This window comes from Pseudomonas sp. ANT_H12B, from assembly GCF_008369325.1.
GTDB lineage: Bacteria > Pseudomonadota > Gammaproteobacteria > Pseudomonadales > Pseudomonadaceae > Aquipseudomonas.
In genome coordinates, this window is the sequence record NZ_VOBI01000005.1 from 1 (window position 1) to 57,671 (window position 57,671).

At 58.8% G+C, this 57,671-nt stretch carries 38 protein-coding genes and 1 pseudogene (1 of these 39 running past the window's edge); 19 read left to right on the forward strand and 20 right to left on the reverse strand.

Going from position 1 to position 57,671, the window contains the following annotated elements; genetic code table 11:
• Positions 1-76: IS3 family transposase (locus FQ185_RS31020; protein ID WP_346243103.1), on the forward strand; the 76-nt coding region annotated here is incomplete at its 5' end.
• Positions 77-124: 48 nt separating this feature from the next.
• Here the strand turns inward: FQ185_RS31020 and FQ185_RS09595 are convergent.
• The 5 genes from FQ185_RS09595 to FQ185_RS09615 all read right to left on the reverse strand — a co-directional run bounded on the left by FQ185_RS09595 (position 125) and on the right by FQ185_RS09615 (position 12,341).
• Positions 125-1,456, reverse strand: a complete 1,332-nt coding sequence (locus FQ185_RS09595; protein WP_149417227.1) for a sigma-54 dependent transcriptional regulator — start codon at positions 1,454-1,456, stop codon at positions 125-127.
• Positions 1,450-3,216, reverse strand: coding sequence for an ATP-binding protein (locus tag FQ185_RS09600; protein ID WP_149417228.1), 1,767 nt, complete (start codon positions 3,214-3,216; stop codon positions 1,450-1,452). Before FQ185_RS09600 ends, FQ185_RS09595 begins: the two co-directional genes overlap by 7 nt.
• 109 nt (positions 3,217-3,325) lie before the next feature.
• Entirely contained in the window at positions 3,326-5,950 is a 2,625-nt protein-coding gene (locus FQ185_RS09605) for an RHS repeat domain-containing protein (protein ID WP_256730397.1), read from the reverse strand.
• A gap of 101 nt (positions 5,951-6,051) precedes the next feature.
• Positions 6,052-10,578, reverse strand: a complete 4,527-nt coding sequence (locus tag FQ185_RS09610) for a SpvB/TcaC N-terminal domain-containing protein (RefSeq protein WP_149417230.1) — start codon at positions 10,576-10,578, stop codon at positions 6,052-6,054.
• Between the two features lie 239 nt (positions 10,579-10,817).
• The gene (locus tag FQ185_RS09615; RefSeq protein WP_003214142.1) at positions 10,818-12,341 is read right to left on the reverse strand and encodes a fumarate hydratase; all 1,524 of its coding nucleotides are present in this window, start codon (positions 12,339-12,341) and stop codon (positions 10,818-10,820) included.
• A gap of 358 nt (positions 12,342-12,699) precedes the next feature.
• Here FQ185_RS09615 and FQ185_RS09620 point away from each other — a divergent pair, with 358 nt between their 5' ends.
• The 3 genes from FQ185_RS09620 to FQ185_RS09630 are packed head-to-tail and all read left to right on the forward strand — an operon-like array spanning position 12,700 to position 15,513.
• Complete coding sequence (locus tag FQ185_RS09620; protein WP_149417231.1) at positions 12,700-13,806, forward strand: GGDEF domain-containing protein; 1,107 nt, start codon at positions 12,700-12,702, stop codon at positions 13,804-13,806.
• Complete coding sequence (locus FQ185_RS09625; RefSeq protein WP_149417232.1) at positions 13,799-14,734, forward strand: iron-sulfur-binding ferredoxin reductase; 936 nt, start codon at positions 13,799-13,801, stop codon at positions 14,732-14,734. Before FQ185_RS09620 ends, FQ185_RS09625 begins: the two co-directional genes overlap by 8 nt.
• A 29-nt stretch (positions 14,735-14,763) precedes the next feature.
• Positions 14,764-15,513, forward strand: coding sequence for an enoyl-CoA hydratase-related protein (locus FQ185_RS09630; RefSeq protein WP_149417233.1), 750 nt, complete (start codon positions 14,764-14,766; stop codon positions 15,511-15,513).
• Between the two features lie 192 nt (positions 15,514-15,705).
• Here FQ185_RS09630 and pyk read toward each other — a convergent pair whose 3' ends face one another.
• A complete protein-coding gene (pyk, locus tag FQ185_RS09635; protein WP_149417234.1) occupies positions 15,706-17,157 on the reverse strand; it encodes a pyruvate kinase in 1,452 nt (483 codons plus the stop codon).
• Between the two features lie 172 nt (positions 17,158-17,329).
• On the opposite strand from pyk, the gene FQ185_RS09640 reads away from it, so the two are divergent.
• Positions 17,330-17,704 (forward strand): tol-pal system YbgF family protein, encoded by a 375-nt coding sequence (locus tag FQ185_RS09640; RefSeq protein WP_149417235.1) that lies wholly within the window; start codon positions 17,330-17,332, stop codon positions 17,702-17,704.
• Positions 17,705-17,932: 228 nt separating this feature from the next.
• A complete protein-coding gene (locus FQ185_RS09645; RefSeq protein ID WP_149417236.1) occupies positions 17,933-18,292 on the forward strand; it encodes a PilZ domain-containing protein in 360 nt (119 codons plus the stop codon).
• Positions 18,293-18,448: 156 nt separating this feature from the next.
• Here FQ185_RS09645 and FQ185_RS09650 read toward each other — a convergent pair whose 3' ends face one another.
• Complete coding sequence (locus FQ185_RS09650; RefSeq protein ID WP_149417237.1) at positions 18,449-18,823, reverse strand: DUF6124 family protein; 375 nt, start codon at positions 18,821-18,823, stop codon at positions 18,449-18,451.
• A 475-nt stretch (positions 18,824-19,298) separates the two neighbouring features.
• Between FQ185_RS09650 and FQ185_RS09655 the strand changes: the two genes are divergently transcribed.
• The 5 genes from FQ185_RS09655 (at position 19,299) to FQ185_RS09675 (ending at position 34,941) form a co-directional block, all read left to right on the forward strand.
• The gene (locus tag FQ185_RS09655; protein ID WP_149417238.1) at positions 19,299-21,170 is read left to right on the forward strand and encodes an Ig-like domain repeat protein; all 1,872 of its coding nucleotides are present in this window, start codon (positions 19,299-19,301) and stop codon (positions 21,168-21,170) included.
• A gap of 13 nt (positions 21,171-21,183) precedes the next feature.
• Positions 21,184-22,335, forward strand: coding sequence for a hypothetical protein (locus tag FQ185_RS09660; protein ID WP_149417239.1), 1,152 nt, complete (start codon positions 21,184-21,186; stop codon positions 22,333-22,335).
• Between the two features lie 167 nt (positions 22,336-22,502).
• The gene (locus tag FQ185_RS09665; protein ID WP_149417240.1) at positions 22,503-27,104 is read left to right on the forward strand and encodes an Ig-like domain-containing protein; all 4,602 of its coding nucleotides are present in this window, start codon (positions 22,503-22,505) and stop codon (positions 27,102-27,104) included.
• An 89-nt stretch (positions 27,105-27,193) separates the two neighbouring features.
• Positions 27,194-31,642 (forward strand): neuraminidase-like domain-containing protein, encoded by a 4,449-nt coding sequence (locus FQ185_RS09670; protein ID WP_149417241.1) that lies wholly within the window; start codon positions 27,194-27,196, stop codon positions 31,640-31,642.
• 98 nt (positions 31,643-31,740) lie between these two features.
• On the forward strand, positions 31,741-34,941 hold the full coding sequence (locus FQ185_RS09675) for a hypothetical protein (protein WP_149417242.1): 3,201 nt from the start codon (positions 31,741-31,743) through the stop codon (positions 34,939-34,941).
• A 67-nt stretch (positions 34,942-35,008) separates the two neighbouring features.
• On the opposite strand, the gene FQ185_RS09680 is transcribed toward FQ185_RS09675, so the two are convergent.
• The 6 genes from FQ185_RS09680 to FQ185_RS09705 are packed head-to-tail and all read right to left on the reverse strand — an operon-like array spanning position 35,009 to position 41,725.
• Entirely contained in the window at positions 35,009-36,340 is a 1,332-nt protein-coding gene (locus FQ185_RS09680; RefSeq protein ID WP_149417243.1) for a DUF58 domain-containing protein, read from the reverse strand.
• The gene (locus FQ185_RS09685) at positions 36,337-37,338 is read right to left on the reverse strand and encodes a MoxR family ATPase (RefSeq protein WP_149417244.1); all 1,002 of its coding nucleotides are present in this window, start codon (positions 37,336-37,338) and stop codon (positions 36,337-36,339) included. The genes FQ185_RS09680 and FQ185_RS09685 overlap by 4 nt, the downstream gene beginning before the upstream one ends.
• Positions 37,335-38,498 carry a DUF4350 domain-containing protein gene (locus FQ185_RS09690; RefSeq protein ID WP_149417245.1) on the reverse strand — a complete coding sequence of 388 codons (1,164 nt, stop codon included), beginning with the start codon at positions 38,496-38,498 and terminating at the stop codon, positions 37,335-37,337. Before FQ185_RS09690 ends, FQ185_RS09685 begins: the two co-directional genes overlap by 4 nt.
• On the reverse strand, positions 38,495-40,039 hold the full coding sequence (locus FQ185_RS09695; protein ID WP_149417246.1) for a DUF4129 domain-containing protein: 1,545 nt from the start codon (positions 40,037-40,039) through the stop codon (positions 38,495-38,497). Before FQ185_RS09695 ends, FQ185_RS09690 begins: the two co-directional genes overlap by 4 nt.
• Positions 40,026-41,003, reverse strand: coding sequence for a stage II sporulation protein M (locus FQ185_RS09700; RefSeq protein ID WP_149417247.1), 978 nt, complete (start codon positions 41,001-41,003; stop codon positions 40,026-40,028). The genes FQ185_RS09695 and FQ185_RS09700 overlap by 14 nt, the downstream gene beginning before the upstream one ends.
• A complete protein-coding gene (locus FQ185_RS09705) occupies positions 41,000-41,725 on the reverse strand; it encodes an RDD family protein (RefSeq protein ID WP_149417248.1) in 726 nt (241 codons plus the stop codon). Before FQ185_RS09705 ends, FQ185_RS09700 begins: the two co-directional genes overlap by 4 nt.
• A 185-nt stretch (positions 41,726-41,910) precedes the next feature.
• Here FQ185_RS09705 and sbcB point away from each other — a divergent pair, with 185 nt between their 5' ends.
• A complete protein-coding gene (sbcB, locus tag FQ185_RS09710; protein WP_149417249.1) occupies positions 41,911-43,341 on the forward strand; it encodes an exodeoxyribonuclease I in 1,431 nt (476 codons plus the stop codon).
• 100 nt (positions 43,342-43,441) lie between these two features.
• Here sbcB and mvaT read toward each other — a convergent pair whose 3' ends face one another.
• Positions 43,442-43,819 (reverse strand): histone-like nucleoid-structuring protein MvaT, encoded by a 378-nt coding sequence (gene mvaT / locus FQ185_RS09715; RefSeq protein ID WP_007933316.1) that lies wholly within the window; start codon positions 43,817-43,819, stop codon positions 43,442-43,444.
• Positions 43,820-44,157: 338 nt separating this feature from the next.
• Between mvaT and purU the strand changes: the two genes are divergently transcribed.
• Positions 44,158-45,006, forward strand: coding sequence for a formyltetrahydrofolate deformylase (gene purU, locus FQ185_RS09725; protein ID WP_149417251.1), 849 nt, complete (start codon positions 44,158-44,160; stop codon positions 45,004-45,006).
• Positions 45,007-45,085: 79 nt separating this feature from the next.
• Positions 45,086-45,268 (forward strand): hypothetical protein, encoded by a 183-nt coding sequence (locus tag FQ185_RS09730; protein WP_149417252.1) that lies wholly within the window; start codon positions 45,086-45,088, stop codon positions 45,266-45,268.
• Here the strand turns inward: FQ185_RS09730 and FQ185_RS09735 are convergent.
• The 5 genes and pseudogenes from FQ185_RS09735 to FQ185_RS31030 form a co-directional block, all read right to left on the reverse strand.
• Positions 45,255-46,250: a lysylphosphatidylglycerol synthase transmembrane domain-containing protein gene (locus FQ185_RS09735; protein WP_149417253.1), complete on the reverse strand. Its 996-nt coding sequence runs from the start codon at positions 46,248-46,250 to the stop codon at positions 45,255-45,257. The two genes, FQ185_RS09730 and FQ185_RS09735, sit on opposite strands and share 14 nt — an antisense overlap.
• The gene (locus tag FQ185_RS09740) at positions 46,247-47,023 is read right to left on the reverse strand and encodes a DUF2334 domain-containing protein (protein WP_149417254.1); all 777 of its coding nucleotides are present in this window, start codon (positions 47,021-47,023) and stop codon (positions 46,247-46,249) included. Before FQ185_RS09740 ends, FQ185_RS09735 begins: the two co-directional genes overlap by 4 nt.
• Complete coding sequence (locus FQ185_RS09745) at positions 47,016-48,137, reverse strand: glycosyltransferase family 1 protein (RefSeq protein WP_149417255.1); 1,122 nt, start codon at positions 48,135-48,137, stop codon at positions 47,016-47,018. The genes FQ185_RS09740 and FQ185_RS09745 overlap by 8 nt, the downstream gene beginning before the upstream one ends.
• Positions 48,138-48,284: 147 nt before the next feature.
• Positions 48,285-49,049 carry a methyl-accepting chemotaxis protein gene (locus tag FQ185_RS31025; protein WP_371926607.1) on the reverse strand — a complete coding sequence of 255 codons (765 nt, stop codon included), beginning with the start codon at positions 49,047-49,049 and terminating at the stop codon, positions 48,285-48,287.
• Positions 49,050-49,142: 93 nt separating this feature from the next.
• Positions 49,143-50,174, reverse strand: a pseudogene (locus tag FQ185_RS31030) (cache domain-containing protein); the annotation flags it as partial.
• A gap of 185 nt (positions 50,175-50,359) precedes the next feature.
• Between FQ185_RS31030 and FQ185_RS09755 the strand changes: the two are divergent.
• A complete protein-coding gene (locus FQ185_RS09755) occupies positions 50,360-51,847 on the forward strand; it encodes a helicase HerA-like domain-containing protein (RefSeq protein ID WP_149417257.1) in 1,488 nt (495 codons plus the stop codon).
• A gap of 50 nt (positions 51,848-51,897) precedes the next feature.
• Here FQ185_RS09755 and FQ185_RS09760 read toward each other — a convergent pair whose 3' ends face one another.
• The gene (locus tag FQ185_RS09760; RefSeq protein ID WP_149417258.1) at positions 51,898-52,353 is read right to left on the reverse strand and encodes a DUF721 domain-containing protein; all 456 of its coding nucleotides are present in this window, start codon (positions 52,351-52,353) and stop codon (positions 51,898-51,900) included.
• 307 nt (positions 52,354-52,660) lie between these two features.
• Between FQ185_RS09760 and secA the strand changes: the two genes are divergently transcribed.
• From secA to FQ185_RS09780, 4 genes are all read left to right on the forward strand, one after another.
• A complete protein-coding gene (gene secA, locus FQ185_RS09765; RefSeq protein ID WP_149417259.1) occupies positions 52,661-55,396 on the forward strand; it encodes a preprotein translocase subunit SecA in 2,736 nt (911 codons plus the stop codon).
• Between the two features lie 136 nt (positions 55,397-55,532).
• Complete coding sequence (gene argJ / locus FQ185_RS09770; RefSeq protein WP_149417260.1) at positions 55,533-56,750, forward strand: bifunctional glutamate N-acetyltransferase/amino-acid acetyltransferase ArgJ; 1,218 nt, start codon at positions 55,533-55,535, stop codon at positions 56,748-56,750.
• A gap of 176 nt (positions 56,751-56,926) precedes the next feature.
• The gene (locus tag FQ185_RS09775) at positions 56,927-57,559 is read left to right on the forward strand and encodes a glutathione S-transferase family protein (protein WP_149417261.1); all 633 of its coding nucleotides are present in this window, start codon (positions 56,927-56,929) and stop codon (positions 57,557-57,559) included.
• A protein-coding gene (locus FQ185_RS09780; protein ID WP_149417262.1) for a Nudix family hydrolase crosses the window boundary here: on the forward strand, positions 57,556-57,671 show its beginning. It continues 829 nt past the right edge of the window; the window shows 116 of its 945 coding nt (coding positions 1-116); the start codon lies at positions 57,556-57,558; the stop codon falls past the right edge of the window. The genes FQ185_RS09775 and FQ185_RS09780 overlap by 4 nt, the downstream gene beginning before the upstream one ends.

The following is a 57,671-nucleotide window of genomic DNA, read 5'->3' on the forward strand; positions in this document are numbered from 1 at the left end:
CAATCACTCGCGTATCAGACTGAAGCTAAACGGCCTGAGTCCTGTTGAATACAGAACTCAGGCCGCTCAGGCATAGATGGGTAAACGTCCAACTTTGTGGGGTCAGTTCAGAGCGTGGGAACGATCATTCGCCGACGAACCTCTCGCGGGTCAGACCATGCCGCTGCATCTTTTCATTGAATGTACGGCGCGGCAGTTGCAACTCTTCAAGCACCGCTTTCACATCGCCTTTATGCCGGGTCAACGCCGCGCGCAAGCAGTGCGCTTCAAATGCTTCCTGCTGCGCCGCCAGCGATTGCCCAGGGTCAATTCCCACCGGTTCCGGCTCGCCCAGCCCCAATACTTGCCGCTCAGCAACGTTCGCCAGTTCACGCACATTGCCTGGCCAGTCATGGCTCAGCAGATGGCTCAACTGCGGGCCGCTCAGCGGTGGAAACGTGCGCCCCAAACGCTCGGCGGCATTGTGCGCGAACGACTCGAACAACAACGGAATGTCTTCACGCCGCTCGCGCAACGGTGGCAGCCGCAGCTCGGCCACATTCAACCGATAGGCCAGGTCTTCACGAAAGCGTCCGGCCCGTGCTTCGTCCAGCAGGTCGGGTTTGGTCGCGGCGATGATCCGCAAGTCCACGCGGATGCTCTGGTTGGAGCCCAATCGTTCAAGCTTTTGCTCCTGCAACACTCGCAACAATTTCACCTGCTGGGCCAGCGGCATGCTTTCGATTTCATCGAGAAACAGTGTGCCGCCATCGGCGTATTCGAGCTTGCCGATGCGCTTGCCCGACGCGCCGGTAAACGCACCGCTCTCATGACCGAACAGTTCGGCCTCGAACAATTGCTCGGGGATCGCCGCGCAGTTGAGCGCCACAAACGGCTTGTCCGCGCGCGGACCAAAGTCATGCAGGCAACGGGCAACCAGCTCCTTGCCGCTGCCGGTTTCGCCACGGATCAACACATTGACCGGCAGCGCCGCCAGGTCCAGCACTTGCCGACGCAACGTCTGCAAGCCACGGGACACACCCAGCAGCGTCGCATCGAGTTTGCTGCGGTTGTCTGCCTGTTCGTGCAAGGCGCGGTTTTCCAGCACCAGCTGCCGCTTTTCCAGCGCGCGACGCAAACTGCCAAGCAGGGTTTCGGGGCTGAAAGGTTTTTCGAGGAAGTCGTAGGCGCCATCGCGCATCGCGTCGACAGCCATCGGCACATCGCCATGGCCAGTAAGCAGGATCACCGGCAGGTCGGCATCGCGGCGTTGAACTTCGGCCAGTAATTCCAGACCGGTCATTCCGGGCATGCGCACGTCGCTGAGGATCACCCCGGGAAAATGTTTCGGCAGTTGCGCCAGACATTCATCGGCGCGGCTGAACAGCTGCACCTCGAAACCCGACAGGCTCAGCCACTGTTCGACGGCGCTGCGGATGCTGCTTTCGTCGTCGACCACTATCACTGAATTCAGCATGGGCTATGAGCCTCCAGGTCGATCGGCAGGGTGAGGGTGAATGCCGCGCCGTTGCCCTGATTTTCCACACTCAGGCGTCCGCCCGATTCGTGGACGATGGCGAACGACACCGCCAGCCCGATGCCCAGCCCGTCGCCCACCGGTTTGGTGGTGAAGAACGGATCGAACACTTTCGTCAGATTTTCTTCAGCGATGCCGCCACCGTTGTCGGCGACGGTCAGGCGCCAGAGTTGTTCGTCGGCTTCGAGGCGAATCTCCAGACGCTTGCAGGGTTTGTCGTGCATCGCATCCAGGGCATTGCGCAGCAAATTGATCAGCACTTGTTCCAGGCGAATCGCATCGCCACGCACCCAGGCCGGTCGCGTCAGGTGCAGTACGGTGCTGACCTGTTCATCACGCAGACGCGTGTCGAGCAGCAGCAATGATTGATCCACCACCGCCGCCAGGTCCAGGCGTTCGCGCAAACCGCTGGGGCTTTTGCGGGCGAAGGTTTTCAGGTGGCCGGTGAGGGCGGCCATGCGCGTCAGCATGTCATCCACCGGTTTGAGCGCTTTGTAGGCGTCGTCGACCCGGCCGTGATCGAGCAGCAGCCTCAGAGTCGCAAGCTGCATGCGCTGGGCGGTCAGCGGCTGGTTGATTTCATGGGCCAGCGCGGCGGACATCTGGCCGAGCGCGGCGAGTTTGGCCGATTGCACCAGACCGTCCTGAGCGGTGCGCAAATCGCGGGTGCGTTCTTCCACCAATTGTTCGAGCTCTTCGCGACTGCGCTGACGCATTTTCGCCAGGCGCCAGCGCTGGTTGAGAAACAGCAGCAGAAATACCAGCGTCAGCCACAGCCCGGCGGCGGCGAGCGCGGCGTTGCGGCTGTCTTCGAACGCGACTTGCGGGCGGCGCAGCAGGTGCAGCGTCCAGCCTTCGGCGGCCAGTGGCAGGGATTCCCACAGGTAATCGGCCTTGCCGTCAGGGCCTTCGACCTGCGTCAAGTGACTGTTGTCATCGAAGCGTTGCAGCGATTGATATTCAAGCTGCGTCAGGGGCTGCTTGTCGTATTGGCGGGTGGCCTTGAGTTCGGCGCGATCGCTGTCGTTCAGCGGTTTCAACAGGCGATAGCGCCAGCCGGGCTGGTTGGCGATGAAGATAACTCCGCGTGCGTCGCTGACCAGCAGCGTGTCGCTGCCCTGACGCCATTCACGCTCCAGTTCCGGAAATTCGAGTTTCACCACCATCGCGCCGAGGAACTGACCGTTGTCGTCGGTGACTGCACTGGAGAGGAAATAACCCGGAATTCCGCTGGTCACCCCCACCGCATAAAAGCGCCCGGTGCCTTGGGTGCGGGTCTGGCTGAAGTAGGGGCGAAAGCCGTAGTTGTGGCCGACGTAGCTGCTGGGCAAACGCCAGTTGCTCGCCGCCACGGCAAGGCCGGTTCGGTCGAGCAGTTCCAGGGTCGATGACTGAGCCGCGCCGTTTATCTTTTCCAGCTTGAGGTTCAGTGCGGCCTGCTGCTCAGGGCTCACCGGCCCGTTGAGCGCCGAGCGCAACTGCGGGTCCAGCGCCAGCACGGCGGGCAGGGCGCGGTAGCGTTCGATCAGGGTGTGCAGGGACGTCGCGTAGAGCGCCAATTGTTGATTGGCGCGGGCAGCGTCTTCCACCAGAGCTTGGCGTTCGGCGTGGCGGATGGCCAAACCGGCGGCGAGGGCTGCGCCGGCGAGGATCAGCAGGGTATACAACGATAAACGCACGGTACGAGCAGTTGGAATCATGCTGTCGAAGACACTGGGAGTATGGGCGCGAACGATAACATGCCATCCAGGCTTGTTGCCGTTGCGCAATCAACCCCACTTGGCCAATCAATCGTCGAAGTGTGCGCTGTTATTTTTTGAGTCTTCGTTGCCGCTCCGTAAATTGATTGTCCGTGGTACGGGATATTTTGTAGGCATGCATACGGTATTGAGTGTGATCGATGATGGCCAGAGTCAGTTTGGTTTGCTTCTCCAAACGGACGCGATGAATGGGGGCCAGCACATTTTTAGGGGTCATGTTATTCACATTTGGCAGTACGTCAGCGGGATAGATGACATCGGCTCCCAACTTGCTGAAGCTGGCTTCAGCTACCGCCCAGCGTTGTTGGGTGGCGGTTTTCCAGTCACTGAGCATGGTCTCGATTTTATCGATTTTCACTGGGGTGAGGCCGTTCTTGATGTCCTCCGCTTCCTGCGCCCGAGTACCCAGCGAGACCAGAGCGCTGACGCCCGGGACCACCGCTCCAACGAATCTGCCAAGGAACATAAGCATCCCCTGTTCGAGGACGTCACCAGAGTCACTGCTGATATCGAGCCCCGCCTTTCGATCAATCTCGTTAACGGACATTGTTGATGTTTGCGGTATGAGTGGACGTACCAGCTTGAACGGCTTACGAATCTTCATCTCTGGTTCCGCGGCCAAATCGCTACCGACGTTTCCTCCGATAAAACCGTCGGCAAAGGAATCAATATTTATGTCTACTTTCAGCAGTATTTCTTCGAATGCCTTGCCACCGTAGAGGCCACCAAAGAAAGCGGCTGTAGCGCCCATGCTCTCGCCAATCGTGTTTTTCAGCATGTTCTTCGCAATGTTGCTTCCACCCACGACGTTCTCGATTTGCTCTAGGGTTGGAGCGGCAACTGTAGCGAGGGTTGAAATGAAAAGCGCGTAATTGTAGATGTCTTGCTTTTCTCTTTGTCCGCCATTTCCATCTACATAGTTCAGCGGATTATTCCCCACAAACGCATATAAATTCAGCCCATCCACATCCCCCGCCGGATCGGCACTCACCCAGCGTTGCAACCACGGCGCGTAATAACGCAGCCCATAGTAATAGAGCCCGCTGACATCCATTTCCTTGCCCGAATAACGAACGGTCTTGTAGCTGACCTCCACTGCCGAATCCGCCGTCAGCCAGGCCGTGCCACCAAACGGGTAATAGCCTTCGTGGCTGATCAGTCGGGCCTGTTGGTCGAGTTCGATCACGCTGGAGCCCAAATGGTCATCAAGGCTGTAACGCAGCTGATCGGCCTCGATCTCGCCGGGTCGGCCACTGACCCAATGCAGGCAGCGCCCGCTGCTACGCCCGCCCGGCACAGTGATGACGTGCAACTCTTCGCCGTTGTCGCGGGTGCGAATCTCCAGCCCCGGCAGGTAAATCACTTCGTGGAAATGGCTGGTCGATGTTGCATGGGTGTCGTGGCGTTTGTAGACCCGCGCGCCATGGCTGTAGCGATAGGTTTCTTCATCGTTGGCGGCATCGTCGCGTTCGACCAGCGTCACCGATGCCAATTGGTCACGGTTGTTCCAGCGCAAGTCCTGTCCCGGGTGCAAGGCCTGGAGATTGCCATGCCGGTCAAACAATGCGGAAAAATCGGGGGCAGGGTCTCCCTCTTTCCAGCGCACGCCGCGGTTGCTCTCCGGGTCGATGAACAGCTGCCGGGTGTAGCCGCCCACCGCACGGCCATGGATCAACTTGATCAGATTGCCACCGGTGTCGTACTCGTACCGCTGTGTGTAGTTGAGGTGATTGCGGGGGTCGCTCGGCAACGGCCGGCCGGGCAGATCCGACGGCGGGGTGGCGTCATGACCGGTGGCGCTGATCACCCGGTAGAGCGAGTCGTGGGTGAACTCGCGGTGGCCATCGATGCGCTGGTTGGCGAAGAACACCGGTTGGAACGTGTGATCGTCGATGCGCTGCACGTTACCGACCCGATCATAGACATACCCGAGGTGCTGCCGCGGGGCCTGGCCGGGCACTCCAGTCTTCAAGCTCTGCAGCCGACCGTCCGCCGGGTCGTAGGTCCAGGTGCTGAGCACGTCGTTGCCCGCGAGTTGTTCGACGAGCTGGCCGTCGGCGTTGTACTGAGCGTCTTTGAGGATGTCCAGGACCGTATCGTCGGCCTTGATTTGCAGCGTCACGTGCTTGAGCTGCCCGGTAATGTCGTAGCGAGAACGCTGCTGATGACCGCTCGCGTCGGTCTGGCTGACAGGCTGGCCGCTTGCAATGTAGGACCATGCCGTGGTGTAAACCTTGCCCTCCGGGAACGTGCGGGTTTCTTCAAACGGCATGCTCTGCAGGCTGAAGCGGCTAAATTCAATCGAGCCCGCCGGATCGACCTTCTTGCGCAACTGACCGCGCAAGTTGTACCCCGGGTCTGCATCGCCCCGCGCATAGGTAAAGACCTCGACCTGCTGGGTATTTTCATCGACCGTCAGCGCGCGCAATAGATCATCGTAAGTGGTTTGCCACCGATTACCGCGTTCATCCCAGCGCTGAAGGATTTCACCACCCAAGCCGGCCAGGCTCAGACGCCAACCGCTATCGACGCTGTCGACCTTGACGGGGTGGCCGGACAGCCCATGAACAGTCGCCAGATTGGGCTTTGGGGCATGCTCGAACAGACGTGGATCCCATTGCTCTATCAGCCTGCCCGCGACGTCATAAAATTGTCGGGTGATGAGCGTTTCCACCGGGCCACCAGCGACCTTGCGCAGATACTCAACCTGGCGAATCGGCAGGCCTCGACTGTCAATGACGCTGATAGAAGGCGTGCGGCAGTGAATCGAGCCTGTCACGGCTCAAGCTCTGGCGGAGTTGGGCAATAGGTGTCGTTGTAGTCATGACTGGTGTGATACCAGGGGTGAATGGTTGTACGAGAAACATACCCTTTGGCATTGATGACTTTGACCGGACGTCCCAGCACGTCATAGAACTGTTGGTCGTGATGGCCAAACGCTCGAAACGAGCGGTCATTGATGTAGCCGTGCCCGTTGGCGAAATAGGGGCGAAACACTCGCACGGGCAGTCCCTTGTTGTTGTATTCGACTCTTTCGCTGACACGCCAGCGCGGATTGGCATGTGCAGTCTTTGGCTCGCCGTTTTCGACGACCAATTCACCGTTTTCCACGACATAGGCCAGGCCGGGTTCGACCAATTGTTTGGTTTGCAGGGGGCGACCGAAACCATCCACAAAGGTTTTGATGATCTGGATTTGCTGCAGCGGGTCATCATGGTAACGGTCGGCAGTCAGCACGACGCTGTGCACCGGGTCGCGTGGCGTCGTGCGGATCAACTCCAGAAGTGCCTGTTCGGCCATCGTCAGGCTGTTGAGCCCTAACAGGCGAGTGCGGGCGCTGGCGCAAATATGCAGGCTCGGCAACACGTAGCCTTGCGTTATCCAGTCGGCCAGCCAGTCCGGGGTTTGCCTGACCGAGTCGGGCAGTACGCCCATCCAGCTGAACAGATCCTTGCGCAGTACGCTGGCCGCTTCTTGCAGGGCGGCTTGCGGGTTTTCGATGGCGGGATCAGGTCGCGGGTCTACCGGGCGTTCATGTTCGCTGAGTGGGCTGAAGCCAACCTCTATACCGTCTTCGGTCCCGTAAAAACTGATGGCGAGCGGTTGGCCCGAGGGTTCGTACAGGACTTCCTCAACATTTTCATTGGCGTCGATGATGCGAGTCGGCAGCAGCGCATGGTAGTCGTACGCAGCTTGGGTGGTGCAACCGTCAGGAAGTTCGACGCCAATGATCGCCAAACGATAGGGGTCATGTCGGGCCTTGATAGCGCCGTGGCACGGGGTTTCGTGATACTTCAGCACCTTGTAAAAATCGTCGAGGTCGCCGTATGTGGCAAAGCCGTAATGCGAGGACCAGAGATTTCTCTCATCGTCTTCAATGGAGTTCTCTTCAAGAAACAGCGGCATGGGCGAATAACCGATGTTTTGCAGTTCTACCCGGATATCGAATGGTGGAGGCAACGTGTTGTAGGCATCCAGAGCCGTCTTGTTCAGCTGTGCGATTTCCAGCGTGCTGCGCAAGGCTTCAAAGTCGGCCTGGCCATCCGGCAGCAGCGTGCGATCCTCGGTCTTGAGGTAACGTTGCACCGACTGCTGGGTCAACGCCCGTTTCTCGTTCCACTGCGGTGAAGCGTGATGGAGGGTCAGCGTTTCATAGCTTATTTGCTTCGGATCGAGACCCGTCGGCAACGACCCTGCGGGCAGTACCAGCGCATTCCCGCGTTGCCGGTAGGGAAGGCCCAATCGCCAACCCTGCGGGTCGTCCTTCAGATGGATGAATTCGGCGCGGCTTTCTTTCAGGTAGAAAAAATCCTGCTGCGGATCATGGGCGTCCAGCCACCATTGTTGTTCGTCCGGGTCATCGAAGGGAGGCGTGTCGATCTTGCGCCGTGCGTAGCTGATCTCAAGCACATGGACGGTTTGACCGAAGGCATCCTGGGCCAAGGTAATCTGGTGTTGGCACAAGGGGTCGTTTATGAAGCCTTCGTACTGATAACTGATCGTCTCCAGCGTTGAAGGCATTAAGGTCCCGTATGGGTCGTATTTGCCTTTTTTTCTCAGCTCACGGACTTTGTATCGATGCTCCTGCACTGAAAAGGGCCGCGCCTGCGCCGAGTCGTCGGCGGCATAGACTTCAACTCGCAACACTGACCCGGCGAGGGTTCGGGCGATTTCGTCGGCCGTGGCCGCATCGGGCGGTGTGATGGGCTCATCGAACGCGTCATTTTCGTGGTACTGACAGAACAATGTGGGGCACAACGGGTGCGCCTCGGGATCACCGTTGAAATAGCCGTCACGGGGCATGTCCATCAACCGGCCGGTATGGAACCAGGTGCAGATGCGTGATGGTGCCGTGAAGCTGTGGTCGTCCTCATCCGGGTTGGCTTCGCTGTCGATCTGGTGCAGCAGGCCGAAGCCGCGAAATTCACGGTCTTGACCATCGTAATAGCCTTGGAAATACCGGTAAGACTGGCTCAGACAGTTGCCGGTGATTTCGTCGAGTTGTGTTTGTCTGCTGACCACTGGCACCGCAAACGGTAGATAGCACACCGAGTCGGTTTCGGGTTTTTCGTCCAGCCATTCCTGCGCGGAACTGCGATACCCCACTTGCGTGCTGCAACCCATGTTGTTGTTGCTGCCGATCAGCATGTACGGCTTGGCGCTGACAAAGTCATAGCGCCAGTGCCGGGGCTTCATGTGTGGCACCGTCAGTATCAACGTTGCGCAGCCCAGGCCTTGCAGGTCGGCAAAAGTCACCTGGCTCAGGTTGTCGTAGCGCACTCCTTCGGGCCACGGGACCTCGATCGGTGTTTGCTCAAGACCGTTGCCGCCGTGGTTGAGGTAAATCTGGAAGCCATCGGATTTCAAGTAAATCAGCGCCGGCGCGCCGGAACCGTTCAGGTCGGCAATGCGCACGCGGGCGGCATCGAATTCGCCGTAGTCGAAGGTCGGGGCGCTCAGGACAAACCCTTTGCCAAACCGCCCGTGACCCAGGTTCGGCCAGCATTTTATTTCATTGTGCCGAATCCGGCACAGCTCGGTCATGTCGCTGCCGAGCATGTTGCCCAGAAAAACCAGTTCGCTGCGGTGATTGCTGAACAGCGGCAGGCTATCGTCATCGGGGTCATGGGGGATGTCTTCGCCCGCGGCAAAACCTTTTTCGCGGCGGTTGGCGTACAGCCGTACGCTCTTGGGCCCGATCAGCGCACAAGAGCTGAGCCCGTCGCCGATGAAGTCGCCCATTTGTGCCAGGAGGTGAAAAAACTCTACGGGGAATGACCCGAACTCGCTGAACAGAGACCAGCTGCGGTCCGGGTTCAGTGTCTGAAACCCGCTGACACCGGGTTGCGCGCGGATCCAGTCCAGCCTTCCGTCACCGGTCAGATCCATGAGTGCCTGATACACCGGTTTTTGGCTATCAGCGACCGGGATGTGCTCAAGCGCCGTCCAGGGGCCGTAGCAGATGTCGTCGCCCCCGGAGCTGGCGCGCAGCGGCTCGCGGTAATACCAGCACTGATCGTAACGACACAGGAAGCCTGGCAAGCCTTCACCAAAAAGGTCGACGCATTGATAACGCTGACCGTCTTCAATGCCGGGCATGTGCTCGAACGGAAAGAAAGGCGCCGGCTGAGTGTTGAGTTCAAAACCCGAATAGTCGAACTCTACGGGCGGCATGTGCTCCACGCTGCCGCTGGCGTCATAGGCTTGATAATGGGCTGCCTGCAGTTGGTTGTGAGACAGCGAAGTGAGCTGATATTGCAGCAGCAAACGCCGAACCAGCACGGGGTTGGCGCCCAGCTCAATGGGGAAGTGGTGAAACATCAAGACCTGATGACACAGACGCCGGGTCCCCAGCTCGAACCCGTAGGTGTAGCTGTGGAAGGGGTCGCTGCGAATCAGCCATGGGTCGAGTGATTCCCCGGACGCAAGAAAAGGAGGGCCGTAGATCGGTTTTTCATCCCGCTCACGGGTGCGCTCGCCGTAATCGAACAGCAGGTGGAAATGCCAGTCCAGGTCCGTCGGGTTTTCTGTGGTCCAGGCATACAAGTGTTCACTGGCTGTGAAGTTGCCGTAACACACACGATGCAGGTATCGCTGGGCGCGGTAGTCGTGCGGGGCATCCGGGGAGTGTTGTTCATCCTCGAGCCGGTAATCGAAGCACAAGTGTTCGCCATGGGCATTTATGCTTTCGAGCAGCAGCCAGACACCCACCTGCGGAGGGGCAACAGGTTTGTCCGGACAGTCCGGATCCTTCGGCTCGACCGGTGCGGCTCGGCGTGATGCATCGGTTTTGCCATACACGCTCAAGGTGCCATCGGCGCCATGTACGAGCCAGAAGGGCGGCTCATCTGCTGGCTGCCAAAGTTCGACCAGGTTGAAGCTGCCTTCTACCCTTGGCTCGTAACGCACCACGGTGTGCTCGCCGATTTGCTGTCCCTTGTAAGTACTCTCGATTCTGGATTTGATCTTCCCCTCGGCATCGAGCTCCGGCGCCCACTCTTCACCGGCGGGCCCGATTATCACGTCGTCAGCGAGATAGCGTGGTACCCCCCGGCTGGTCCGGCGAGTGATGGCATTGACGGTCATGCTCCAGCCTATGCCGAACGGTCCGTTGCCGATCTGACTGCTGTAGCTCAGGGCCAGGCTGGGGTCGAAACCGCGGCCACCGGACATGGGCAACGGTAGCTCGAACGAAGCACTGCCGGTGATGCCGACCGAGCCCCAGCTTTTGCCGATTGTGGCGATCGAGGCGCTAGTGGCAATGGACGGCTCGGTGATGCTCAGGGACGTTTGATCTTGCATGAGACTGATCCTGTTTCGGCTACGCGCTCGCGAGTGGCGGCAGCATCGCGTGATGGATCAACGCTAGCAGGACGAGGGCAGGGCGTAACCTGTCAGATTTGACAGTTGTTGACAGGTTTTTTAGATCGAATGGTCTACATAGGGGAGCGCTATATAGCGAACGCTTAAATCGTTGCCAAAAAAAACGGCCGGGTCGTCTTCAGGGACAACCCGGCCGTTTTTCAGGAGGCTTAAAGCGCTTACTGCACTTCTACCGCCAGGCTTTCACTGATCTTTTTCTGCCAGATGGCAGGACCGGTGATGTGTACCGACTCACCCTTGCTGTCGACTGCAACAGTCACTGGCATGTCTTTGACGTCGAACTCGTAGATCGCTTCCATGCCCAGTTCGGCGAAAGCCACCACGCGGGATTTCTTGATGGCTTGCGCCACCAGGTAGGCCGCGCCGCCGACTGCCATCAGGTAAACGGCTTTGTGGTCCTTGATCGCTTCGATAGCGGTCGGGCCGCGCTCGGATTTGCCGATCATGCCCAGCAGGCCTGTTTGCTCGAGGATCTGACGGGTGAACTTGTCCATCCGCGTCGCGGTGGTCGGGCCAGCCGGGCCGACCACTTCTTCGCGCACCGGATCAACCGGGCCGACGTAGTAGATGAAGCGACCTTTGAGGTCCACCGGCAGGGTTTCACCCTTGTTCAGCATCTCGACCATGCGCTTGTGCGCGGCGTCGCGACCGGTGAGCATCTTGCCGTTGAGCAGGACGGTTTCGCCCGGCTTCCAGCTCTGCACGTCTTCTGGCGTCAGGGTGTCGAGGTTGACGCGACGGGCCGACGGACCGGCTTCCCAGACGATTTCCGGGTAGGCGTCCAGCGGTGGCGCTTCCAGCGAGGCCGGGCCGGAGCCGTCGAGCACGAAGTGCGCGTGACGGGTGGCGGCGCAGTTCGGGATCATGCACACCGGCAACGAAGCGGCGTGGGTCGGGTAGTCCATGATCTTCACGTCGAGCACGGTGGTCAGGCCACCCAGGCCCTGGGCGCCAATGCCCAGTTGATTGACCTTCTCGAACAGCTCCAGGCGCATCTCTTCGATACGGTTGGACGGGCCGCGCTTTTTCAGCTCGTGAATGTCGATGGATTCCATCAACACTTCCTTGGCCATGACGGCGGCTTTCTCGGCGGTGCCGCCGATGCCGATGCCGAGCATGCCCGGTGGGCACCAGCCGGCGCCCATGGTAGGCACGGTTTTCAAAACCCAGTCGACGATCGAGTCGGACGGGTTGAGCATGGCCATTTTCGACTTGTTCTCGGAACCGCCGCCCTTGGCCGCCACGTCCACTTCCACGGTGTTACCCGGAACGATGGAGTAGTGGATAACGGCCGGGGTGTTGTCCTTGGTGTTCTTGCGAGCGCCCGCCGGGTCGGCGAGGATCGAGGCACGCAGGACGTTTTCCGGCAGGTTGTAAGCCTGGCGCACGCCTTGGTTGATCATGTCGTCCAGGCTCATGGTGGCGCCATCCCAACGTACGTCCATGCCTACACGCACGAACACGGTGACGATGCCGGTGTCCTGGCAAATCGGGCGGTGGCCGGTGGCGCACATGCGCGAGTTGATCAGGATTTGCGCCATCGAATCGCGAGCTGCCGGCGATTCTTCACGCAGGTAGGCCTCGTGCATCGCCTGGATGAAATCAACGGGGTGGTAGTAGGAAATGAATTGCAGGGCGTCGGCAACGCTCTGAATCAGGTCGTCTTGCTTGATCACGGTCATGAGTCGCGCTCCTCTAAAAGACGGGAACATTCAATAAGGTGCTTGCAGCTTGGGTGCATCGGTCGGTTGCAAGCACCTTTCAAGGCACGCCGGGCATGCTGGCGCGACGCTAAAAAGGCGCGGCAGTATAACGCGCCTCGGTTCCGTACACACCCGCCGACAGTCAATCGTTGGTCGCATAAGCCGGCGATGCAGAAGAACCCTGTGGGAGCAAATCTGCGGGAGCAGGGTCATGGCATTGACGCCAGTTTTCCGCCCCGAAAATTGAATGGTCATTTATCGGTCACGCCACTAAAGTGGCAGCCGGCCTGTAGAGTAGGACACTCTGACAGCCTCCTTTCGCACGGTGAGTCAACGATTGACACCTAACGCCATCCAGCGCCTGTTACTCAAACGTTTTGCCCTCGCGGCCGGCACCTATGCCCTGGCATTGCTGCTGCTGTGGCTGGCGTTTTTCACTGGCCATTACGATGAACCCTTGACCAGCGTGGCCATCGGCAGTGCGTTGGTGGTCATCAGCCAGGCGACGTTGTTTGCGGTGTTTTACAGTGGCTGCAACCTGCGTTTTTCCGACCCCAGCCTGACCGAAGCGCAAGTGTTGCTGGGGCTGGGCTGGCAAACCTGGCTGATCGCCAATCTGGAAGAGGCACGCGGCGCGTTTCTGGTGTTCTACGTACTGATCCTGCTGTTCGGCTTGTTTCACCTTTCGCGCATAGCCTTTTTGCGGTGTGCGCTGTTGGTGTTTTTCAGTTTCAGTGCGATCACGTTGTGGCAGGGCTATCACTTCCAGTTACCCGACCCGGCGCTGGCCGCGTTGCAGGTGTGCGTGCTGTTTATCGTGCTGGTCTGGCTGGAGCTGTATGCCCGTTACGTTCAGGCCTCCCGTCAACGCATGCGTCAGCGCCGATTCGCCTTGCAGGCGCACCAGGACACCCTGCGCGGGATGATGCGTCAGCTCGAAGACCTGGTGGCCACCGACGAACTGACCGGGTTATTCAATCGCCGACATTTCCTGCGCCTGGCCTCCCGCGAGTTGAACGCCATGGATGCCGGCGTGGTGCATGGCCTGGCGCTGATCGACCTCGACCATTTCAAACGCATCAACGATGTGCACGGCCATGCCGCCGGCGATCAGGTGCTGCAAGCCTTTGCCGGCGTGGCCACCGCTTGTTTGCGCGAGGGTGATGTTCTGGCCCGCTACGGCGGTGAAGAATTTGTGCTGCTGTTGCCCGACTGCAACGCCGAACGCCTGACCTCTTGCTGCGAACGGCTGCGCATTGCGTTCACCGATGTCGAACTGATCGGCCTCGAAGTCAACCATCTCAGCTTGTCGGCGGGCATGACGTTGCTGGAGTTGGGCGACGACCTCGACGACGCCTTGCAGCGAGCGGATCAGGCGCTTTATCGCGCCAAGCGCGACGGCCGCAATCGTTGCGCGGCGGCGTGGGAGAGCGTCGATGCCTGAGTTACGGGTCGGCGAACGTCAATGGTCGGTGGCGGCGGGCAGCAACCTGCTCGATGCGCTGAATCAGAACGGCGTGAGTGTGCCCTACAGCTGTCGCGCCGGCAGTTGCCATGCGTGCCTGGTGCAATGTGTTCAAGGCCTGCCGAGCGACAGCCGACCCGACGCCCTGAGTGCAGACCAGCGTCAGCAAGGCTGGCGGCTGGCGTGCCAGTGTCAGGTGGTCGAAGACTTGCAGGTGCACACCTTCGATCCGGAGCAGGACGGCAGCCCGGCCGAGGTGGTTGCCGTTGATTGGTTGAGCGCCAACGTGTTGCGTTTGCGTCTGACCCCACAGCGTCAGTTGCGTTATAGCGCCGGGCAGCATCTGGTGTTGTGGGCGGGCCAAATTGCGCGGCCGTATTCCCTGGTCAGCCTGCCGGATGAAGATCGCTTTCTGGAGTTCCACCTCGATTGTCGCCAGTCGGGGGAATTCAGTGATGCGGCCCGTCAGCTCAAAATCGGCGATCGAATCCGACTCGGCGAATTGCGCGGCGGGGCTTTGCATTACGACCCGGACTGGAACACCCGACCCCTTTGGTTGCTGGCGGCCGGCACAGGGTTGGGCCCGTTGTTTGGCGTCTTGCGTGAAGCCTTGCGTCAGGATCATCAAGGCGCTATCCGCGTTATTCACCTGGCGCATGATGCCGCTGAGCATTATCTGGCCAAGCCCCTGCAAGCCATCGCTGCCAGCCGACCGAACCTCAGTATCGAGCTGTGGACGCCGGCCGAGTTGCCCGCGGCTTTGGCGCAACTGCGGCTTGTTTCCCGGCAAACCCAGGCCTTACTCTGCGGGGCCCCCGAGAGCGTCGACGCCTTTGCCCGGCGCCTGTACCTGGCGGGACTGCCGCGCAACCAACTGCTGGCCGATGTCTTCCTGCCGCGCGGTTGAGCGCAGATTATTCAGACGCGAGACCTTCCATGACCGATGCCATCACACTTGAACGCGAACGCGGCCTGCTGACCCTGCGCCTGAACCGCCCCGACAAGAAAAACGCCCTGACCCGCGCCATGTACAGCGACATGGCACAAGCGTTGAAGCAGGCCGATGCCGACCCTGAAATCAACGCGGTGCTGATCACCGGTTCCAGTGAATGCTTCACCGCCGGCAACGACATCGCCGACTTCCTTGAGCAGCCGCCGAGCAACCTCGACAGCCCGGTGTTTCAGTTCATGCTCACGCTGCTCGAATGCCGCAAACCGGTGATCGCCGCCGTGGCCGGTGCTGCCGTGGGTATTGGCACGACGCTGCTGCTGCATTGCGATCTGGTGTACGTCAGCCGCGACGCACGCCTGCGTATGCCCTTCGTTAATCTCGGATTGTGCCCGGAGTTCGGCTCCAGCCTGATCCTGCCGCGACTGCTCGGGCATGCAAAAGCCGCCGAACTGCTGTTGCTCGGCGAAGGTTTCAGCGGCGAACAGGCCGCGCAGTGGGGCATCGCGACCCAAGCGCTGGGCAGTGGCGAAGAGGCGTTGGCCAAGGCTCGGGAGATGGCGTTGCGTTTCGAGTCGTTGCCACCGGAGGCGGTGCGCATCAGCAAGCAATTGATGAAAGCGCAGGACCGCGAGCAACTGCGCAAGGCAATAGAAGAGGAGGGCGCATTATTCATCCAGCGGCTGCGCTCGCCGGAAGCGATTGCGGCGTTGTCGGGGTTTATCAACCGAACCTGACCCACCGATCGGGTAGCCGATCGTTCCCACGCTCCGCGTGGGAATGCCTCAACGGACGCTCCGCGTTCGGCTGTTGAAGGGACGCGGAGCGTCCCGGGCTGCATTCCCACGCGGAGCGTGGGAACGATCAGCAGAAACCAAAAAGCCCCGCTATTCACATAGCGGGGCTTTTGTTTTTCAGCGCATCGTCATTCAGACCATCGGGTCGCCAACGTGCAGGATTTTCATCCCGTTGGTGCCGCCGATGGTGTGGTAGCTGTCGCCCTTGGTCAGGATGACCCAGTCGCCTTTCTCCACAACACCGCGCTTGAGCAACTCGTCGATCGCGGCCTGGCTGACTTGCTCAGGCGGCAACGATGCCGGGTCGAACGGTACGGTGTAGACGCCACGGAACATGGCCGCGCGGGCCTGGGTTTCGCGGTGTGGGGAGAACGCGTAGATCGGCACCGAAGAACGGATGCGCGACATGATCAACGGCGTGTAGCCACTTTCGGTCAGCGCGATGATCGCCTTCACACCCGGAAAGTGGTTGGCGGTGTACATGGCTGCCAGAGCGATGCTCTGGTCGCAGCTTTCGAAGACCTTGCCGATACGGTGGCTGGAGGTCTTGCTGGTCGGGTGCTTCTCAGCGCCGATGCAAATACGGGCCATGGCCTGCACAGCTTCCAGCGGGTACAAACCGGCAGCACTTTCGGCCGAGAGCATCACGGCGTCGGTATAGTCGAGCACGGCGTTGGCCACGTCGGACACTTCGGCACGCGTCGGCATCGGGTTCTGGATCATCGACTCCATCATCTGGGTCGCCACGATCACAGCCTTGTTGTGGCGGCGTGCGTGCAGAATGATCTTCTTCTGAATACCCACCAGCTCGGCGTCGCCGATTTCCACACCGAGGTCACCACGGGCAACCATCACCGCGTCGGAGGCCTTGATCAGCGCGTCGAGGGTTTCGTCGTTGGCCACGGCTTCGGCACGTTCGATCTTCGCCACCAGCCAGGCAGTACCGCCGGCTTCGTCGCGCAGTTGACGGGCGTATTCCATGTCGGCGGCGTCACGCGGGAATGACACGGCGAGGTAGTCGACCTGCATTTCGGCGGCGAGCTTGATGTCGGCCTTGTCTTTTTCAGTCAGGGCCGGTGCGGTCAGGCCGCCACCGCGACGGTTGATGCCTTTATGGTCGGACAGCGGGCCGCCGATCAGTACGGTGCAATTGAGCTCGGTGGCATTGGCGGTATCAACACGCATGACCACGCGGCCGTCGTCGAGCAGCAGCTCGTCGCCTACGCCGCAATCCTTGACCAGGTCCGGGTAGTCGATGCCGACGATCGTTTGAGTGCCTTCGGTCAGAGGATGGCTGGTGGAGAAGGTGAATTGATCACCGATCTTCAGCTCGATCTTCTTGTTGGCGAATTTGGCGATACGGATTTTCGGGCCTTGCAGATCACCCAGCAGGGCGACGAAGCGACCGTGCTTGGCAGCCAGGTCACGCACCAGCTTCGCGCGAGCCTTGTGCTCGTCGGGGGTGCCGTGGGAGAAGTTCAGGCGGGCGACGTCCAGGCCAGCCAGAATCAGCTGTTCGAGAACTTCCGGCGAGTTACTGGCCGGGCCAAGGGTAGCGACGATTTTGGTGCGACGGACGGACATGCATAGACTCCTGAGTTCAAGCGCTGAGTGAGGCTACTATGGTCCGAAGTTGTAGTCATTGTTCATATGCACTACTTATTCGCTTGTTTCTTTGAACGAATACTTTTGGTTACAGGCAGCCTGAAGATTTCCGCCAACGGGTCGATACAGAGCTCAAGACAGGAGAACCCTCATGCGATTCGTGCTCATAGCCGCCCTTTTCCTCAGCGTCACGGGCTGCACCCGTTGGTCGATGAACCATCATTTGAATAATGCCTATAGCGCCTATGACCGCGGCAATTGCGAGCAGGTCATGCTTGAGCTGTCCAAAGTCGACCGCGCCAGCCGTGCGCGGCGCTATGTGCAGCCGGAAGTGTCGATGATGCGCGGGCTCTGCCTGGAACGGCAAAAACTGTTTGTCGATGCGGCGCAAACCTACCAGTTCATCATCGCCTCGTACCCGCAAAGTGAATACGCCTTCCGCGCCCGTGCCCGCCTGGAAACCCTGCAGTCGCTGGGCCACTATCCAATCCGTAGTGCGGCGGTCGTGCGCCCGACGCAGTTCTGATCTCAATGGCTGGCTCACCGGCGGCGGTGAGCTATAGTCCAATAGATCGGTTTAGAGCCTTTGCCTCTAATCGAGGTAACACCTGTGATCGGCAGGAGTAAGTGGCAGCAGCTGTGTGGACTGTCGCACCGGGATCGGGGAGAGCGCGCCTCCAGCCTTTATTAAAGGCAGGCCCGTTCCGAAGCATTAGTGCGGCCCTGCTTAAGGGCCTTGCTGGGCGAACTGCGCATGTTCACTGACCGCCGGATCGAGCGGCATCAACTGCCGTATTTTCTGAGAGTGTTCAACAGCGTCACCGACAAACCCATCGGTTTTCTGGGCAACGTGTCTGAAGACGGGCTGATGCTCATCAGCCAGTTGCCGATGATGATCGGCGCCGATTTCGATTTACGCCTGAAAATCCCCGCCAGCGACGGTATCCAGCAGGTTATCGATGTGCGGGCGTGTTGCCTGTGGTGCCATGAAGACGCCACCCCTCACCACTATGACGCCGGTTTCAGCCTGCAACGGGCACCGCCGGAGTATGGGCAATTGGTGGAGGCGTTGAAGCAGTACTTCAGTTTTCAGCCGTTGCCTGCCTCGGCCTGATATCCGCGGTGTAGGGGCGATCGTCCTCGCGAGCAGGCTCGCTCCCACATTGGATCTTCTGTGAACGCACTATTTGTGATCACCACCGATCAACTGTGGGAGCGAGCCTGCTCGCGAAGGCGTCAGCTCAAACAACACATCCTGAACGGATAGACGCTAAGCCGCGCTGATCGCCTGCTCGTTTTCCAGCGTCTTCTCCACCAACAACAACCCCAACTCGCTCAACTGATAAATCGCCATCGCCAGGTGTCGCGGCTTGTCGTCCAGGCTGTCGGCCAGGTCGAGCAGCAGAATGCTGACCGAAGAAAAGGTCTCGTAAGTCTGGATGACAATCGCCTCGGCGTTGGCATCGGGCGCAACGGCGAACATGTTCATGGCGCGGTCCCTGGTTGAACGCAGATGGCTGGTGTCGGGTTTGAGGTAGTGGTCGAGCGCCTTTTCGGCGGCGTCGTGGAGCTTTTTTGAATCGAGGGTGGCGTAGGGGGAAACCGGGTCGGTTTCGGGTGGTGGATTTGGTGTTGGTTTGAACATGATCGTATTGCCTCTATTAGGGCTACCACCGATTCGCGACTAAACGAAAGGGGTGGCGGCTGTACGCAGGTTAGTCGACCGGGAGGCATACGAATTACCGGCGCGCCCGAGGGCGCCCTGCACACAGCCACCATCGAGTGCGGGGATAGGGAATACCCGACTTGATGACGCTTATGCACCTTCATATGCCTACCGAGCGACTAAACCCGATCGCTGATGGGCAGCGACGCGGATCAAGTTACGGGGCAGAGCCAAGGCGCACAAGCCGGCGGATTCTGGCGGATCTGTAGTCCGTTGCGCAAGGCGGTGTAGTCATTGGCTGATGCCCGCGTACAGCGGACAAATGGGATGAGTTTGCAGATTGCCGTTGGTCGGAACTGTCAGTTTTTACAGGTGGCAGGGGTTGGGGAAGGCGGGTATGAATAGCTCATCGTAATCGCGCTGACAGCCCATCATGACCAAGAGGATAATTTTCATGTCCAATGATATCGAAAAGGAAAACGAAACCACGCGCCCAGCCGCCCCTACATTTGTTTACCCTCCTCAAGACCCTGACAAGACGAAGGTTTTGGCGATATCGCCGGTGAATTTTCAGGTTCAAGTGCATCAGGAACCACATCTTCGGCATCACTGGAGACTGGATACTCAGTACCCTGGCGCCGATCCAGGCTACTCCGAGGGTCAATCGCTAAACGGCATGTTTACTCAAAGGGTGGCTATCCAGAATGGCCCAGCTCACTTCGGAGCCCGGGCTCATATTCGTGATGAGTGGACCGAGTGGGGATGGATATGGTTCACGGTAGTCGCCAAGCCGACAATGAGCCCCCTCAATGGTGCCAGTGGGCCGAGGCCGAGGTTCAATGGAACGAAAACCAATAATTCGAAAGCCGTAGTTTCGTTGCAGTTCTCTACAGGCAAATCCGTTACGGTGGAGGGTTCGACGTCTACAAGCTGGACCTACCAAACCCCGGTCGGGCAGGAAATGGTACCCGGCAACTATACGGTGACAGTCAGTTACGTGGGCGTTCCTAACAGCTCTTCGACTTATACCTTTACGGTGGGCCTCACCCCCCCTGCCATCACCTCACCATTACACGACGCTGTCATCATCGACAAACTTCCTGTTGTCGCCATTACGGGTTATCCAGGTGCGATCGCGACTGTCAGAAAGTCGGGCAACGGAGAGGTCTTGATCGGGAATGTCCTTTTAGATGGCGGAGGGCGATGGTCAGGGCGGATCACTCGTGAAATTGCTTTGGGACAACACTACAGTATTTCTGTCATACAGAAATTCAACGGTCTGGAGTCCCAATGGGGGCCAAATGTCCGGCTTCGCATGCTCGCCCCCCCCACAATTACCAGTCCCACGCAGAACCAAGAAGTGGACATGCGAATCACCGTCAGCGGTACGGTGAATGCGCTATTCAAGGGGGGCACAATCCGCATCAAAAGGGATGTCGCGGGTACGCTGTTGGGCACGGCCACGGTGAACACCAGTACCGGAGCCTGGCAAGCGCAGCTTTCCGTGAATTTGATACCGGGTGATTATTCATTGACGGCGGAGCATGTCTTTTCGGGGGTGACATCGTTAGGCGCATCGCCCGTCAGACTGAAAGTACGACCCTCCCGGCCACAGCTAACCGCTCCAGATCCTGCTTCAGGCGTGAACCCCGTTCTGACCGGCACGGGCGGTCACACGGGTGCCACTCTGGTGCTCTCCGATGAGACGGGAGAGGACCTCGGCAGCATGACCGTGACCGGTGATTCATGGTCGGTGAGCCCGCGAAGCGCGCTGTTGCCAGGGGGCTATGCCTTCAAGGTTCGGCAGAGTATCAGCAGCATGCAGTCGCTTTGGTCCAATGTCCGTACGTATACCGTCAGGGTACCCAGACCGACCCTCACTGAACCGATCACCGTAACCGACCAGAAGCCAAGCTTCTCGGGTACGGCAAACACCTGGGAAAAGCAGACAGAGCCCGCGCGTGTCAAGGTTTGGAACACTAACTACCCACCGTATGGACCGGTCGCCAATGTGAGCGATAACCGCTGGACCAGCACGGTGACTGAGCCATGGGCACCGGGCACTTACAGAATCGGGGCCTACCAGCTGTACAAAGGGATGGATTCCGGCACCATCACGACTTGGGTCAGCCTGGTGATTCCGGCTCCCTTGCCGGTGATTACCGGGATCGAGCGTGAAGGGTTCTCCCCCAGAATCACTGGCACTTGCTGGTCAGGTGCTGCACTCGAGCTGAAGTACAGCGACCGGCCAACGGTCGATCATCCCGTCAGCGGAACCGATGGCAACTGGACATTCAGACGGGATCTCGTTTTCGCCCCCTGGTGATTACAGTTTCACGGTGACCCAAACCTTCGGTGGGCAAACGTCTGATACGGCGAGCGGATCTTTCAATATACCTACCCCGACACTGACAGTTACCGAGCCTGCGGCCAATCAGAAAGTCGGCCTCCTGCCTGTCTTCAAGGGAACCAACGGCTACGCGGGCGCCAGGCTGACCATTCACGACGCAATGTCCCATGCGGAGTTGGGCGGGCTGACGCTTGACTCATCAGGGGCCTGGTCGGTGCCGATCGAGATCGAGTTGGCGGTGGGAATACGCACGATCTATGTCGTGCAGTCGTTCAATGGTCAACTCTCCTTGCGCAGTGAACAGCGGACCTTTGAAGTCATCATTCTGATACCGACCGTTACGGTGCCAGCGCTTAACGGCAGGTTCGAACGCCAGGGCGTGATTATCGGGCAGGGCATTGCCGGTGCATTCGTCGCAGTCTATCTCGTAGGGAGTTCCGAAATTGTGGCTGAAAACATCCCGGTGGATGAGCATGGCGCATGGGCAGCACCTACCAGGTTGAAAGAGGTTGGCTCGCACACCTTGCTTGTGAACCAGGTGTACAAGAACCAGTTGTCTGATGTCGCGATACACGCCTTTACGCTCGTACCGGCCCCACCTCTGCTCGAGTCGCCGGCAGCCGGACAGGGCATTTCGGGCAGTACCGTGGCGTCCGGCTTCGGGTTTGCGGGAGACACACTGAAGCTTTTTCGGCGGGGAGGAAGCGGGCCGTCCTCGTTGGGAAGCACGGTAGTTACGCCTGAAGGCACATGGTCACTAGCGTTCACCTGGGGGGCCAACTGGCAGCAATACAGTTTGTCCGCTCAGTCCTCGCAGCAAGAACAGCAGTCTGCTCATTCCCCCTTGCGTCCTGTTCTGACACGTTCCGCTGCACCCAGCATCACGGAGCCCGCCCCTATGGTCTGGGTTGGTGCTGCCCCGACGTTTGCCGGCACAGGTAGGGAAGGGGCGACGGTCACTGTGGCGTCATGGTTCAACCGTCTGGAGGTGCTGGCCACCACCACGGTACTGCCCGGTGGACACTGGACGACGGTAGCCACTAAAAACCTGCTGCCCGGCCAACACCGGGTGGTGGTACGGCAAACCGAGAACGAGGTGGATTCGGCCGAGGTAATGAGCGATCTATTCATCGTTGAGTGATGGGGCCTCCCCCTCGATATTGAGGGGGGGATTCCGACGAGCGGAACTATTAACTGTCATTTATGACAGTTACCCAATCTAAGAAGTTAAGGCCAAATCCTCCGTGACGGCTGCGCAATGGATGTCCGCAACTTCAGTTACCGAATCGTTTACAGGAGTTACGCGAAATGACGGAATCCGAACGCCCCATCCAACGACTGCTGGCGGCTGTCTTAGGTGTCGAGCGGCTCTCAGAGCTAAACGTGTTCAATACCTACATCGAGCAACATCCCAGTGTTTTCGAACTGGTGAAGCTGGGGGGCGGTGGCTTGCAAGCCTTGGGTCTGCACCATCGGGAAGCGCACGCATTGATTGCGCGGGCCAATGCTCTGGCAACGCTCATCGCTCGGGAATTCAGGGAAGAGGGCTTGCGCCCCTCACTTGGTGTGCATTTTTCGCCAGTGTCGCCAGTGAGTGCATTGGTACAGGGCCCCACCTATTCCAAACTTTTCTCCCCGAACTATGCGCTCTGTAGCCCGAAGAATTCGATTCAGTCCAGCTACTCGACTACGGCCTATCTGGTCGAACTGCGTGAGTGGGTGAGCAAGCTTGAAGAGTCCGGTAGCCCGGACAGTAAATTGCTGTTGGATACACGCCGGCCTGATTTGGGCAAGACCTATATCGATCACCTGACTGTGGATCGTATCGTGCCGTCATTGGAGGTCGTGATGGGCGTGCTAGCGGGGCAAATCAGCAACGCCTTGGGCGAGGAGGATGTCGATGCCGTACTGCGCAGCATTCGTTACCCCCATGGGCTTCCCCACGACCAGGACTATCAGAGTATTGAAGCGGTGCTCAAACTCGCCGGTTATGAATCACTGGGGGATATTGTTCGCCTGGTCGATCTGACTTTTCCGTACTTCATCGATCCCCGCGCCCGTGGCAGCAAGTCCGATATCTCCCTTCGTCTTTCGCTGGAGCTTGGTTCAGTCAGGCAGGCCTTGTTGCTGGAGGCGGAATATTTTCCCGTCACGTCAGGCAAGTTGCTGCCCAGAAGATCGGGTGACTTCTATAAAGACAACTTCGGCTATATGGGCCTATTGGATTTGCAGCAGTTGTGGGTCTTTTATCTGGCCACACAGCTGGATCAGAAAGGGGTTGAAGCACTCTTTGCCATTGGCGACTACATGCCGCTGTTGTCGGAAAACGCCCCGGCACTGGTGGATCCGGACATTGAGGTGACCGGGGCGATATTCGGTGCAGCTTTTATCCACGGTGAAGAAAATCCCCCCATCAGATTGGAGCGCACCGGTCCGGCCGACAACTTTGAATTGCAGCATGTGGGCGGCATCCACGAACACCGGATGGATCGGATCAACCGTGTCTGTCGGCTGAACCGATGGCTGGGGCTGAGCAGTGGTGAAACCGACCAACTGCTGATGGCGGCAAATCATGCCGAGCGGCGTGGCAAGCTTAATACGGCTGTGTGGATCACTGACAACGTGTTGCGTGCGGTGGGGCTGTTTCAAGAGTTCCGGGCACAATACCAATGCCCGCTCGAAGACTTTGCAGCGATGATCGATGTGCTGTCGGTCTACGGGATGGAACATGAGCTTTCTCACTTCGACCGTGTGTACAACAGCCAAACGGTCTACATCGAAGCGTTGCGCATCGATAACGTCGAGTTCGCGATTATCCCTCGTTCCGAGGTTGACCAGGCCACGGTGCATCAGATTTGCTCTGCGTTACAAATTAACTTCGAGACCTACCGTTATCTGGCAACGGTCATTGCCAATGCTTACGCTTTTACGACGCACATGCCGCGCAGCCTGGTTGTTTTTTCCAGTTTCTATCGACTGGTCAGGCTGGCACGGCTGTTCGGGGTCACACCCGTAGAAGCCACGGCGTTGCTGCAGACGCTGGGTGGAGATATCTGGCTGGCTGAAGTGGCTGGCGAACCTCGGTTGGGCAGCTTTGTCAGCGGTGATGAAACGGATGTGCTGAACGTGATGCGGGCGCTGATGGAGTGCGTGCAATGGTGCAAGACCAACGATTTGACGGTGTTGTGGCTGGTGCAGCACATCGGTCCCGTGAGCGTGCCGACAGTCGCCACTGAAGTGCAGCAAAACCTGCTCCGGCAATTGCACACACAGGTGCAGCCTGTGTTGTTTCTGGAGGCGCTGCTGCTGGAAGAGGGCGTGCGTGCACCGCAAAAGACCGGGGACTGGCTGAAAGCGCTCGAGGTGTTGGTGGATCCGGCCGGGCTGGTAAAGGGGCGTTACGAGGAGACGGAACTCAACTTCCTGCAATGGGCCACAGAGCAGATCAATCTCGCGGTGCAGAGCATGATCCCCAATCCGAATGACGACGAGGCGCGTGACCACGCCCGTAAGACGCTGCTCTCGGTACTGCTGCGGATCCGGGCCGAGCAGCACGCGGTGGTGCATGAAGCACTCGCGGTGTATCTGGATTTGCGCGCCGATTGTGTGCCCGGGGTGCTGTTCTGGTCTCAGGGGGATGCTTACACCTTGCTTGAGCGCGCCTTGGCGCAAGAGTTGGGGAGCGTCAAAGTCAAGTGGACTGCGCCTGAACCAGAGCCGGTCAATCCTTTCCTGAAAATGTTGATTGAGCTGGAACGGCGCAGCCGGATTGTCACCCGGCTGGGATTGAGTGCCGAGATGTTGAACACGCTGTTGGCGCAGGAGCAGTTCGAATGGTTTAGCCTGGAGAGTCGATACGAAATCTCCATCAAAACCCTGTATTACCTGGTGTTCTACACCAGACTGTTGCTGTTGGCCCGGCAACCCGAAGCCAAGGTGCTGGACTATTTGCAGCAGGTCAATCAGTTACCGGAGTACCTTGATTCTGACCCTCGGCGCCTGGTGCGCGATGCCGCCGCGGAAAAACTGGCGGCATTGCTAGGTTGCGGAATACGCCACGTACTCGACTGTGTGGCCGAGGTGGTGCCGGTGGATGCCAATGGCGTGTCGAAGGTCAATCCGGTGCTGTGTAATCTGGCTCAGCTTGATCTCTTGATCCGCACTCAGGAGCTGGCGAAAAAAGGCCTGGATGCGGCCACCGGTTTCCTTTTGGGAGGATTGGCCCCAAGGTCGCTGCAGCCTGCGTTCTCCGACGCTTCACAACGTGCGCTGGAAGCCATGGCCAAACCCGAGGCGATGAGAGTGGCTCAGACGTCGGGTGAGCTCGGACAGAGCGTGTCATTCCGTTGCGTGGTCGATTCGAATCATTTGATTGCCAATCTGGCGCATGACTACGTCGAGTTCGAGTGCTGGGTGCTCGATTTCTACGGCGATCCGCTCAAAGGAGTGCCCGTTCACTGGTTAACCACCCGGGGGTTGTTGCGTGAGAGTCTGACCTGGACTGACGCCGAGGGGAAAACCACGGTTCAGTTGCAGGCAGGTTCCACGATGGGCACCGCTTATGTGTCCTACAGGCTGGATTTGCGTGAAGCGGCCTATGCGCCGGCGGTCGTGATCGGTTGTGATGAAGAGTCGCTCGACTTCCCGTCCGAGTCGATGTCGCCGTTGCCCAAGGAACCGATTCTGGCCGGAGGTCTGGGGAAGGTGGAAATCAAAGCGGTGCTGGTGGATGAGTTCGGTAATGTCGGGGCGGGTCGGCAGGTCATCTGGCGCACCACCCTGGGGGATATCCAACCGGGTGAAACCTTCACCGATGACGCCGGTATCACGCGCATCTGGCTCTCCAGCCAGGAGGCAGGGGAGACCGAGGTGTCGGTAACCTACCTGAACAATGAGACCACGGCCCTGTTCAACGGCAAGGTGACGTTTAAAGGCATGCCTCACGTGCAGGATCACCCTTACGCTATTTCTCCGGCAGTGCAGGGGCGTGTGCTGAGTGTCCAGTGCAAGGTGGTCGATCTCGATGGGTTGCCGGTGGCCGATAAACCGGTGCAATGGTGGACCGACCTGGCACCTACCAAGATATCGTCAATCAGCGATGAATTCGGGCTTTGCACCGTTGAGTTGAAATCGATCACAGCCGGCCCGCTGACGGTCTATGTACAGCACGGCTCGGACAGCGTCATGAGCTTGGTATTGCAGGTCATGACCGACGCAGTGATTCAGGATTACTCCGCTGATCAGCGGTTGCCGGTGGCGGGGGCCTCGAAACCGAGCCTGTTCTGGGTCGATATCAGGGAGCAGCCCACGTCTTTTGCGCCTGCGGTACCCCTGATGCCGATTGAATGGACCGTTGATACGGTGCCATCCGGCGGAACGGGTTTCCCGGCCGTCGTCACTCTGGCCACGGACTTGAATGGGCGTTCGACCTTCGCTTTCCAGGCCGACAAGGCCGGGAAGTATCAAATTGTCGCGAAGAAGATGCTTGTCGGTCAGGAGGAAGAACAGGTTTTCGAAGTGGAGGTGATCCCGGCCATTGCGTGGCGGGTGGTTCTGACAAGCAGCAATGACCCTGCATTTGCAGAAGAAGTGATCATTCCGGGTTCTGGCGAGCTCAAGTTCTACACAGGTTTCAATTATGAGCTGCGTATTTCCACGTCCAGCAGCGTGATTCACGGCAAAAAGGCCGCTCTTGGCTGGAGTTCGCGGCCGGACTATCCCCGCCCGGGCATGCTGGGGATGACGTTCGACCCACCTTTGGCGCACGAATATGAGATCGGCGGTTCGGCGATGGTCTGGAAGATCAACATCGAGGGCAACAAGCGTGGTCCTTTTACGTTGGGTCTGTACCTGAACGAACTGGACGAAGGCCTGGCGCTGGATGGCAGTGTGAGCAGGTCGCCATCATAAGCCGCACCCTCGAATACCCGAATGATGTATGTGCCTTGATTCTTCGCTGAACGGCCAGTGCCGACAGCACGACAACAGGACGACTGAAAATGGACACAGTGTTTATCCCTGAATTAGCCCAGCGGCGCTGCGCCGCCATGGCGGAACTCATCATCGGGCAGGGTCTCTGGCAGGGGCGGGTGGCCCTTGGCACGCTTGAGGATCTGTACGAATACCTGAAACTCGACCCGCAAATCGGCCCCAAGCCCCAAGCCACCTGGCTGTCGAAAGCAGTCAGGAGTCTTCAGCAGCAGATTCAGTCGGTCTACAACGATATGGAGCCCGGCTACGAGGATGCCTATTTCGATGAGGAAGACTTGCAGGAGTGGTACCAGCGCTTGAGTCATTACAGTACTTGGGCCGGTTACCAAAAGCTGGCCGACTATCCCGAGGAGTTCATTATTCCCGGGTTGCGGCTGAACAAGACCGAGCTGTTCAAGGCACTGGAGAACTCCCTTAACCAGATGCGTCTGAGCGTCGGCTCTGTGCAGTCGGCGTTGCTTGAGTACCTGCAGGCGTTTCAGCGCACCTGTGACCTGGAGATCATCAGCGCCTATGTCGACGGCAATGATTTTCAAGACTCGACCTATTACTTTATGGGCAAGGAACGCACCCCGCCTTTCGGCTTTTTCTGGCGCCAGGCCAGAGTAGAGCTGAACAATGACAGCCCGATGCTCAATCCCACCGCCTGGAGCGAGTGGCAGCCGATCGACACGGCCGCCACAGGGCGTGTGCTGGATATGCGGCCGGTGTATTTTGCCGGTCGCTTGTTGCTGGTCTGGGTGGAGTGGCGCGATCGGCAACTGCACCAGGACGGTCAGGTTCAAGTGCCTTGGGCGCTGGAAATCAAAACCGCTTACGCGGGACTCAATGGCCAATGGTCACCACCCTTTACGATCCATCAGCGTGAATGCGAGCACGACGTATCCGATGGCTGGCTGACTGTGGTGAATGTGGGCGGTGGCGATCCTCGGGACGATCAATTGGCGGTGTGCTACACCAACCATGACTCATCGGGCGATCTCTCCATGTCCCATGAGATCGAGATCCACGAAACTCGCGATGCGATGTTTCGCAAGGTGCCGAACTATCGACTGACGATGCTGGAACTGACTTATGCCCGCTTCTGGCACAGGGATGCCTTGCAACATAAAATTCTTCCGATCGATCATTCGACCGTCACCATCGAACCCAAAACCGAGGTTTCGGGCAGTATCACCAAGCACTTGTTCGTTGAGGCGATCCATACTCGCGAAGCAGGCGAAAGCGGTCAGGTTTGGGATGTGTTGCGGGTGCGCGGCCTGTGCACTGCGGTCGTCGAGGGTAGCCGCGTGCTGGGGCAGTTGTCCATCAGCTGGCAAGGGAGTGCAGCCAATAAGGCGCAGGTGGAAGTCAGCCTGGTCGAGGCCGGAGCCAAGTCGCTTACGATGACCCTCAGCACCCTGACAAAACCTGTCGGTGATTATTCGCTGAAGCTCAATGGCGATGAACTGCAAAAAATCACCGGTGCCGATTTTGAAGAAACGCCGGTCGACTCCGGCGAATGGGTCTATACCCGTAAGGTCGTGGTCCCCGACGATCAACTCAGGACTCTGTTGAATAGCTCGCCGGAAACGGTGCTGGCGGGAGCTGGCTTCTCGGTCGAAGGATTGGGGCCGACTTTGCACAATCCGGCTAACGAGCTCGTGCCGAAGGTTCTGTATGCCGGTGTGCCGTTCAAATTGAAGTTTGATGCGCGAACGGTGGACGACCCCTCGGACTGGGTTGCAACCGGTGAGCTGGACGGTCACTACAGCACGCCCTGGATCACTTATCGGCGTAACGCAACCAAAATATTACCCAACGCTTTCCCTATTGATACACCGATTTCCTTTCATTTCGGGGTCGAGGACGCAGCACCCGGATACGGAAGAATGGGCTTTGATGTGAAGCTCAATACCGCCTCAAGGCTGTTGGCGATCCCCTCGCTGCACCGAAGTGATGCCAGCGGCGCACAGTTCCTGAGTTTCAACAACTCGGCTCAGACGCTCAAATACGTGCGCCTGAATTCACTCTTCGGCAAGGTCTTGGTGGCGCGCGCCGGCATTTCGGTCGATGCCGTGCTGGATTACGTCACTCAACATGTCGAAGAGCCGCCCATGCCCGATGACACGTCCGAGCAGACCGGGCCGTTCGAGGGTAGTAATGGTCGCTATTTCTGGGAGTTGTTTTTCCATGTGCCGGATCTGGTCGGGTCGCGTTTGAGCGAGGAAGGACGTTTCCGCGAGGCCCAGGGATGGATCGAATACATTTTCGACCCCATGGCCCGCGAAATCCTGGCGGATCCGGACAAGCCCGAGGTGATCCCGGCCCCGGCCTATTGGCGTTGCCGCCCGTTGGCCAATGCCGTCAATCCGGCCTATGAAATCTTTTCGCCTTACGATCCGGATGCCATCGGCTATACCAGGCCTGTTCATTTTCAAATCGCCATTTTCATGCGCTACGTTCAGAACACAATCGACTGGGGTGACTGGCAGTATCGCCAGCTGTCCCGGGACAGCCTGGGCGCGGCCAAGCTCTGTTATGTACGCGCATTATCGATGTTGGGCGAGGAGCCGGACCTGCGCACCGCGACTACATGGGAGCGCCAGACCCTCAACCAACTGATTAAGAGCGTCACCGATCGTACGGCGCTCAAGGCTTTCGAAAAGGAGTTCCACTTCAACCTTGAAACACTTCCGTTGAGCATGCCAACCCGGCCCCGATTCGGTCTACTGGGCAGCGGTGTGTTTTCGCCACCGGCCAGCGAGCAGGTGACAGGTCTGTTTGCGTTGCTCCGGTCGCGGCTGTCCAACCTGCGCAACGACCTCTCGATCGATGGCAAGCCGTTGTCCCTGCCATTGTTCGATGCCCCCATCAGCCCCGAAGACATTCTGCGTGCGCAGTCGCAGGGCGGCCTGGGAGAGGGACGCAGCCCCGGCGGGCAGGTGCAGGTCGTGCCATATCGTTTCCGTGTCGTGCTGGAGCTGGCATCACGTGCGGTGCAGACCCTTTCCGGTTTTGCCGATCAGGTCCGGCTGTACATGGAGCAGCGCGATCGTTGTGAGCTGAACGAGTTGCAGCAGAGTCATCTGGTCGAACTCGGCAGTTACGCCAAAGCGGTACAGCAGGAAATGCTGGCGCAGATGCAGGCCTCCCGGGAGGCGCTGGAGCAAAGCAAAGCAATGGCGAATCAACGTAAAGCGCATTACGACAGGCTGGCCCGCGAAGGGGTTTCGGTCGCTGAATCAGAGGGGTTGGAAAAAACCGTTCTGGCCAAAAGAATTGGTCTGGGTGCTACATCAGCACAGACGGTGGGCGCGGCTCTTGATGTGTTGCCCAATGTCTTTGGTACTTCATTTGGCGGATATCGTTTGGCGGCCATTCCCTATGCGATCGCCAGTGGCTTTGAAATCGCCACCAATGCGTTGCTGATCGAAGTCGAAGAAGCCTTGACCAACGAGCAGTATCGGCGACGGCAGGAAGAATGGGTGCAGGCTCGTGACCAGGCCGATCTGGAAGCGGCTGCGTTGCAGGCGCAGATTGTGGCTCAGCAGCATGCGATCAACGCCGCCGAAACCAACCTGCATCAAACCGAGGTCGCCAATAACCAGGCACAGGTGTTGTACACCTTCTTTAAAAACCGCAGCACCAACCAGCAGTTGTACAGCTGGATGTTGGGGCAAATGAAGAGTCTGTACTTCCAGGCCTATGATGCGGTGGTTTCGATTTGCCTGAATGCCGAAACCTGCTGGCAGTATGAAATGGGCGATTACAAGGAGCGTTTTATCCAGCCGAATCTGTGGCTCGATGCCTACCACGGTCTGACTGCTCCAGAGTTTTTGAAACTGGCCTTGTTGAAGCTGGAAGCCGCCTATGTCAAACGCAATGAGCGACGGCTGACGTTGCTAAAGACCGTTGCCCTGAGCCAGCTGATTCTGGCCGAAGATTGGGAGAAACTGCTCAAGGGCGAAAGCGCCAGCCTGGATTTTTCGATTACCCAGAAGCTGCTGGACGAAGATTACCCCGGGCATTATTGCCGTCAGATCCAGTCGGTCGAGCTGACCTTTCCTGCCTTGCTGGGACCCTATGAAAATGTTCGGGCCATCCTGATCCAGGTAGGCAGTCATACAGCGACCGAACCGACGCTCGAATCAGTCCGCTATCTGCATAAGCCTCCCTCCGCCGATCCGCTGCCGCAGGGGGTGATCAACAATGTGCGCCCTCATCAGCAGATCTGTGTGTCCAACGGCCTGGACGATAACGGCACCGCCGGGGTGTTTGAGGACAACGGGCGCTATGGCTCCTTCGAAGGTACAGGTGCCGTGTCGTCCTGGCGGTTGTCTTTCCCTCGTTATAAAGAACCGCCTCAACAGGCACTCTTCCAGTCGCTGACCGAGATTATCGTGCGTCTGGTGTACACGGCAAAGGACGGTGGGTCGGACTTTGCCCAAGGTGTTGAAGATGAACTCAAGCCGTAGCGTTGATTGAGCCATGAGCGCCAACAGGGATTGAGGATTGTCATCGTCGGATGTGGACATCCTCCGACACGACCTGGTCTGCATTGAGGAACGACAGCATGAGTCAGCAAACGGTTACTGCCGAACACAACTTCATTGTCAATGGCGATCTCCTGGAGAGTCTGGACGTTGGCTGGACGGTTAATGATGAGTCCAAGGTGTCCATCAAACGGGAGGTTTGGGGTGGAGTACTGACTCCCCACTTGCATGTGGTCAATGAAGGTGAGGCTGAACAGACCATCCACTTGCGTGATCTGCCTCGGCCAGCCAAAGATAGGGCGGATTACCGAGTCAGTTTTTACTATCAGGCGACACAAGGTGCGATGTGTTGGGTGAGCCTGAGTCCGGGTAAAGGTGGGGAGCAAAGGTACGACTTGGTTCCGTCCCTCAAACCTGACGATGAACAACAAGAGGTGCAGGAGTCTGATGAACCTCTAGATCTGCAGCTGGAGTTGAGGGAATACCTCATTACGCTTGAGCCGGACGAGGCTGAAGTCACTGTCAGCTTCGGTGCGCCCGAGAATGACCGGCCCGGAATGCTCCGCGGGCTGCGGGTCACGCGGATCAAAGTGGAACTGCTGCTGGAGGATCTGCGTCTGGAGCGGGTAATCCTGAACGGCGTGTCGCAGGAGGCGGCGGATCCTCTGCGGTTATGCCTGGGTGCGGTGAATGAAAATGCGGCAGTACTGACGCTGGTACCCGCTGACGACAGTGTTTGGAAGGGGACAAACGTCGGGCTGCTGGTAAACGGCCAGACTCCTGTTCCGGGGGCGCCGATCAGCGTATCACCGGGAGGTGAGCAGACCATCGAGCATCCGTGGCGACTCAGTTGTGATGACTTGCCCGAAGAGGAAGGGGTCGAGCATTCCCTGTGTATCCAAAGTGAGTTCACCGCCGAGCTTTATGAGCTCAAAACCCTTTCCGGACACTTTCGCCTCGACATCATTGCGGTGCAGGAGGCGGCTTATTACCCGGTGATGGATCTCGGACAGTCGGTCACACTGACGGCACGGGTTCTTTCGCACTACACCAAACAGCCACTGGCCGGGCGAGAGGTGCGCTGGTATCTGGGTGACGATGAGCTGTTTTGTGACAAGACGGATGAAAACGGTGAGGCCAGCTTTGAATATTCACCTGATATGTCGGGTAATCAGCAAATCATTGCAAAGGTAGACAGCTACTATCATCCCGAGAATGCCCAGTATGTCTTTGCCGTATGGGCACTCCAGACAGACCCCTGGCTGGAGGTCTGCATTAACCTCGATGAATTGGGGGCGGTCATCTGGGGGGACAAAACGCTGTTCCCGTGCAGGGGGGGAGCACACTCGCTTATAACATCGATTTCTGACGACAACCCGATATTCGGTACTTCGGTTGCCCTGTTCTGGCAAGACACGCCCGACTCTCCCGAGTATCTGGGTGTGACGTTCGACCCTCCATTGGAGGAGGCACGTGAGCTCTCGGTAGCGAACATGCGTTGGGCAATGCACTGCGCAGATATCAGAAATGGCCAGTACTCGTTGCAACTCGAAAGCTCCAGGCTCAAAGAGCGATCGAAGCTCATGGAGCTGAATCTGGCACACAACTGGGTGGAGAAAGGCTGGGTGAAAGAGGCGAGCCGCTTTCCCAGTCTGGACAGCCCGATCCCACTGCCCTTAGCGATTCAGGCGATGTCAAAAATCGCGGGAGTACCCGAGGCTAGGGAGGTTGACGTAACTTGGATGTCAAGCACGGGCGATGAGTCGAAGCCGACCGGTACGGATGGGGTGAGTGAATTTGATTTTGTCCCGACCGAAGAAGGTACCTTCGACGTCGTCGCCAAGGTGGTCAATCGCTATGACGACAGTTCTTTCGACCACTCCTTCAGTGTCACGGTGGTGGGGGAAGACCCGTGGAACAAGTTGGCCACGTTAACCCTGAACAACAGAGAGCCTGGGGCGATCGGGATCTTCTCGTTTATGGGCGAGGAGGGGACATTGAAGTTGATGCCCATCGGTAACGGGTTAATCGATCAGGAGGTTTACCTGAACTGGCCGGATACTAATCCTGACTTGGGTCTTGTGACTGACCCTCCTATGGACCAGAAGCGCAAGTTGACGAATCAGGGATTGAGCTGGAAGGTCGAGTTCACGTCGACTGAAAGTGCCCGATACGATCTGCAAGTATGTTGCGACATGCTTGACCCCTGGACAGTCCCAGGCCGTTTGTTGTCCCGATCGATTGACGCTGAAGGCAGCCTTGAGCTGGATGAAGTGAGATTTGGCAGTGAAAACGGTGCCTATCCTTGTATTGGTGCCCAGCATGACCTTTGGTTCCGCCCGAAGGCGAGTAGCCCGCTATCCGGTTTGCAGTTGGCCTTACGCTGGAAGAATGAGCCGGAGGGCAAATACGGGATTATTTTTAACCCCGATCTGGGGCACGTTGCACAGCTTCAGCCCTCGGGCAATAAATGGGAATTGAACTGTGTCAGTGCCAGTCGCGTCGAATCGTTTTCACTTGAACTCTTCTTCCCTGAGCTGGAACTGGTTTATACCCCGCTCAAGATGTCATTAGGCAATCACCGACTACTCGTGTGGGCAGCGCGGCAAGCAGCTATGGATCCCGTGCTGGCGAACAATGAAAGCGTCAGATTGGGATTAAGGCTGAGGTCTTTTTACACTACGAAAGCGGTGATGGACGCACCGATCAAGTTTGAACGACCGGGAACGACCGACCTTGAAGCGCTGACCGAAGAGGATGGTTGGGCGCCGTGTGACTACCAACCTCGAAGTGCCGGTGACTTGGTGGTCACCGCTAGCTTTCTGAACCGCTATAACGGTGAATCGGTATCCACTCCGTTCCAGGTCACGGTACTGGCGAACGATCCGTGGGCCGGTCTCAAGTTTGAATTCGCCGGCGATCCAAAGGCGGAGGCGATCGGCGTGAAAACGGTTTTCCCCCGTCGAGGAGGCACCTACACCATCAAGTTGATTCCGGCTGGTGTGGGTAGCGACATGGTCGGTCGTGGTGTGGCGTTGGGGCTGAGTGGCATTGGAGCGAGTGAAATTGGAGCCACCTTGACCCCTGGGTGGGGTAACCCCCAAACGATGACTCCCACAGGTGTGACATGGACGTTGAAGTTGGGGAATGTCCAGGACGCAGGTTTCGGTATTTTTGCGGCAGCATCGCGACTGTATAGATTTTCCTCGAATAATCCGGCGTCGTTGGGCAGCGTCCCATTGCCTGTATCATCCGCCGCAACTGAGGATGAGGCGTTGTAGATACGTTTACGAGGCGTCAACTTGGCGGGGCTAGGGGCTAGGGGCTAGGGGCTAGGGGCTATGGGCGCTACAGCACACCCACTCGTTTCCACCCTAAATACCGCGTCACCAACGCCGCGCCCAACTCCCCGGGCCGCACATCCAGCACCGGAACTCCATGAGCACTCAACCGCTCATGGAGTTCGGCCCGGGCGTTCAGGTACTCCACAGTGCCGCAGTAGCCCAGTGCTTCGGGCAGGGTTTGCACCGGTGCATGGCGTAGATGGTCGAGGGTTTCTTCGCGCAAGCTGACCACCATAACCTGATGTTGCTGGCTCAGGCGTTTGACGGCGGTCAGGAGTTCTTCATCGTCTTCGTCCCGCAGGTTGGTGATCAGGACTACAAGCGCCCTGCGTTTCTGTCTTGCCAGCAATTGATTCACCGCAGCCTGATAATCGGCGGGACGTTGGGTGCTGTCGAGGTCGTAGACGCTGTTGAGCAACACGTTAAGTTGGCTGGAGCCCTTGATCGGTGCAAGGTAACGAGCCTGATCGCCGGCAAAGGTACTCAGCCCCACCGCATCGCCTTGGCGCAGTCCAACGTAACTCAGCAGCAGACAGGCATTGAGCGCATGGTCGAAGTGCGACAGTTCATCGTCCTGGCTGCGCATGTGCCGGCCGCAATCGAGCATGAAAATAATCTGTTGGTCACGCTCGTCCTGATACTCGCGGGCGATCGGCGTGCGCTGTCGGGCGGTGGCTTTCCAGTCGATCTGGCGCAGGCTGTCGCCTTCGCGAAATTCCCGTAGCTGATGAAACTCCAGCCCCAGACCACGGCGTTGGCGTTGGCGCACGCCGAGTTGGCTGAGCCAGTTGTCCACCGCCAGCAGTTGGCCGCCGTAGAGGCGGGCGAAGTCGGGGTAGACGCGGGTGTTGTCGGTCACGTTCAGCTGGCGTTTGCCGGACCACAGGCCCAACGGGCTCGGCAGGTTGATTTCGCAGTATTCGAAGCTGAAGTGGCCGCGTTTAAGCGGGCGCAGGCGATAGCCGATGTGGCTGTGCTGGCCGGGCTGAAGTTCAACCGAAAGGGGAAGGTTTTCGAAGCTCAAGCCGTCCGGCACGTGATCGAAGAGCTGCATGTTCAGTGGTTGCTGAAAGTCATGCTCGATTTCCAGTCGCACTTCGCCCCAGCGGCCGAGCGCCAGGCTGCCGGGCATCTGCCGTTGCACACGAGGCGACGGCAGGCGCTTGAGGCGGATGGCGTCGAGTATTACCAGCGCCAACAGCGCCAGCAGCAGTCCCCAGTTGATCGACAAAAGGCTCGATGGGACCGCGAATTCCAATGCCCGTAACGCGCCCAGCACGATGCCGATAGCCAGCAGCAATGCGAGCCAGATCAGCAACAGGCGCGAAGGTTTCACAGGCGGGGTGCCGGCACTTGGTCAAGCAGTTGGCGGAGCACCTGATCGACTTCCAGCCCTTCGATATCCAGCTCCGGCGCGATGCGCACCCGGTGACGCAGTACCGCCAGGGCGCAGCCTTTTATGTCATCGGGAATCACGAAGTCGCCCCCGCGCAACAAGGCGCGAGCGCGGGCGCAACGCACCAGAGCGATGGAGGCCCGAGGCCCGGCGCCGAGGGTCAACCCCGGCCAGCTGCGGGTGGTGCGGGCCAGGCGCACGGCGTAATCGAGCACCTGATCGTCCAGCGGCAGATCGCTGGCAATACGCTGCAAGGCCAGCACGTCCTTGGCCTGCAACACGGTGCGCAGCGGTTGCACGTCGAGCATATCGGCACGGGTTGAACGACTGACCTGGCGGACCATGTTCAACTCCTGATCGGCGTCGGGGTAGTCCATGCGTACCTTGAGCATGAAGCGGTCGAGCTCGGCTTCCGGCAGGGGGTAAGTGCCTTCCTGTTCGATGGGGTTTTGCGTGGCGAGCACCATGAACGGTTGCACGATCGGCAGGGCGCGCCCTTCGAGGGTGACCTGGCGTTCCTGCATGGCTTCGAGCAGCGCGGCCTGGGTTTTCGCCGGGGCGCGGTTGATCTCGTCGGCCAGTAACAGGTTGGTGAATAGCGGGCCTTTGCGCAGTTTGAATTGCTCGGTCTGCAAGTCGTACACCGCATGCCCGGTGACATCGCTGGGCATCAGGTCCGGGGTGAACTGAATGCGTGCGAATTCGCCACCGAAACAACGCGCCAGTGCTCGCACCAGCAACGTCTTGCCCAGCCCCGGCACGCCTTCGAGCAGCACATGGCCGCCGGCGATCAGGGCGGTGAGGACGTCGTCGATCACGGTGTTCTGGCCGATCACGGCTTTTTGTAATTCTGTCCTTACCGCCTGGGCCAACTGGCTGGCGCGTTGGCGCTGCTGGGCGGCGTGGCTCGCTGCGCCGGGCTCGATCTGTTCACTCATAAGGCGTTCCTCAAGGTTTGCAGGTGGGCGACCAGACGACTGAACTCAACGCTGGAAAGCCGCTGCTTCGGCCGCGGGCTCATGGCCTGGCTGATGGCGCGTGTGGGTTGGCCGGTCAGGCGTGCGAGCACCAGCCATTGTTCGGCAACGCCGAGTTGTTCAAAACCAGGGTGACGGTGGCGTACGCGTCGCAGGATGTCTTGCTGCAAGGCGTGCAGCAGGCTGCTTTGACCCTTGCGACGCAACATGAAATCGGCGCTGGCACGCAGGTGTTCCTGAAGTTGCCGACGGGCCCTCGGGGCCGGTTCCAACAAGGGGCCGTTGCGCACACCGACATGCCAGCAGGCAAACCCGATCAGGGCGACAAGGGCCACCAACGCCTGGGGGAAATAGCGCAACAGCAAAGTCAGCAGACTGTCGTGGTCGGTGTTGAACAGCAGGGTCACGCTTGTGTCGGCGGTCAGGTACCAGAGCAGCCAGGCGTTGTCGTATTGGTCGATGGCCGAAGTTTTCCAGAGGTCGGCGTCGGTGACCACGATGATCGAACCCAGCCCGTGGTTCAGCTGCATCATGTGTGTGGCCTTGCCGCTGTTGGTCCAGGCCTGGGCGAGGTTTTTCGGGTCTTCGAGATGGAAGGCGGTATCGAAGCTGGCGTAGGCCGGCGCGTCTTCGTTTTCCAGATACAGCTTGGTCAGTTTGGGGTAGGGGTCGTCGGCGATGTCGGGCGGCGGCTCCTTGAGGTCTTTGCTCAGCGACTGGTGCAGCTGTACCCGGTCCAGCAACAGGTCATTACTCTGGCCGGTCTTTTCATCCCACAACGATTGTGCGACGAACAACAGGCGCCCGCCGGCCCGAGTCCAGTTCATCACTTGATCAATCTGGCGTGGAGTCATGTTGTAGCGGTCCCCGAGCAATAACAGGCTGTGCTGATGCGGCTCCAGAGTCGGCAGAATGTCGAGGCCGTTGGCATGGCCGACAGTCAACCCTTGCTTGCGCAGGAAGTGCTCGGCACCAAGGTAGGGATTGGCGTGGGCCTCAGGCGAGGGGCCGTGATCGATTTCTGCCTGATAGGGCGTCGCCTTGACGTACAGATAAACACTCAGCGCACCCAACAGCACGGCGATGAACACGCTGATCGCCAGCGACCTTTGCCGGTTCAACGAGCGACTCCCGGGCCGAACAGGGCACGCCAGCCGTCACAGAGTTCCTGCTGCAAATGCGCCGGTGGCAGGCGATGCCCATAGGCCATGTTCTGCCAATGTCCGGTCAGGTTTTTACTGAACGCCAGCAATGCGGGTTGTTGCAGTTGTTCGACTCGCGCCAGAACCTGGCCTTCGGTGTCGGCGGCTTTCAATGCAATGTTGAAATCGTGCAGCAAGTGGCTGAGCAGGGCGCGATAGAGCAACCCGAGCGCCTCGCGGGGGTTGGATTGCCAGAGACTTTCGGCACTGGCGGCAATGTCGGCAGGCAGGGTTTCGCGGCTGAGGTCCAGGCCGAAAGCCTGCTGCGGTAACGGTCGCGCGAGCTTGTTTTTCAGAGCCGGTCGACGACTGACGAAGGCCTGCAACCCGTCTCGGTAACGCCAAATCAGTAAACCCGCGGCACCGATCACCATACCCCACAGCAGCACCTCTATCAGGGTGGCCAATATGCCAAAGCGTTGGCCGTCAAACTGCTCGAACAGCGCTTTCAGCCATTCGGGTGTTTTGCCATCGTCCGGGTTTTCGGCGATCGGTTTTTCCTCGCCAAAACGATAGCGGATGACGGCTTCTTTATTCTTGAACGGAGGCTGATCGAGGATAGCCTTGATGCTGTCCCGGGACGCCTGACTGGTCAGTGGCTGGTCGAGCAGACGCGGGGTTTCTGGTGCAATGACCGACTCGGCGGCCCAGGCGGTTTGCGCGGTCGGCATCAGCAGGAACGCCGCCAGCAGCAGAGTGACAGCTGCGCTGCTCAAGCGTTGGCGCATGCGGCGGAACACCAGTTCGATATCCCAGGCTTCGAGTACTGTGCGCCGGTTCAGATAAAGGCTGAAACCGCAGGCCACGTAGATCGGTTCCCAAACCACCAGTATCAGCGCGTAAAAGGCATTGGTCAGGTGTTCCAGCCAACGCCAGTCCTGTGCCGCGGCGGTAATCAAAGTCTGCCAGCTCCAGTCGAGTTCGACCTGTTGTGGCAAGAACATATAGAACAGGACCATCAAACCGATCCACAACGCGCATTCCAGATGCACACCGATGATCGTCAGCCACCGCGCGGCACCGGCGTTGCGCTGCAACAGCACCTGCAAACGCTGTTGTCGCGCCCGCCCACCGAGGCCTTCAAGTTGCACCACCGGCAACAGGAAACTGCGACTCAGGCTCAAGCGTCGCCAGGTCAGGCTGGCCAGCAGTTGTGGTTTTAGCTGCCGCGGCCATTGCTGCAGCGCCTGTTTCAAGGTGGGCGTTTCGCCAAACATGGCCTTGGACAGGATGTACAGCGGCAGGCGGTCGAACGCCGGTTTCAACCACCAGAAGATGAACACCGCGAGGGACGGCGAATCCCACAGTAAGACGCTGAGCAGGGTGAACACAGGTAGCGTCACGATGGCCCAACTGGTCATCAGCAGGCGTCGGTGCCGCTGGCTCAGCAGAACCCCGAGGTCCATGGCTTCCCAGGTCTGGCGCGGGCGAATCACCACACTGGCGTCACTCAGGCGCATGGCGGGTCCGTCCGGCAAACAGCAGGTAAATCGCCACCAATAACCAGAGGGCCGCACCGACCAGGTATTTGGTCATTGGCGCAGGCCCCGTCATTGAGGACCAATAGGCTTCGATAAACGCAGCAATCAGCAGAAACAACATGACCCCACATATCAGCAGCACGCTTTTGCGCGCCGCCAATCGCAAGGATTCGGCGCGCGGCAGACGTCCCGGTGCAATCAGCGCCCAGCCGAGTTGCAGGCCGGCAGCCCCCGCGAACGCGATGGCGCTCAGTTCGAAGGCGCCGTGGCCGATCACAAATGACCAGAAGGTTTGCCCAAAGCCAATGTGGGTCAGGTGCCCGGCCACTGCGCCGATTATCAAACCGTTGTAGAACAGGAAAAACGCGCTGCCCAGGCCAAACAGCAAACCGCTGGCGAAGGTCTGAAAGGCAATGCCGATGTTGTGCATGATGTAGTAACCAAACATCACCCAGTCTTCACTGGCCGCCCGTTCCGCCGTACGTCCCAGGTGACCGGCGTCGGGGTCGTACATGCTCTGCATCGCGCTGACCTGTTCGGCCGGGATCAGGTTGTAGACCAGGTCCGGGAACAGATACACCAGCAGCGCGAAGCCGATCAGGCTGCCAAAAAACATCAGGCTGGCAGCGAGCACAAAGCGCCACTGCTCGCGAACCAGTCGCGGGAAGTCCGCAACAATGAAACCCAGCGCGCTGGCACCCAGTCGGCTGCGATGTCGATAAAGCTGTTGATGGCCGCGCAGAACCTGCTGCTGCAATGAGTCGATCAGAAAACTGCTGTAGCCGCGTTCCCGGGCCAGAGCGAGGTGTTGGCACAGACGCCGATAATCACTGGGAAAACGCCCGACCTGCGACGCGTGCTTGCCCTGTTCCAACCGTTCAAGCATGAGGGCAAATTGCTCCCATTCGGCCTTGTGGCGACTTTCGAAAAGGCTTTGCTTCATGCGGGGCCCAACAAGCCGCGGGCGATGCCGTTGAGTTCGGCCACCGCGCGTGGCGTTGAAACCTGCAACGGTTGGGCAAGGATTGATGCGAGTTCAATGACCCGAGCCTCGGAGAGTTCACCCTGGCGTTCTGCAAACCCGAGGATGGCGCGTTGTTCGGTCAGCGTCAGGCTGAAGGCCGGGCGTCGGGGCTCGGCGTCGGGCAGTTGGGGGCGGATGAGTGGCTGTTCGCGGTAGATCACCAGCGTACCGGCAGCCAGGTCGCCGAGGCGTTTGAAGTTGGGGTGTTGCAGGCAACTGATGGCGCCGAGGAAATAGCCGAACGGCAACAGGTCGACAAATCGCAGCAGGTTGCGCAGCAGCGAAGCAGACCAGCCGATCGGCGTGCCATCGTCCAGCACTACCCGCAGGCCCATCCACTGCTTGCCCGGCGAGCGGCCCTGATTGAGCACCTCGAACAGCACCATGTACCACCAGCTCACCACAAACAGCAGGATCGAACCGAGCCCGGCCCCGAGTTTGCCGAGGAACGCCAGGACAAAAAACAGCAAGCCGAGGATCAACCCGCGTAGTGCGAGGTCGATGGAGAACGCCAGCGCACGAACCATCAACCCGGCGGGGCGCAGTGGCAGGTCGATGCCTTCCGGCGTTTCGACCTGATACCGCGTATCCAGTGGCGGGGACAGCGTCGCTTTCCTTGGCAGTGCTGTGGTCTCGAGCATGGGCTACCTGATGATGTGGCCTGATCGGGATTCTTTGTCCGTGCGATGCTAGCAGCCTCTCGGGGGAAAACGACATAACTATGTATTGCACGGTGAGTAGCGTGAGGTGATTGAATGACAAGACTACTGGCCGGGGCGGGACGTGAACGCCTAGACTTCGTCGATCTTCAGTTCAGGAATAGCCCGTGACCTCAATCTTCTGGTACGACTATGAAACCACTGGCATCAACCCCCGTTGCGACCGCCCGCTGCAAATGGCCGGGATTCGCACTGACTTCGATCTCAATGAAATAGATCAGCCGGTCAACCTCTACTGCCAGCCCAGTGACGACATCCTGCCTCATCCTGCGGCCTGCGCGATCACTGGCATAACGCCCCGCCGCCTGGCCGAACAGGGTTTGAGCGAAGCCGATTTCATGACCCGAGTACACGCGCAACTCGCTACGCCGGGTACTTGTGGTGCCGGTTACAACACCTTGCGTTTCGACGACGAGATGACCCGTTACAGCCTGTACCGAAACTTTTTCGACCCGTATGCGCGCGAGTGGCAGGGCGGTAACAGTCGCTGGGACCTGATCGATGTGGTGCGTGCGGCGTATGCGTTGCGTCCCGATGGCATTGTCTGGCCGACGGACGAGGAAGGGCGAGTAACGCTCAAGCTCGAACGTCTTACCGCCGCCAATAGCATTGATCACGGCAATGCTCACGAGGCGCTGTCGGATGTCCGCGCTACCATCGCGCTGGCGCGGTTGATTCGCGAAAAGCAGCCGAAACTATATGACTGGCTGTTTCAGTTGCGCGGTAAACAAAAGGTGATGGATCAGATTCGGCTATTGCAGCCGATGGTGCATATCTCCGGGCGCTTTTCCGCGGCCCGAAGTTATGTCGGTGTAGTGCTGCCACTGGCCTGGCACCCGCGTAACAAGAACGCTTTGATTGTCTGTGACCTTCACCTGGACCCTCAGGGGCTGCTCGATCTGGATGCTGAAATCTTGCGGCAACGGTTGTATACCCGTCGCGATGACTTGGCCGAAGGCCAATTGCCGGTGCCGCTCAAGCTCATACACATCAACAAGTGCCCGGTGGTGGCACCGCTGTCGGTACTTCGCCCTGAAGACCAGCAACGGCTGGGTCTGGATATGGCGCTTTATCAGGCGCGCGCGCTGCGGCTAAGTGACGCACAGCAAGTTTGGCGAGATAAAGTCCAGGCCATTTATGCAAACGAAGATTTCTCCCCAAGCCAGGACCCTGAGCAACAGTTATACGATGGTTTTATCGGGGATCGAGACCGGCGTCTATGTGAACAAGTCAGAGCGGCCGACCCTGCGCAATTAGCGCAACAGCGATGGCCTTTCGATGATGAACGTTTGCCTGAATTATTGTTTCGATATCGCGCACGCAACTTCCCCGATACGTTGAGTTTTGAAGAGCAAGCGCACTGGCGAGTATTCTGTCAGCAACGTTTGTCAGATCCGGAGAAGGGGGCGCCAAATACGCTGGAAACTTTTGCGGATGCAGCAAACCAATTGGCGAGTACTGCTACGTCGTTTCAGCGAGAGGTGCTGGATGAGTGGCAGGATTATGTTCAGGGGTTACGCAAACGTTTAAATCTTTGAAAACGAAAATACCCGTGACCTGAATTGCGGGCATAAAAAAACGCCAGCAGCTGCTGGCGTTATTTTTTGTCACGGATAAGACTTTGACAAACTCTGCGGTTTAGCCCAGCAGAGTAGCCCAGCCTTCAACCACGTCACCGCCCCACTTGGCTTTCCACTCTTTCAGAGTTTTGTGGTTGCCACCTTTGGTTTCGATGACTTCGCCGTTGTGCGGGTTTTTGTATTGTTTAACTTTGCGAGCACGCTTGGTGCCAGTAGTTTTTACTGCGCCGCCGCGTGGAGCCTTGGTTTTAGACTCTGGGTCCAACAGCGCGATGATGTCGCGCAGGGACTTGGAGTATTCGCCCATCAGGGTGCGCAGTTTGCCTTCGAATTCCAGCTCGGTTTGCAGTTTGTCGTCTTGGGACAGGTTCTTCAAACGGGCTTGCAGCTCTTTGATAGCTTCTTCGGTGGCACGATATTCGTTGATCAAGGACATGAGGACTACCTTATGTTGGGCGCTGGATGGCAGGTGACAGTGCGGCAATAATAGTCAGGGTGTTTCATCAAGTAAACATTTAACCGGCGTTTATTTAATTTAGTTGTGATGAATAGGGCGCAAATCGCAGGTGTAGTTAAATAGTGTCATGCCTTCATCACGAATATTCACAATTGCGTGCTTGAAGATGGCTAAAAGATCTCCATCGCGCGGGTATCGGGTGCGGTGCAGAACCTGTGCCGCCGGCCTCCCTGCAAGGCGGGATGTCATGAGTACTGCAGTTTTGCTGCGCAATCGCTAGAATGGCGGCCTTTGCGAAGTTCTGGAGTTTGACCCTCATGCGCACTTTTCGGCTGGTGATTGCTTGCCCGGACCGCGTCGGCATCGTTGCTAAAGTCAGTAACTTTCTGGCGTCACATAACGGCTGGATCACTGAAGCGAGCCATCACTCGGACAATCTCAGTGGCTGGTTCTTCATGCGTCACGAAATTCGTGCCGACTCGCTGCCTTTCGGTATCGAAGCATTGCGCGAAGCGTTTGCACCGATTGCTGAAGAGTTCTCGATGAACTGGCGCATCACCGATACTGAGCAGAAAAAGCGCGTGGTCCTGATGGCCAGCCGCGAGTCTCACTGCCTCGCTGACTTGCTGCATCGCTGGCACAGCGATGAACTGGATTGCGAAATTTCTTGCGTGATTTCCAACCATGACGACTTGCGCAGCATGGTCGAGTGGCACGGTATTCCTTACTATCACGTACCGGTCAATCCGCAGGACAAAGAGCCGGCCTTTGCCGAAGTCTCGCGCCTGGTTAAACAGCACAGTGCCGAAGTGGTCGTACTTGCCCGTTACATGCAAATTCTGCCACCCGAGTTGTGCAGCGAATATGCCCACAAGGTGATCAACATTCACCACAGCTTCTTGCCATCGTTCGTCGGTGCCAAGCCCTATCACCAAGCCTCCTTGCGCGGCGTGAAGTTGATCGGCGCTACATGCCACTACGTGACCGAAGAACTGGACGCCGGTCCGATCATCGAGCAGGACGTGGTGCGCGTCAGTCACAGCGACAGCATCGAAGACATGGTGCGTTTCGGTCGCGACGTGGAGAAGATGGTATTGGCCCGTGGTCTGCGTTATCACCTGGAAGATCGGGTGCTGGTACACGGCAACAAAACCGTTGTGTTCTAACCACGACAATGATCGTTCCCACGCTCCGCGTGGGGATGCATCCTGTGACGCTCTGCGTCACGCTATGTAGAGCGAGAACATGACCATGGCCGATCCGCTGGACAAAGCCACTTCCAAGGCACCTGCCACGTTGGGCGAGGGATGTTTGAGTCGCTATGACCCGGCTGACATGAGCCCCGAAGACGGCACCGAGTTTCCCGGCGCCGCCGAATTGTGGGAGCAGTTGCAGCAAGAGCCCGACAGCCAGCCTAAGCCTGCTTGAACTTCATCAACTTCTTCAGCAACGGCCGCCCAAGCATCAACAAAAACACCGGCCCACCGACCACCAGATAGAAGTAATAAGTGACCGCCCGCCAAATCAGAATCGCCGCCGCTGCGGTAGATTTCCCCACCATCGGCGCCAGCAGCGCCGCCGAGGTCAATTCCGCCGCACCGGCACCGCCCGGCAGCAGGCTGAACTGCCCCGCACTCAGCGAAAGCATCTGGATCAGAAAACTCCAGGCCCACTGCAAATCCGCCCCCAGGCCGCGCAATGCCAGATACAGCACGCTATAGCGCAACAGCCAATGCACGCAGGTCAGTGCAAATACCGTAATCAGTGTCTGAAAGGGCAACTTCAGCGTGTCGGTAAACGCCGCCAGGAAGTGCAGGAGTTTTCGCGCCCAGCGCACACGCGTGGTGCTTTTGACATTGAGGCGAGCGAGCAACCGACCGCTCAGACGAATCAGTAATCGATGATAACGGGCGACCACCACACAACTGAGCAACCCGCCGAACATCGAAATGGCGCTGACGATCAGCAGCCACTCCATGCGTTCGCTCAGGTGCTGGAACAGCGCATAAATCAGAATCGCGATCAAGGCGCAGAGGAAAAACAGCAGATCACTCAGCTGATCCATGGCAAACACTGCGCTGCCCCGTGCCGGTCGCACGCCGTTGCGCGCCAGTAGCGCCATGATGGTCAACGGGCCGCCACTCCCGCCCGGTGTGGCGCAGTAGGCAAACTCGGCGGCCATCACCACCCCGAGGCTTTTTATCCGGCCGACCTTGTCGCGCTGATCGCCCAGCAACAGACGCAAACGCAGGGTGTTCACCACCCAGCACAGCAAGATCATGCCGAACATGATCACTAACCCTTTCAGCGGAAAGCTTTGCAGCCGCGACCATGTTTCGTTACCGCCCAGCAGCAACGGAATCAGCACCGCAGCGAGCAGCGCGACGAATAGCAAAATCCCCCGGTTCATGCGGCGCGACCGATAGAGTCGCTTTGCAGCGCTAGCCAGCGGACTTTGGTCATCGGCACGCGCCCCTCGTCGAGCAAGCGCTTGAGGGTTTGCAGCCAGTAAGTGCGCGAAAACTCATGGCGCATATCGACCGGGTGCAGGCCCAGACGAATCACCGGCGCTTGCCGCCAGCGCTGTTCGCGCTGATTGCTGAGCAGTTTCGACAAGCCCCGGCGCCAGGCACTGCGTGCGCTCCAGACCAGTCCCGGTGCATCAATCGCGGTGAAATCCGGCAGACGATAGAGATGTTGCGGGTCGCTGGTGTAGCTCAGAGGTAACTGGCGCAAGGCTTGGCGGGTGCCTTCGCTCATCAGCCAGGCCGGAGCGACGAAGCCCTCCAGCGGCCAGTTGTAACGGTGAAACACCTCGATGCCGGCGCGCAGGCGGGCGAGGGCGGCGTCCTGAGACAAGTTGTAAAACTCGCCTTCGCGGGTGTAAATCCGGCGCATGAACCAGTCTCTGGGAGTGTGGGGAGCGGGCGCTTCATCGCAATGAAAATAGCCGTGCAACGCCAGTTCGTCGCCCCGGGCAATACGGCTGGTGAGCAAACGGCGAAATCCCGGGTGGGCGTCCAGGTCGTTGTGCTTGTGAAAGTCCGGGACCACCAGCCAGGTCATCGGGACCTCGCCCAAGGCGTCGACGGCGTCGACAAAGGGTTGGTAATCGGCCCAGGTTTGCGGGGCGACGTCGTGCAACACCAGTAGCAGGCTGTGCGCGTTCATGGGCTCAACCATTGGCTGCCTGCGGCCAGTGGCTGCCGAGCACGGCGTGATAGTGGCCCAACAAGCTGTTGACCACCGTGTCCCAGGCATAGTGCTGCTCGACATGGCTTCGGGCCTGTTTGCCCAACACAGCGCTGCCCGAACTGAACAGTTCACGTACGGCGTTGGCCATCGCCAATGGATTGTTCGGCGCACAGAGCAGGCCGCATTGATCGGTAACGATTTCTTGAAAAGCCCCGGCCGCCACGGCCACCACCGGGATGCCACTGGCCATGGCTTCGAGGATCACCAGCCCGAAGGTTTCCTGGTCGCCGGCATGCAGCAGTGCGTCGGCGCTGGCCATCAGTCGTGCGACTTGTGTCGCCGGGCAAAACTCATCGACGACGGTGACATTGTCCGGCACCACGGCGGGCATCGACGAACCCACCAGCAACAAGTGATAGCGCCGCCCCAGGTGTTTCATACAGTCGAGCAGCACCGGCAGGTTTTTTTCCTTGGAACCGCGCCCCGCAAAGATCAGCAGGTGAGTGTTTTCATCGATGCCCAATTCGGCCCGCAGGCCGGGGTCTCGTGCATTGGGATTGAAGGTTTGCAGGTCGACGCCCAAGGGTTGGACGAAAACGTTCTTCACCCCCAGACCGATCAGTTTGTCGGCCATGACCTGGCTCGGCGCCAGAACCCGGTCGAAGTTGCCATAGAGCTTGCTGACATACGCTTCGACGTTGGTTGTGACCCAGTTGCCCATGCGATTGCTGACCAGCAGTGGCAGGTCCGAGTGATAAAAGCCAATCACGGGCACATCAAGTTGCCGCCGTGCGTCCAGAGCCGCCCAAGCCGTGAGGTAAGGGTCGCCGACCTCGATCAGGTCTGGCTGCAAAACCTGCAGGACATTGCGCCAGGGCGCGAGACGGAGGGGGAAGCGATAACCCTTGCCGAAGGGCAGGGCGGGAGCTGGTACGGTGTAAACGCCATCCTGCTCACTTAAGGTCGACCCAGGAATCAACAGGCTATGGCGAATGCCTGGCTTGATACCCAGGCGACGGTGTTTTGCATCCAGATAAGTGCGCACGCCACCGCTGGCAGGGGCGTAGAACATGGTTATGTCAGCGATATGCACGATGAACATTCCTCCCGTCCGTTGTTCTCCCTTGGTTGACCTTTATGAAGGATAGATGTTCGGTTGGGGTTTTGTTGCGGGGCTCAGTGAGGTTTTGCGGTGTTTGAGCGGCCGCTATCGCGAGCAAGCTCGCTCGCGATGGGGCCTTATCAGGCGCTAGATACGGAAACTGCCTACTAACTGTTTAAGGCGCGCCGCCTGTTGCTCAAGATCCGAACACGCCCGCAACGTCGATTGCAGGTTTTCCACACCTTCCTGATTCAGCGTATTGATCTCGGTAATGTCGACGTTGATCGACTCAACCACCGCATGCTGTTCTTCGGTCGCGGTCGCCACCGACTGGTTCATGCCGTCGATTTCACCGATGCGCAAGGTCACGCTGTTCAAACGTTCGCCGGCCAGGTTGGCGATTTCCACGCTGTCCTGGCTGTGACGCTGGCTCTCGCTCATGGTGCTGACGGATTCACGGGCGCCGACTTGCAGTTCCTCGATCATGGTCTGCACCTGTTGCGCCGATTCCTGAGTGCGGTGCGCCAGGTTGCGAACCTCGTCTGCAACCACCGCAAAACCGCGACCGGCTTCACCGGCACGGGCCGCTTCGATGGCTGCGTTGAGCGCCAGCAGGTTGGTTTGCTGGGAGATGCTGGTGATCACTTCGAGAATCTGTCCGATGTTCACGGTTTTGCTGTTCAGCGATTCGATGTTGGTACTCGAGGCGCTGAGCATGCTCGACAGCTGATTCATCGCGACAATGCTGCGATCCACCACTTGCTGGCCATCTTCGGCCAGGCTGCGGGCGTCACTGGCTTGACTCGACGCCTGAGCAGCGTTCCGGGCGATTTCCTGGGCGGCGGCCCCGAGCTGATTGATCGCCGCGGCGACGCTACTGGTACGCGAAGCCTGATGGTCGGAGTTGATCATCGATGAGTTCGAGGCGGCTACCACGCGCAATGCCACTTCGTTGACTTGCCCGGTGGCCGAGGACACTTCACGGATCGATCCGTGAATACGCTCCACGAAGCGGTTGAACGCGGTGCCGAGGATGCCGAATTCGTCGTTGTTCTGGATGGTCAGGCGTTTGGTCAGGTCGCCTTCACCGTCAGCGATGTCTGCCATGGCGCGGGTCATGACGTGCAACGGTTGGATCAGAATGCGGATCAGCATGCCCAACAACGCGATGATGATCGCCACGGCAATCACTGTCGCAACGACCGCCGAGGCGCGGAATTCGCTGAGCATCGAGAAGGCTTTGTCTTTGTCCACCGACAGACCGATGTACCAGTTGACCGACGGCAGGCCTTTGATCGGGGAGAAGGTGACGATACGGGTCTTGCCATCGACGTCCACTTCACTGAAGTCGCTGCTGATGCGCGGAGTATTTTTCGGGTACGCCTCGCTCAGGGACTTCATCACCAGGGCTTTGTCCGGGTGCACAAGAATCTTGCCGTCGGCGCTGACCAGAAAGGCATAGCCCATGCCGTCGAAGTCACGGGCGCTGAGGGTGTCGATCAGGGTTTGCAGGCTCAGGTCGCCGCCCACGACGCCAACGCTTTGCCCGGCTTTTTTCGAGGCGGTGGCGATGGAAATGATGGTCTGGCCGGTGGCCGCATCAATGTAGGGTTCGGTCAGGGTGGCGGTGCTGCTGCTTTCGGCGCCTTTGTACCATGGGCGCACTCGTGGATCGAAGCCGGCTGGCATTTTGGCGTCGGGACGAATTGTGAAGCTGCCACTGGCATCACCCAGGTAGGACGCCATGAAGGTCGACGTCAGGGCTTTCTGCTCAAGCAGACTGGCGATGGTGGCCGGTTCCGGGTTGATGGCGATGTTCTGGGCAAGGTTGTCGATCAGCAGAATACGGCCGACCAACCAGGTCTGGATGTTGCTGGCGGTGACATCGCCCATCTCATTGAGGTAGTTGTCCAGGTCCTGGCGAATCGCGTTGCGCTGTAAATAGTCGTTGTACAGAGTGAACGAGGCGAAGGCGGCGACGACGATGAGGGCGGCGGCAAGCAAAATTTTATGGCTGAAGCGCAGATTTTTGTTCATGGCTTGGGGTTCCGCTAAGGTCTTAATGTCCTGAACGTGCTTTTATAAAGGCACGCTAAATGGGCAGTGTTGAAAACAAGCTGATATTTCCATCCTTTCCTTAGGGAATTACCGACGCTGATTTCTGTGTAGTCTCGGTCTTTGTATCGGCCGTGCAGGATCAAAGATTAACCATGGGTGACCAAATGCCTGACTCATCGCAACTCGTTATCGGCGCCGACCTTTCCGGCCAGCCCATCGCCCAGGCCATGCGCCTGGCAAACCGCCACGGGCTGGTCGCTGGTGCCACCGGGACCGGTAAAACCGTCACGTTGCAGCGCCTCGCCGAAGCCTTCAGCGATGCCGGCGTGGCGGTGTTTGCGGCAGATATCAAAGGTGACCTGTGCGGTCTGGGTGCTGCCGGCGACCCTCAAGGCAAGGTCGCCGAGCGGATCGCCGGGATGCCCTGGCTGAACCACAAACCTCAGGCGTATCCGGTAACGCTGTGGGACATTCACGGTCAATCCGGTCATCCATTGCGCACAACCTTGAGCGAAATGGGGCCGTTATTGATTGGCGCCTTGTTGGAGTTGACCGACAGTCAGCAGTCGGCGCTGTATGCCGCGTTCAAGGTTGCGGACCGCGAAGGGTTGCTGTTGCTGGATTTGAAGGACCTGAAGGCGCTGCTCAATCACCTGCGTGACCACCCCGAATTGCTGGGTGATGACGCCGCGCTGATGACCACCGGTTCCAGTCAGGCGCTTTTGCGACGCCTGGCGACCCTGGAGCAGCAAGGCGCCGAAGCACTGTTCGGTGAGCCGGCGCTGCAACTCGAAGACATTCTGCAGCCGACCGCTGATGGCCGCGGGCGCATTCACTTGCTCGATGCCAGCCGTCTGGTTCACGAAGCGCCGAAGGTCTACGCGACGTTCCTGCTGTGGCTGCTGGCCGAACTGTTCGAGCAACTGCCGGAGCGCGGCGATGCGGAAAAACCGCTGCTGGCGCTGTTTTTCGACGAAGCACATTTATTGTTTGCCGATACGCCCAAGGCGTTGCAGGAGCGTCTGGAGCAAGTGGTGCGGCTGATTCGCTCGAAAGGCGTGGGCGTGTATTTCGTCACCCAATCGCCGGGCGACTTGCCGGATGATGTGCTGGCTCAGTTGGGCCTGCGTATCCAGCATGGGTTGCGCGCGTTCACCGCCAAGGAGCAGAAATCCCTGCGGGCGGTGGCCGAGGGCTTCCGGCCGAACCCGGCGTTCGATGCCTTGTCGGTGTTGACCGAGCTTGGGATTGGCGAGGCGCTGGTCGGCACCTTGCAGGACAAGGGCACGCCGGGGATGGTCCAGCGTGTTTTGGTCGCACCGCCGCAATCGCGGATCGGGCCGTTGACCGAAACCGAGCGCACCGTGCTGATTGCCGGTTCGCCGTTCAAGGGGCGCTATGACAAACCCGTTGATCGCGAATCGGCTTATGAAGTGTTGATGGGACGCAAAGGGTTGGCGCCAGAGCCTGACGCTGTTCCGGGCAAATCGGCAGCCGAAGAGCCAAGCTTCACCGACAAGGCCGGGGAACTCCTCGGCACCGCGGCGGGGCAGGCACTGAAATCGGCGATGCGACAGGCGGCCAATCAATTGGGCCGACAGTTGGTACGCGGGTTGATGGGCTCATTGCTCGGCGGCAGCAAACGCCGCTGATTCATTGATCGTTCCCACGCAGAGCGTGGGAACGATCGGTAAAGAAGGAGTCAGGTTTTGGGTTTGGCGTGCGCCGCAAGGCGTTCCAGCGCCGCCCGCAGATTCGGATCGCTGATCCCGTCGGCCGTGGCCTGAATGGTCGCGCCCGCATCGGTCGACAGACTAATGGTATGCCCCGCCGCGCCTTGCTGAACCGTGGGTGGTTGAACCTTGAACAAAATCCGCGTCAAACTGGCGAACTCATCAAACATCTGCAACTGGCGTTGCAGACGTTTTTGCTGGTAACGCAAGCGGGTGGCCCAATGACCGTCGGTGACGATCAGCAATAAGCTGCCTTCGCGCCACGATGCCACATGGCAATGCTCGCGGGCGGCAGGCTGCAATTGGCTTTCCACCAGGCGTTGTAAATGACCCAGGCGTTGAGCGTGGCCGAAGATGGCTTTCAGTGGTTTGGCTTCGCGAAGCAGAACGGCGGGTGCTCTGGCCGTAAGAGGGCGAAATGCCATGATCAGACACCTGAAGTAACAGAGCCGCCATGGTAGCAGAAAGCACCGGGTGCACCCGACCCATTGCTTTGCGAGCGCTTTGCCCATTAAATCAACAAGTAACTTCTGCCGTGAATGGCTTGAAGTTGAGCAAAAAGCCCTTATTTTAAGAGAGCCCCGTCACAGCGCTGTGCCAGCATCGTGGAATAACGCCACTTTCCTCACCATCGTTTCCGGGTAGAATGCTCGTTCGCATGCGGCCATGAGGGCTGCACGGGCGACTCACGGGGCCGCCCTCCATCCCTTTAGTGTGGAAGATCCTGCCGATATGTTTGCGCCTTTGTTAAAGAAACTTTTTGGAAGCAAGAACGAGCGTGAAGTCAAACGCATGCTCAAGACGGTGCAACTCGTCAATGCCTTCGAAGAGCAAATGGTAGCCCTTTCGGACGATCAATTGCGTGCCAAGACAGATGAGTTCAAGGCCCGCATCGCCAAAGGGGAAACCCTCGACAAACTGCTGCCAGAAGCCTTTGCGGTCGCCCGCGAAGCCGGTAAGCGCGTCATGGGTATGCGCCACTTCGACGTCCAACTGATCGGCGGCATGACCTTGCATGAAGGCCAGATCGCGGAAATGCGTACCGGTGAAGGCAAGACCCTGGTGGCAACACTGGGCGTTTACCTCAACGCGCTGTCCGGCAAGGGTGTGCACGTTGTGACGGTGAACGACTACCTGGCCCGTCGTGACGCCAACTGGATGCGTCCGCTCTACGAATTCCTCGGAATGTCGGTCGGTGTTGTCACCCCGTTCCAGCCGCCGGAAGAGAAACGTCTGGCTTACGCTGCCGACATTACCTACGGCACCAACAACGAATTCGGTTTTGACTACCTGCGCGACAACATGGCGTTCAGCATGGAAGAAAAATTCCAGCGCGAACTCAACTTTGCCGTGATCGACGAAGTCGACTCCATCCTCATCGACGAAGCCCGTACCCCGCTGATCATTTCCGGTCAGGCCGAGGACAGCTCCAAGCTGTACATCGAGATCAACAAACTGATCCCGCAGCTCGAGTTGCACATCGAAGAAGTTGAAGGCGAAGTCACCAAGGCCGGCCACTACACCGTCGACGAGAAGACCCGTCAGGTCGAACTCAACGAAGCCGGTCACCAGTTCATCGAAGACATGCTGACCCGCGTTGGCCTGCTGGCTGAAGGCGAGAGCCTGTACTCGGCGCACAACCTCGGTCTGCTGACCCACGTTTATGCCGGTCTGCGTGCTCATAAACTGTTCAATCGCAACATCGAATACATCGTGCAGGACGGTCAGGTCGTTCTGGTCGACGAACACACCGGTCGTACCATGCCGGGTCGTCGTCTGTCCGAAGGCCTGCACCAGGCCATCGAAGCCAAGGAAAACCTGAACATCCAGGCCGAAAGCCAGACCCTGGCCTCGACCACCTTCCAGAACTACTTCCGTCTGTACAACAAACTGTCCGGCATGACCGGTACGGCCGACACCGAAGCGTTCGAATTCCACCAGATCTACGGTCTGTCGGTGATGGTTATCCCGCCGAACAAACCGCTGGCGCGTAAAGACTACAACGACCTGGTGTTCCTGACCGCCGAAGAGAAATACGCGGCGATCATCAACGACATCAAGGAATGCATGACCCAGGGCCGTCCGGTGCTGGTGGGTACTGCAACCATTGAAACGTCCGAACACATGTCTGGCCTGCTTGTGAAAGAAGGCATCGAACACAAGGTTCTGAACGCCAAGTTCCACGAAAAAGAAGCCGAGATCATTGCTCAGGCCGGTCGTCCAGGCGCACTGACCATCGCCACCAACATGGCCGGTCGTGGTACTGACATCCTGTTGGGCGGCAACTGGGAAGTGGAAGTTGCAACCCTGGAAGACCCGACTCCTGAGCAGATTGCCCAGATCAAGGCCGACTGGCAGAAACGTCACCAGCAAGTGCTCGAATCGGGCGGTTTACAGGTGATTGCTTCCGAGCGTCACGAATCGCGTCGTATCGACAACCAGCTGCGTGGTCGTGCCGGTCGTCAGGGTGACGCCGGTTCCAGCCGTTTCTACCTGTCGCTGGAAGACAGCCTGATGCGCATCTTCGCCTCTGATCGAGTGAAGAACTTCATGAAGGCCCTGGGCATGCAGCCTGGCGAAGCGATCGAGCACCGCATGGTGACCAACGCCATCGAGAAGGCTCAGCGCAAGGTTGAAGGCCGTAACTTCGACATTCGCAAGCAACTGCTTGAGTTCGACGACGTCAACAACGAACAACGTAAAGTGATCTATCACATGCGTAACAGTTTGTTGGCCGCCGACAACATCGGTGAAACCATCGCCGACTTCCGTCAGGACGTGCTCAACGCAACGGTCAGCGCTCACATTCCTCCGCAATCGCTGCCTGAGCAGTGGGACGTGGCTGGTCTGGAAGCGGCGTTGCAGAGCGACTTCGGTGTGGCGCTGCCGATCCAGAAATGGCTCGACGAAGACGACCACCTGTACGAAGAAACCCTGCGCGATAAGCTGATGGCCGAGCTGCTGGCCGCCTACAACGAGAAAGAAGAGCAGGCGAGCGCCGAAGCGCTGCGCACCTTCGAGAAGCAAATCGTTCTGCGTGTACTCGACGACCTGTGGAAAGACCACCTGTCGACCATGGATCACCTGCGTCACGGCATCCACTTGCGTGGTTATGCGCAGAAGAACCCGAAGCAAGAGTACAAGCGCGAGTCGTTCACGCTGTTCTCCGAGCTGCTGGATTCGATCAAGCGCGATTCGATCCGTGTGCTGTCCCACGTACAGGTACGCCGCGAAGATCCGATCGAAGAAGAGCAACGCCTGCGTCAGGAAGCCGAAGCACTGGCTGCGCGCATGCAGTTTCAGCACGACGAAGCACCGGGTCTCGAGCAACCGGAACTGCGGGGTGAAGAGGTCGATGTTGCCCTCGCCACCGCACCGGTACGCAATGAACAGAAGCTGGGCCGTAACGAACTTTGCTACTGCGGTTCGGGCAAGAAGTTCAAGCATTGCCACGGGCAGATCCAGTAAAACCCGTTTCATACGCTGAAATACCCGCGCCGCGACCGGCTTATGCCGTCGCGGCGTTTTGCCATTTAAACCACCGTGCCACGTTAAAAAAACGAGGTGATGACGGTGCAGACATCATTTTTTAAGGAGCGCATTCATGGCTGTTGGTCTTGGTCCTTTGCCAACGTTGCACCCGGTTGCCGGTTTTGAACTCGGTATCGCCTCGGCCGGTATCAAGCGCCCGGGGCGCAAGGATGTCGTGGTCATGCGCTGTGCCGAAGGTTCCACGGTGGCTGGCGTGTTCACCCTTAACGCCTTTTGCGCCGCTCCCGTTATCCTGGCCAAACAGCGCGTGCAAGGCCCGGTGCGTTACCTGTTGACCAACACCGGCAATGCCAACGCAGGCACCGGCGAGCCAGGTCTGGCTGCCGCTGAACGCACCTGCGCCAAGCTGGCTGAACTGACGGGTGTCGACGCCAGCCTGGTGCTGCCGTACTCCACGGGTGTAATCGGCGAGCCGCTGCCGGTCGAAAAAATCGAAGGCGCGTTGCAAGCCGCCCTCGACGACCTGTCGGTCAATAATTGGGAAGCGGCCGCCATTGGCATCATGACCACCGACACCCTGCCCAAGGGTGCCAGCCGCCAGTTCCAGCATGACGGCGTGACCATCACCGTCACCGGGATCAGCAAAGGCGCGGGCATGATCCGCCCGAACATGGCGACCATGCTCGGCTACATCGCCACCGACGCCAAGGTCTCCCGCGAGGTGCTGCAAAACCTGCTGCTGGACGGTGCGAACAAGTCGTTCAACCGCATCACCATCGACGGCGACACTTCGACCAACGACTGCTGCATGCTCATCGCCACCGGTCAGGCTGCCTTGCCGCAAATCACTGAAGCCAGCGGTGATTTGTTCGCCAAGCTGAAACAGGCTGTGTTTGAAGTGTGCATGGACGTGGCTCAGGCCATCGTTCGTGACGGCGAAGGCGCGACCAAATTCGTGACTGTTGAAGTCAATGGCGGCGGCAATCACCAGGAATGCCTGGACGTCGGTTACACCGTGGCTCACTCGCCGCTGATCAAAACCGCACTGTTCGCCTCCGACCCGAACTGGGGCCGTATTCTGGCTGCCGTCGGCCGTGCCGGCGTACCAAACCTGGACGTGAGCAAGATCGACGTGTTCCTCGGCGAGGTGTGCATCGCCAGCCGTGGCGCTCGCGCCGCGACTTATACCGAAGCTCAGGGCGCGGCCGTGATGCAGCAGGAAGAAATCACCATCCGTATCGAATTGGGCCGCGGCGATTGCAGCGAAACCATCTGGACCACCGACCTGTCCCACGAATACGTGAAGATCAACGCCGAGTACCGCACGTAATCAACCGTTAGACCGAGTCGCTGCATTCGCGAGCAGGCTCGCTCCCACAGGGGAACTTCAGTGAACACAAGTTTTGTGTATTGCTGGATCAAATGTGGGAGCGAGCCTGCTCGCGAAGGCGGACTGCCAGTCACCACTCAGACTGGATTGTTTACTTCATCAAAAAGGTCCCGAACATGAGCCTGCACCTGATCATCGGCGACAAACTGATTTCCTCCTGGTCCCTGCGCGGCGCGTTGGCCCTCGACCTGGCTGGCGCCCCTTACACCGAAGAACTGATCAAACTGAACCAGCCGGATACGCGCGAGCGTCTGCTCAAGCACTCGCCGACTGCGAAAGTCCCGCTGCTGAAAACCGGACACGGCACCATCGCCGACTCCCTGGCGATAGCCGAGTACCTGGCTGAGCAGTTTCCGAACGCCGGCCTCTGGCCCAAAGACATTGCCGCCCGTGCCCAGGCGCGTTCGGCCTGTGCGCAGATGCACGCCGGATTCTTCGCCATGCGCGGCAACATGCCGTTCGATTTGAGTCACGATGCCCCGCTGTCGCCGACACCGGCAGACGTCCAGGCAGACATTGAGCGTATGTCGGCGCTGTGGGCCGAATGCCGCGCCGCTGCGGTCGAAACCGGCCCGTTCCTGTTTGGCGGCGCGAGCCTGGCCGATGCGTTTTTCGCTCCGATCGCAGTACGCCTGCGCACGTATCAGGTGAAGCTGTCCGCGGCGGACGAGGCTTACGTCGAAACCATCTACCAATGGCCGGCCTTCAAGGCTTGGCAGAAGGCAGGTCTGGAGGAGGTTGGGCAGTGAAACGAGTACATGTAGCCGCCGCTGTTATCCGTGACAGTGCTGGCAAGATCCTTATCGCCCGCCGTGCCGACACTCAGCATCAGGGTGGCTTGTGGGAGTTTCCCGGTGGCAA

Coding starts and splice junctions, on each gene's coding strand:
- FQ185_RS09760 (WP_149417258.1), bottom strand. CDS start 52,353: ATGGCATTTCGCCCTCTTACGGCCAGAGCACCCGCCGTTCTGCTTCGC.
- FQ185_RS09650 (WP_149417237.1), bottom strand. CDS start 18,823: ATGTTCAAACCAACACCAAATCCACCACCCGAAACCGACCCGGTTTCC.
- FQ185_RS09655 (WP_149417238.1), top strand. CDS start 19,299: ATGTCCAATGATATCGAAAAGGAAAACGAAACCACGCGCCCAGCCGCC.
- FQ185_RS09735 (WP_149417253.1), bottom strand. CDS start 46,250: ATGAACCGGGGGATTTTGCTATTCGTCGCGCTGCTCGCTGCGGTGCTG.
- FQ185_RS09745 (WP_149417255.1), bottom strand. CDS start 48,137: ATGTTCATCGTGCATATCGCTGACATAACCATGTTCTACGCCCCTGCC.
- FQ185_RS09700 (WP_149417247.1), bottom strand. CDS start 41,003: ATGAAGCAAAGCCTTTTCGAAAGTCGCCACAAGGCCGAATGGGAGCAA.
- purU (WP_149417251.1), top strand. CDS start 44,158: ATGCGCACTTTTCGGCTGGTGATTGCTTGCCCGGACCGCGTCGGCATC.
- FQ185_RS09685 (WP_149417244.1), bottom strand. CDS start 37,338: ATGAGTGAACAGATCGAGCCCGGCGCAGCGAGCCACGCCGCCCAGCAG.
- FQ185_RS09775 (WP_149417261.1), top strand. CDS start 56,927: ATGAGCCTGCACCTGATCATCGGCGACAAACTGATTTCCTCCTGGTCC.
- mvaT (WP_007933316.1), bottom strand. CDS start 43,819: ATGTCCTTGATCAACGAATATCGTGCCACCGAAGAAGCTATCAAAGAG.
- FQ185_RS09615 (WP_003214142.1), bottom strand. CDS start 12,341: ATGACCGTGATCAAGCAAGACGACCTGATTCAGAGCGTTGCCGACGCC.
- FQ185_RS09755 (WP_149417257.1), top strand. CDS start 50,360: ATGCCTGACTCATCGCAACTCGTTATCGGCGCCGACCTTTCCGGCCAG.
- FQ185_RS09595 (WP_149417227.1), bottom strand. CDS start 1,456: ATGCTGAATTCAGTGATAGTGGTCGACGACGAAAGCAGCATCCGCAGC.
- FQ185_RS09695 (WP_149417246.1), bottom strand. CDS start 40,039: ATGCGCCTGAGTGACGCCAGTGTGGTGATTCGCCCGCGCCAGACCTGG.
- FQ185_RS09675 (WP_149417242.1), top strand. CDS start 31,741: ATGAGTCAGCAAACGGTTACTGCCGAACACAACTTCATTGTCAATGGC.
- FQ185_RS09610 (WP_149417230.1), bottom strand. CDS start 10,578: ATGCAAGATCAAACGTCCCTGAGCATCACCGAGCCGTCCATTGCCACT.
- FQ185_RS09600 (WP_149417228.1), bottom strand. CDS start 3,216: ATGATTCCAACTGCTCGTACCGTGCGTTTATCGTTGTATACCCTGCTG.
- pyk (WP_149417234.1), bottom strand. CDS start 17,157: ATGTCCGTCCGTCGCACCAAAATCGTCGCTACCCTTGGCCCGGCCAGT.
- FQ185_RS09730 (WP_149417252.1), top strand. CDS start 45,086: ATGACCATGGCCGATCCGCTGGACAAAGCCACTTCCAAGGCACCTGCC.
- FQ185_RS09640 (WP_149417235.1), top strand. CDS start 17,330: ATGCGATTCGTGCTCATAGCCGCCCTTTTCCTCAGCGTCACGGGCTGC.
- argJ (WP_149417260.1), top strand. CDS start 55,533: ATGGCTGTTGGTCTTGGTCCTTTGCCAACGTTGCACCCGGTTGCCGGT.
- secA (WP_149417259.1), top strand. CDS start 52,661: ATGTTTGCGCCTTTGTTAAAGAAACTTTTTGGAAGCAAGAACGAGCGT.
- FQ185_RS09630 (WP_149417233.1), top strand. CDS start 14,764: ATGACCGATGCCATCACACTTGAACGCGAACGCGGCCTGCTGACCCTG.
- FQ185_RS09645 (WP_149417236.1), top strand. CDS start 17,933: ATGTTCACTGACCGCCGGATCGAGCGGCATCAACTGCCGTATTTTCTG.
- FQ185_RS09740 (WP_149417254.1), bottom strand. CDS start 47,023: ATGGTTGAGCCCATGAACGCGCACAGCCTGCTACTGGTGTTGCACGAC.
- FQ185_RS09625 (WP_149417232.1), top strand. CDS start 13,799: ATGCCTGAGTTACGGGTCGGCGAACGTCAATGGTCGGTGGCGGCGGGC.
- FQ185_RS09670 (WP_149417241.1), top strand. CDS start 27,194: ATGGACACAGTGTTTATCCCTGAATTAGCCCAGCGGCGCTGCGCCGCC.
- FQ185_RS09705 (WP_149417248.1), bottom strand. CDS start 41,725: ATGCTCGAGACCACAGCACTGCCAAGGAAAGCGACGCTGTCCCCGCCA.
- FQ185_RS09665 (WP_149417240.1), top strand. CDS start 22,503: ATGACGGAATCCGAACGCCCCATCCAACGACTGCTGGCGGCTGTCTTA.
- FQ185_RS31025 (WP_371926607.1), bottom strand. CDS start 49,049: ATGATCAACTCCGACCATCAGGCTTCGCGTACCAGTAGCGTCGCCGCG.